General features: G+C 48.4%; 46 protein-coding genes (2 of these 46 cut by a window edge). 25 read left to right on the top strand and 21 right to left on the bottom strand.

The genetic code is table 11. The annotated features are described in order from the left end of the window. Window positions 1-165: the 3' portion of a fatty acid metabolism transcriptional regulator FadR gene (fadR, locus tag A5320_RS13775; protein WP_068065776.1), read on the top strand. It extends 552 nt beyond the left edge of the window; only the last 165 of its 717 coding nucleotides appear in the window; its start codon lies beyond the left edge, outside the window; the stop codon is at window positions 163-165. Between the two features lie 220 nt (window positions 166-385). Then, a complete protein-coding gene (locus A5320_RS13770) occupies window positions 386-2,647 on the top strand; it encodes an aminotransferase class V-fold PLP-dependent enzyme (protein ID WP_231916735.1) in 2,262 nt (753 codons plus the stop codon). Window positions 2,648-2,737: 90 nt separating this feature from the next. On the opposite strand, the gene A5320_RS13765 is transcribed toward A5320_RS13770, so the two are convergent. Both A5320_RS13765 and A5320_RS13760 read right to left on the bottom strand, forming a co-directional pair. Continuing rightward, window positions 2,738-3,439 (bottom strand): ChrR family anti-sigma-E factor, encoded by a 702-nt coding sequence (locus A5320_RS13765; RefSeq protein ID WP_068065775.1) that lies wholly within the window; start codon window positions 3,437-3,439, stop codon window positions 2,738-2,740. Beyond that, window positions 3,423-4,082, bottom strand: a complete 660-nt coding sequence (locus tag A5320_RS13760; RefSeq protein WP_082971770.1) for a sigma-70 family RNA polymerase sigma factor — start codon at window positions 4,080-4,082, stop codon at window positions 3,423-3,425. The genes A5320_RS13765 and A5320_RS13760 overlap by 17 nt, the downstream gene beginning before the upstream one ends. 195 nt (window positions 4,083-4,277) lie before the next feature. Here A5320_RS13760 and A5320_RS13755 point away from each other — a divergent pair, with 195 nt between their 5' ends. Beyond that, a complete protein-coding gene (locus tag A5320_RS13755) occupies window positions 4,278-4,883 on the top strand; it encodes an FMN-dependent NADH-azoreductase (protein ID WP_068065772.1) in 606 nt (201 codons plus the stop codon). Window positions 4,884-5,172: 289 nt separating this feature from the next. Then, window positions 5,173-7,641, top strand: coding sequence for a S9 family peptidase (locus A5320_RS13750; protein ID WP_068065769.1), 2,469 nt, complete (start codon window positions 5,173-5,175; stop codon window positions 7,639-7,641). A gap of 83 nt (window positions 7,642-7,724) precedes the next feature. Here A5320_RS13750 and A5320_RS13745 read toward each other — a convergent pair whose 3' ends face one another. Continuing rightward, window positions 7,725-8,471, bottom strand: a complete 747-nt coding sequence (locus A5320_RS13745) for a pseudouridine synthase (RefSeq protein WP_068065766.1) — start codon at window positions 8,469-8,471, stop codon at window positions 7,725-7,727. Window positions 8,472-8,635: 164 nt separating this feature from the next. On the opposite strand from A5320_RS13745, the gene A5320_RS13740 reads away from it, so the two are divergent. After that, window positions 8,636-9,310, top strand: a complete 675-nt coding sequence (locus A5320_RS13740; protein WP_068065765.1) for an RluA family pseudouridine synthase — start codon at window positions 8,636-8,638, stop codon at window positions 9,308-9,310. Between the two features lie 31 nt (window positions 9,311-9,341). Here the strand turns inward: A5320_RS13740 and rrtA are convergent, their stop codons facing one another. Next, window positions 9,342-9,947: a rhombosortase gene (gene rrtA, locus A5320_RS13735; protein WP_068065764.1), complete on the bottom strand. Its 606-nt coding sequence runs from the start codon at window positions 9,945-9,947 to the stop codon at window positions 9,342-9,344. 154 nt (window positions 9,948-10,101) lie between these two features. On the opposite strand from rrtA, the gene ggt reads away from it, so the two are divergent. Next, a complete protein-coding gene (gene ggt, locus A5320_RS13730) occupies window positions 10,102-11,853 on the top strand; it encodes a gamma-glutamyltransferase (RefSeq protein WP_082971769.1) in 1,752 nt (583 codons plus the stop codon). A gap of 30 nt (window positions 11,854-11,883) precedes the next feature. Further along, entirely contained in the window at window positions 11,884-12,630 is a 747-nt protein-coding gene (locus A5320_RS13725) for an enoyl-CoA hydratase-related protein (RefSeq protein ID WP_068065759.1), read from the top strand. 74 nt (window positions 12,631-12,704) lie between these two features. Here A5320_RS13725 and A5320_RS13720 read toward each other — a convergent pair whose 3' ends face one another. Both A5320_RS13720 and cysK read right to left on the bottom strand, forming a co-directional pair. Further along, window positions 12,705-13,148, bottom strand: a complete 444-nt coding sequence (locus A5320_RS13720) for a hypothetical protein (protein WP_068065757.1) — start codon at window positions 13,146-13,148, stop codon at window positions 12,705-12,707. Window positions 13,149-13,255: 107 nt separating this feature from the next. After that, on the bottom strand, window positions 13,256-14,224 hold the full coding sequence (gene cysK, locus A5320_RS13715; RefSeq protein WP_068065755.1) for a cysteine synthase A: 969 nt from the start codon (window positions 14,222-14,224) through the stop codon (window positions 13,256-13,258). A 139-nt stretch (window positions 14,225-14,363) separates the two neighbouring features. On the opposite strand from cysK, the gene A5320_RS13710 reads away from it, so the two are divergent. From A5320_RS13710 to A5320_RS13695, 4 genes are all read left to right on the top strand, one after another. Continuing rightward, window positions 14,364-15,209, top strand: a complete 846-nt coding sequence (locus A5320_RS13710; protein ID WP_068065752.1) for an AAA family ATPase — start codon at window positions 14,364-14,366, stop codon at window positions 15,207-15,209. 4 nt (window positions 15,210-15,213) lie between these two features. Continuing rightward, window positions 15,214-16,389 (top strand): vWA domain-containing protein, encoded by a 1,176-nt coding sequence (locus A5320_RS13705; RefSeq protein ID WP_068065749.1) that lies wholly within the window; start codon window positions 15,214-15,216, stop codon window positions 16,387-16,389. Between the two features lie 125 nt (window positions 16,390-16,514). Beyond that, the gene (locus A5320_RS13700) at window positions 16,515-17,537 is read left to right on the top strand and encodes an RDD family protein (RefSeq protein WP_068065748.1); all 1,023 of its coding nucleotides are present in this window, start codon (window positions 16,515-16,517) and stop codon (window positions 17,535-17,537) included. A 90-nt stretch (window positions 17,538-17,627) separates the two neighbouring features. After that, window positions 17,628-18,749, top strand: coding sequence for a beta-ketoacyl-ACP synthase III (locus A5320_RS13695; RefSeq protein ID WP_068065743.1), 1,122 nt, complete (start codon window positions 17,628-17,630; stop codon window positions 18,747-18,749). Between the two features lie 35 nt (window positions 18,750-18,784). Here the strand turns inward: A5320_RS13695 and A5320_RS13690 are convergent, their stop codons facing one another. The 4 genes from A5320_RS13690 to pabB all read right to left on the bottom strand — a co-directional run bounded on the left by A5320_RS13690 (window position 18,785) and on the right by pabB (window position 22,888). Continuing rightward, the gene (locus A5320_RS13690) at window positions 18,785-19,087 is read right to left on the bottom strand and encodes an isoamylase early set domain-containing protein (RefSeq protein WP_068065740.1); all 303 of its coding nucleotides are present in this window, start codon (window positions 19,085-19,087) and stop codon (window positions 18,785-18,787) included. Between the two features lie 278 nt (window positions 19,088-19,365). After that, window positions 19,366-20,748 carry an L-serine ammonia-lyase gene (locus tag A5320_RS13685; protein WP_082971768.1) on the bottom strand — a complete coding sequence of 461 codons (1,383 nt, stop codon included), beginning with the start codon at window positions 20,746-20,748 and terminating at the stop codon, window positions 19,366-19,368. A 159-nt stretch (window positions 20,749-20,907) separates the two neighbouring features. Continuing rightward, complete coding sequence (locus tag A5320_RS13680) at window positions 20,908-21,465, bottom strand: CoA pyrophosphatase (RefSeq protein ID WP_068065737.1); 558 nt, start codon at window positions 21,463-21,465, stop codon at window positions 20,908-20,910. Continuing rightward, window positions 21,455-22,888: an aminodeoxychorismate synthase component I gene (gene pabB / locus A5320_RS13675; protein WP_068065734.1), complete on the bottom strand. Its 1,434-nt coding sequence runs from the start codon at window positions 22,886-22,888 to the stop codon at window positions 21,455-21,457. Before pabB ends, A5320_RS13680 begins: the two co-directional genes overlap by 11 nt. Window positions 22,889-23,097: 209 nt before the next feature. Here pabB and A5320_RS13670 point away from each other — a divergent pair, with 209 nt between their 5' ends. The 3 genes from A5320_RS13670 to A5320_RS13660 all read left to right on the top strand — a co-directional run bounded on the left by A5320_RS13670 (window position 23,098) and on the right by A5320_RS13660 (window position 28,966). Then, entirely contained in the window at window positions 23,098-24,621 is a 1,524-nt protein-coding gene (locus A5320_RS13670) for a fumarate hydratase (RefSeq protein WP_068065730.1), read from the top strand. Between the two features lie 81 nt (window positions 24,622-24,702). Then, window positions 24,703-26,745 (top strand): alpha/beta hydrolase family protein, encoded by a 2,043-nt coding sequence (locus A5320_RS13665; RefSeq protein ID WP_068065727.1) that lies wholly within the window; start codon window positions 24,703-24,705, stop codon window positions 26,743-26,745. A 268-nt stretch (window positions 26,746-27,013) separates the two neighbouring features. Next, window positions 27,014-28,966: a methyl-accepting chemotaxis protein gene (locus tag A5320_RS13660; protein WP_068065723.1), complete on the top strand. Its 1,953-nt coding sequence runs from the start codon at window positions 27,014-27,016 to the stop codon at window positions 28,964-28,966. A gap of 123 nt (window positions 28,967-29,089) precedes the next feature. On the opposite strand, the gene fghA is transcribed toward A5320_RS13660, so the two are convergent. From fghA to asnB, 6 genes are all read right to left on the bottom strand, one after another. Next, window positions 29,090-29,941 (bottom strand): S-formylglutathione hydrolase, encoded by an 852-nt coding sequence (fghA, locus tag A5320_RS13655; protein WP_068065721.1) that lies wholly within the window; start codon window positions 29,939-29,941, stop codon window positions 29,090-29,092. 88 nt (window positions 29,942-30,029) lie between these two features. Beyond that, entirely contained in the window at window positions 30,030-31,139 is a 1,110-nt protein-coding gene (locus tag A5320_RS13650) for an S-(hydroxymethyl)glutathione dehydrogenase/class III alcohol dehydrogenase (RefSeq protein ID WP_442966057.1), read from the bottom strand. A 156-nt stretch (window positions 31,140-31,295) separates the two neighbouring features. Next, the gene (locus tag A5320_RS13645; protein WP_068065718.1) at window positions 31,296-31,550 is read right to left on the bottom strand and encodes a VF530 family DNA-binding protein; all 255 of its coding nucleotides are present in this window, start codon (window positions 31,548-31,550) and stop codon (window positions 31,296-31,298) included. Next, a complete protein-coding gene (locus tag A5320_RS13640) occupies window positions 31,543-31,941 on the bottom strand; it encodes a hypothetical protein (protein ID WP_068065717.1) in 399 nt (132 codons plus the stop codon). The genes A5320_RS13645 and A5320_RS13640 overlap by 8 nt, the downstream gene beginning before the upstream one ends. Before the next feature lie 32 nt (window positions 31,942-31,973). Next, a complete protein-coding gene (locus tag A5320_RS13635) occupies window positions 31,974-33,575 on the bottom strand; it encodes a hypothetical protein (RefSeq protein WP_068065714.1) in 1,602 nt (533 codons plus the stop codon). A gap of 267 nt (window positions 33,576-33,842) precedes the next feature. After that, window positions 33,843-35,507, bottom strand: coding sequence for an asparagine synthase B (asnB, locus tag A5320_RS13630; protein WP_068065711.1), 1,665 nt, complete (start codon window positions 35,505-35,507; stop codon window positions 33,843-33,845). A gap of 164 nt (window positions 35,508-35,671) precedes the next feature. Between asnB and A5320_RS13625 the strand changes: the two genes are divergently transcribed. The 5 genes from A5320_RS13625 to A5320_RS13605 all read left to right on the top strand — a co-directional run bounded on the left by A5320_RS13625 (window position 35,672) and on the right by A5320_RS13605 (window position 39,800). Beyond that, complete coding sequence (locus A5320_RS13625) at window positions 35,672-36,568, top strand: DUF3025 domain-containing protein (protein WP_082971767.1); 897 nt, start codon at window positions 35,672-35,674, stop codon at window positions 36,566-36,568. A 48-nt stretch (window positions 36,569-36,616) separates the two neighbouring features. After that, window positions 36,617-37,402 (top strand): ATP-binding cassette domain-containing protein, encoded by a 786-nt coding sequence (locus A5320_RS13620; RefSeq protein ID WP_068065709.1) that lies wholly within the window; start codon window positions 36,617-36,619, stop codon window positions 37,400-37,402. Continuing rightward, window positions 37,403-38,605, top strand: a complete 1,203-nt coding sequence (locus A5320_RS13615; protein ID WP_068065706.1) for an ABC transporter permease — start codon at window positions 37,403-37,405, stop codon at window positions 38,603-38,605. It abuts the gene before it with no gap. 83 nt (window positions 38,606-38,688) lie between these two features. Then, window positions 38,689-39,480: an NUDIX hydrolase gene (locus A5320_RS13610; RefSeq protein WP_068065703.1), complete on the top strand. Its 792-nt coding sequence runs from the start codon at window positions 38,689-38,691 to the stop codon at window positions 39,478-39,480. A 128-nt stretch (window positions 39,481-39,608) separates the two neighbouring features. Next, window positions 39,609-39,800: a hypothetical protein gene (locus A5320_RS13605; protein ID WP_068065702.1), complete on the top strand. Its 192-nt coding sequence runs from the start codon at window positions 39,609-39,611 to the stop codon at window positions 39,798-39,800. A gap of 83 nt (window positions 39,801-39,883) precedes the next feature. On the opposite strand, the gene rimO is transcribed toward A5320_RS13605, so the two are convergent. Then, entirely contained in the window at window positions 39,884-41,200 is a 1,317-nt protein-coding gene (gene rimO, locus A5320_RS13600; RefSeq protein WP_068065701.1) for a 30S ribosomal protein S12 methylthiotransferase RimO, read from the bottom strand. A 664-nt stretch (window positions 41,201-41,864) separates the two neighbouring features. On the opposite strand from rimO, the gene A5320_RS13595 reads away from it, so the two are divergent. Continuing rightward, window positions 41,865-42,533 (top strand): NF038120 family PEP-CTERM protein, encoded by a 669-nt coding sequence (locus A5320_RS13595; RefSeq protein ID WP_068065700.1) that lies wholly within the window; start codon window positions 41,865-41,867, stop codon window positions 42,531-42,533. A gap of 20 nt (window positions 42,534-42,553) precedes the next feature. Beyond that, complete coding sequence (locus A5320_RS13590; RefSeq protein WP_068065697.1) at window positions 42,554-45,697, top strand: S8 family serine peptidase; 3,144 nt, start codon at window positions 42,554-42,556, stop codon at window positions 45,695-45,697. A 148-nt stretch (window positions 45,698-45,845) separates the two neighbouring features. Here A5320_RS13590 and A5320_RS13585 read toward each other — a convergent pair whose 3' ends face one another. Continuing rightward, window positions 45,846-48,479, bottom strand: coding sequence for a TonB-dependent receptor (locus tag A5320_RS13585; protein WP_231916734.1), 2,634 nt, complete (start codon window positions 48,477-48,479; stop codon window positions 45,846-45,848). A 657-nt stretch (window positions 48,480-49,136) separates the two neighbouring features. Between A5320_RS13585 and A5320_RS13575 the strand changes: the two genes are divergently transcribed. The 4 genes from A5320_RS13575 (at window position 49,137) to A5320_RS13560 (ending at window position 53,998) form a co-directional block, all read left to right on the top strand. After that, on the top strand, window positions 49,137-49,781 hold the full coding sequence (locus A5320_RS13575) for a TetR/AcrR family transcriptional regulator (RefSeq protein ID WP_068065693.1): 645 nt from the start codon (window positions 49,137-49,139) through the stop codon (window positions 49,779-49,781). 95 nt (window positions 49,782-49,876) lie between these two features. Further along, on the top strand, window positions 49,877-52,180 hold the full coding sequence (locus tag A5320_RS13570) for an acyl-CoA dehydrogenase (RefSeq protein ID WP_068065686.1): 2,304 nt from the start codon (window positions 49,877-49,879) through the stop codon (window positions 52,178-52,180). A gap of 203 nt (window positions 52,181-52,383) precedes the next feature. Further along, the gene (gene nagZ / locus A5320_RS13565) at window positions 52,384-53,451 is read left to right on the top strand and encodes a beta-N-acetylhexosaminidase (protein WP_231916733.1); all 1,068 of its coding nucleotides are present in this window, start codon (window positions 52,384-52,386) and stop codon (window positions 53,449-53,451) included. Window positions 53,452-53,491: 40 nt separating this feature from the next. Beyond that, complete coding sequence (locus tag A5320_RS13560; protein WP_068065682.1) at window positions 53,492-53,998, top strand: GNAT family N-acetyltransferase; 507 nt, start codon at window positions 53,492-53,494, stop codon at window positions 53,996-53,998. A gap of 84 nt (window positions 53,999-54,082) precedes the next feature. Here the strand turns inward: A5320_RS13560 and A5320_RS13555 are convergent, their stop codons facing one another. From A5320_RS13555 to A5320_RS13545, 3 genes are all read right to left on the bottom strand, one after another. Further along, window positions 54,083-55,108: an extracellular catalytic domain type 2 short-chain-length polyhydroxyalkanoate depolymerase gene (locus A5320_RS13555; protein ID WP_068065679.1), complete on the bottom strand. Its 1,026-nt coding sequence runs from the start codon at window positions 55,106-55,108 to the stop codon at window positions 54,083-54,085. Window positions 55,109-55,427: 319 nt separating this feature from the next. Then, window positions 55,428-56,579, bottom strand: coding sequence for an OmpA family protein (locus A5320_RS13550; protein WP_068065677.1), 1,152 nt, complete (start codon window positions 56,577-56,579; stop codon window positions 55,428-55,430). A 28-nt stretch (window positions 56,580-56,607) separates the two neighbouring features. Further along, window positions 56,608-57,671, bottom strand: the end of a protein-coding gene (locus tag A5320_RS13545) for an ice-binding family protein (RefSeq protein WP_068065675.1). The gene runs 1,714 nt beyond the window's last position; only the last 1,064 of its 2,778 coding nucleotides appear in the window; the start codon falls outside the window, past its right edge — the gene reads right to left on this strand; its stop codon occupies window positions 56,608-56,610.

Here is a 57,671-nt window from a genome sequence, read left to right as displayed (position 1 = left end):
CCGGAATCACGTGAATTGGCTCGTCGCTACTATCATCAGCTGAAATTATACGCCGAAGCCGGTAAACACGATGAAGTGGTGCTCGCCGTACGTAAATACGGTAAAGAAAGTGGCAAAGTCTGGTCGGCTTTGCGCCCTGACATCCCGAAAGATTTAGTGGAATAACCATCTTTAAAACACTCCGCAACGCGGAGTGTTTTTTTTAAAGCCTGAAAAATTGGGCGCTTTAGTGAAATCCGCTTCGTTGACACAGTCGTGTTGACACCTTTCACGCTACAATCATTCCCGAAGTTTAAATTCAGGCGTAAATTCACTTGTGACGCAAAGCAGCTCTGCTTATGATGTGCAGATATAAGTTATAGCATTCGGTTATAAGGGGCATCCAGTGTCTGAATCTACCACAATCACCGCAGGGCTGCGCCAGCAAGAAGTTTATCTTGACAATAATGCTACCACGCCGGTTTTACCTTGTGCTGCCGCAGCTGTGTTGCATCATATGCAAACCGTATTTGGCAACCCAAGCAGCAGCCACAGTACTGGCATTAAAGCCAAAGTGGAGCTTGAAACGACCCGGGCTTTGGCCAGGCAGGTGATTGGTGCAAGTAGTGGTCAGATTGTATTTACCTCTGGGGCAACCGAAGGCATCCAGAGTTCAATTGTATCGGCATTACTGGATGCCCGTAGTCGCGGGCTCACCGGCCCTGACGTGTTGTTATTGTATGGCGCAACCGAGCACAAAGCGGTGCCGGAAAGCCTGAAACACTGGAACCATGTATTACAGCTCGGTGCAACCGTGAAAGCCATCCCGGTCGATCACCGCGGTTTATTGGATGTTGCATTTATCCGTAACCATGTCGCTGATGCGGCGATGATTTGCACCATGGCCGCTAATAACGAAACCGGTGTTAAACAAGATTTGGAGTTACTGCAGCAGGTGATCCGAAGTGCCAATCCAACAGTGAGCTGGATGGTGGATTGTGTCCAGGCATTGGGCAAAATGTCGTTAGATATTGCCAACACCAGTATCGATTACGCGCCTTTTAGCGGCCACAAGCTATATGCACCCAAAGGCATTGGTTTTTTGTATGTGCGCCATGGGGCGCCTTATCAGCCGCTGATTGCCGGTGGTGGTCAGGAAAGCGGTTTACGCTCCGGCACTGAAAACTTACCGGGCATTGCCGCATTGCACGCTATTTTTACCGAACTGCGTAAAACGACTGGCTCGGTGTTTCAGCCAGAATCCGTGTTGTGGCAGCATCGCGAGGCATTGCTCTGCGCATTACGTCAGGTCTTCCCGGCGATGGTGTTAAATAGTAATGAACCTGACATTGTTCCGACCACCATCAATTTTTCGGTACCGGGCTTTTACAGCAAAGATATTATGGATTTATTTGATGCAGCCAGTATTCGGATCAGTTCCGGCTCTGCCTGTAGTTCAAAAATTCCGACCAGTTTTGTGCTGGATGCGATGGGGCTGCCGGCATGGCGCAGTCAGGGAGCAATCCGGCTATCGTTTGGTCCGGCGATGACACCGCAAGAATGCCAGCAAGCCTGCACAGCAATTGGCCGGTTAACGGCGATAGTGCAGCAATGTTGTCTGGTACTGTCGGATGCACAGCCGTTGGCGGATTTGGCCATGAGTGGCCTGACGCAGTTAAAACACGAAAATTTATGCAGTTATCTGCTGGTTTGTGCCGACAGTCATCAAGCGGTGATCATCGATCCGGTGGCTCCGCTTGCCAATCGTCTGGCCAACATGGTGCAAGGGCAGGGCTTGCAGTTGGTTGCGGTACTGGACACCCATTTACATCAAGACCGCAGCTCAGCCCGCGATGATTTAGCAGCGTTGTTACCACTGTCAGAACCCCAACAAGTTGATGAGCTTGGCTGGCCAATCGGTCGGGCGCAGATTAATTGTGGCCAGTATCAACTGACATCGATGGCTACGCCGGGCCACAGCCATGACAGCCGCAGTTATCTGTTGCAGCAACATCAACAGACAGTCGCGGCTTTTGTTGGTGATTTATTACTGCCTGGTGGGATTGGCCGGTTAGATTTGGCAGGCTCGGAACCTTTGGCGTTCGCCAGCAGTGTTCGGACGCTGTTGACGAAAGTTGGCGCTGATACCCTGTTATTGTCGAGTCATGATTATGCCCAGCGTTTTTTCACGACCTGGCGGTTAGCACAAGCAGAACAACCGCTGTTAACCGAAGTGGTACAGGCACAACAATGGTCGGCAGCCTGGACTGCCACCCTGCAGGCGCAAAGTGAGCAGCTTTGTGCGGCCAACAGTTACCAGTGTGGTGTGGTTGAAGTCAGTTGGTCCGATGCCAAAGCTGTGGTTGATGCTCCGCAGGTGCAACAATTTTTGGCGGAATATCCACTGACAGTGGTGGTTGATGTGCGCGAGCCTTACGAACAAAGCGCTGGTCAGCTGGATCAATATCTGCCAACAGGCGTTAATATTCAACACTGGCCGTTATCAAGGCTGTGTGATGCCTTGATTAGTTCAGCGTTAACGCCGGATCAACGCTTATTATTGGTCTGTCGCTCTGGCAATCGCAGCCTGGTCGCCGCAAAAGTACTGAACCGGGCCGGTTTTTCCGAAGTGTACAATCTTAAAGGTGGCGTGGCGATGCTAAGTTAAGCGGCCTTAAGGTTCGCTGATATCTTATAAAAAAAACCGCGCCTTAGCGCGGTTTTTGCTTTTTAGCTTTACCAGTTCAGCTTTACATATTTAGTAAAAGAATCGCTGAAGCGGGTTTAACAAACGCGTCAGACCTTGTTTAAATTCTAGCGGCGCTGTCAGCACCGACAAACACAAACAGGGTTCATGACTGATATTTTTTGGGGTATGGGTATGATCAGGCGTGTTAATAATCAAATCGCCGGCGGCATATTTACCCATTTCGTCAACCATTTCACCAGCCAGCACCAAGGTAATTTCCAAGCCTTTATGTGTATGTAACGGCACTTCGGTATTCGATTCAATCAACAGCAAAGACAGATGGTTATCATCACCTGATGGCAATTTTGCGGTCGCGATGCCGCCCAGTTGTAACCATTTTTTCCGCTTTGCCGCCAGTCGTTGCAAGCTGCGCGGGATTTCAATCCGATGTTGCCCTTGCTCGATATGCGTCGCGACTGTCTCGGACTCTGTGCTCGACGCTGTTTCAACTGAGCCCTGGGTTGTTGTGGCAGCGTCCGGACTCAGGATCTGCTGCAGCATCTGTTGCCACTCTTCACCGTCAGCACTCGCGGCGCTCTGCTGGGCTAACTGACAACCGATATCGGCTTCGATATCATGGCGCAATTGCTGGCAATGCGGGCAAAAATCAAGATGTGCTGCGACCACCAGCGACAATTCAGCAGCAAGCGTGCCTTCGGTATATTGTTCCAGCAAACTCAGGCTGGGATGGAATTTAACTGCGTGGGCCATCGATTGCCTCTCTTAATCTGTCTAACGCCAACCGGATCCGTGATTTAACGGTGCCAAGCGGGATACTTAATTGTTCTGAAACTTCCTGATGGGATAGCTCATCAAGATAAACTTTTTCCATCACCAGCCGTTGCGCCGGTGGTAACGCATGAAAATGCGGTGCAATTTTTTCGGCGATCAGGTACAGGTCCCATTGTTGGCTATGGCTGCCTTCTTGCTCCGGATAATCGCCATCACTCCATAAATCGTCGGCGCTGATATCATCTTTGCGGCTTTGTTTTTTCCGCAGCATGTCAAAACGCACGTTGCGCGCTATGGTAAAAATCCAGGTGGAAGCACAACCGCGGCTGGCATCAAACAATGCAGCTTTTTGCCAGACATTGAGCATGGTGTCCTGCACCATTTCCATTGCCTGTTGTTCGTTGCCGAACATCTTGATGCCAAAAGCTCGGAGTCTTGGTGCAAAATATTTGAACAGTTCCGCATACATCTTTTTATCGCGATGTACCGCAATCACGTTAAGTGCTTCTTCCCATTGTCCCAGCTCTATGCTTGGGGAGGGATCTTGCTGAGCTATCATCGAGCTACCTTGGCGGGAAAATTCCACAGCATGATGACTGGTTAAGCCACATCTATCCAACATTTTATCTTTCCCTTAGCCGTTACTTACTGCGGCAAGCCGGTGCGAATTGCAATGTAGACTTATACGCGGCGACTTCAGGCTTGGATCTGAATTTCGTTAGATGAAAAAAATAGAATGATATCGGCAATTTAATGCGATATATATTCGTTTTAATAGGATTTATAGTGGTCGGACTTAACCAAAGGAACAACCACCATGAAAAACATCTTAATCGTAAATAGCTCAATCAGCGGCGAACAAGGCCAGTCAAATCAATTAATTGAAAACTTTTTACAAGCCTTAACGAGCGAAGCGACTGTGACCCGTCTGGATTTAAACCAGCAACAGTTGCCACATCTGGCGATGAGTGAAATCGCTGCCTGGATGACACCAGCCAACGACCGTACACCTGAACAAGCTGAAATTGCCGCTTTGTCTGATTTGAGCATCGCTCAGGTGCAAGCTGCCGATGTGATTCTGGTTGGCGTGCCAATGTACAATTTTGGTGTACCAAGTCAGCTGAAAGCGTGGTTTGACCGCATCGCCCGCGCTGGTATTACCTTTAAATACACCGAAACCGGTCCGGTTGGTTTGTTGGCGGATAAACCGGTTGTGTTTTTTGCAACCCGTGGCGGCATTTACAAAGATCTGCCACACGATAGCCAAACGCCATTTTTAAAAGCATTTTTTAACTTTATCGGCCTGAAAAACCTGCATTTTGTTTATGCCGAAGGTTTAAATATGGGAGCTGAATCAGCACAAGCTGCTTTAAGCGCCGCTAAAGCCCAAATTGGCGATTTAACCTCGCAACTGGCGGCTTAATCCACCATCTCACCCTTGTCAGCTACCTGGCTGACACTGAGTTCCTGCAAACCGCAACCTTGGCCTGGCAGATTTCAATGCTGTACGGCCGTTGGTTGCGGTTTTTTTATATTGTTTAGCGCAAAAATCATGGTGTCATGTTGATCAGGTCCTATGTAGTTGCCTGACAAGCAATAACCGCAGCCCTTTATCCTGCGAACTCAGCTAACAGCCGCAGATGGTTGAATTTCCGGACGGACCTTTGTATAAGAGAGGCACCCTAGTCCAGATCACATAGAAAAAAATCCAGATGACACAATTCTCCAAACCTTTGCTGGCTGTCACGCTCAGCGCAATTTTGCTGGCTGGTGCCAGTTTTTCCACTCAGGCGAAAGAGCCGCAAAGTTATCAACTGAACCCGGTACAAATTCAGGCCGCCACGAACGGCAACAAGCCGATGACGATGGAACAAGCCATGGCGCACCCGGATTGGTTGGGTCGTCAGCCGGAGGCCGCTTATTGGTCAGCCGACAGCCAGAGCATTTACTACCAGCGTAAACAACAAGGCGCTGAACTGCGTGATTGGTTTGCCCGGCCTTTAGTCGCCACAGACAATGGTCAACAGGTTGCATTAAATGAGCTGGATAATATTGGTGCTGCAGATCAACGTTTTTCCAATGACGGAAAATTTGTCGCCTGGACCTTTGAAGGTCAGGTGTTCGTCAAAGAAGTTGTTTCCGGCAAAATCAGTCAGTTAACCCGCAACCGCCAGCAACAAATGGATGTGATGTTTTTAACCGATGGCCGTTTGAGCTGGCGGCAGGACTGGGATTTTTATGGTCTGAATTTACAAAGCGGTGAATTATCTTTGCTGGCCAGTCTGAAAGCGGAAGCAGAACCTAAAGCACCGGCCATCCCGGACAGTTATCTGGCAAAAGAACAGCACAAATTAATTCAGTTCATTGCGCTGGAACACAAAAACGCGACCGATGCGTTTAACCAGCAACAACTAATTCAGCAGCAAAGTGATGTATTAGCGCCAGCCCCGGTTTATCTGGGTAAAGACGTCTCCATTGACAGTGCCAGTTTGTCACCCAAAGGCGATAAAATTTTGGTGGCATTAGCTGGCAAAAATGAGCGTAACAGCAAAGACATCATGCCAAATTATATTACCGCGACCGGTGATATTGCCGCACAGCCTGTACGTGCCCGGGTCCATGATCAAAAACCACAGCCGCATAAACTGGTGCTGGTTGATGTGCTGCACAACAAGCAATTTCCGCTCAGTTATGAATCCTTACCAGGCTTTGACGAAGATGTACTGGCGTCAGTAAAAGCTGAAAATGCCAAACGTCAGGGCAAATCGTACAGTTCGAAAAAAGCAGCACGTGACATTTCATTACTGAATGACTGGAGCTGGGATCAGTCGGCCATGCGCTGGGATCAAAGTGGTTCACAAGTGGCGGTGATGCTAAAAGCCTGGGACAACAAAGACCGGTGGCTGGCGACTGTTGATTTTGAAAGCAACAAACTGGTCAATCAACACCGCTTACACGACGATGCCTGGATCAACTACGATTTCAATAATTTTGGTTGGTATAACCAAGGCGCTAACCTGTACTTTTTATCCGAAGAAAGTGGTTATTCGCACCTGTATGTCAAAGCATTAAACGGCAAAGCGAAAAAGTTGACCAGCGGCACTTTTGAAGTCAGTCAGCCAAAGCTAAATCGTGCAGGCACAGCTATTTATTATCGCGCCAACCCAACACATCCGGGCATTTACAACGTTTATAAACTGGACTTAGCGGCTGAAAAAATCCAGCAACTAACAGCTTTGACCGGCAATCTGAGTTTTGATTTGTCTCCGGATGAAAGTCAGTTGCTGGTGCGTTATTCAACCTCAGTAATGCCAGAAGAGCTGTATGTGATGGCAAACCAAAGCGGCAGTGTGTTAAAACGCTTAACTTACACTGTTTCAGAACAGCTGACAGCGATGGCATTACAGGCACCGAAAGTAATTGCAGTGCCGTCGAGCCATGGTGAGCAGCCGGTGTTTGCGAAACTTTACCTGCCAAAAGATTATCTACAGGGTGAAAAGCGCCGGGCGGTGATTTTTAACCACGGTGCTGGTTATTTACAAAACAGTGATTTAGGTTGGTCGAATTATTTCCGTGAATTCTTTTTCCATCAAATTCTGACCCAACAAGGTTATGTGGTGCTGGATATGGATTACCGGGCATCAAAAGGGTATGGCCGTGACTGGCGCACCGCCATTTACCGCCAGATGGGTACCCCTGAAACTCAGGATTTGATGGACGGGGTGAAATGGCTGGTCGACAACACCAACGTTGATGTCGCACGTGTTGGTACTTATGGCGGCTCTTATGGTGGTTTTATGACTTTTATGGCGATGTTTACCCAGCCAGATCTGTTTAAAGCCGGTTCTGCGTTACGTCCGGTCGGCGACTGGGCTTATTACAATCAGCCGTATACGTCCAATATTCTGAATACACCAGATGTGGATCCTATTGCTTACGAGCGCAGTTCACCGATTTATTTCACCGAAGGTCTGAAAAACCAGCTGTTGATTAACGCGCCGATGGTGGATGACAATGTGTTTTTCCAGGATACAGTGCGGGTGGTCCAACGCTTGATTGAGCAGGAAAAAAATACCTTTGAAACCGCGATTTTCCCGGTTGAACCTCATGGTTTCCGCCAACCAAGCAGCTGGTTGGATGAATATCGCCGGATTTATAAATTGTTTGAACGTGAGCTGTAAGTTGTCGTGTTAAAAAACTAAAGTGACGCTAATGCCAGTGACGAAAGTGACTGGCATTTTTTTTTGCTAAGTACCAGTATTTATTACCCTTTCTTTTGAGTATTGTTTGGCTCTACCGGCTGTTGCAGTTGCAACAATGCTGCGGCCAGCTGCGCGGTGATGCCAAATGCACCCGGCTCAGGCGGTGCTACAAAACGCAAACGCTCGCCGGAATAAGGCTGATTTAACTCCAGCACCATCGCGTGCAATAATAACCTTGGCGCTGCCGCCAGAGCTTCGCTATGCGCATACAAAGCATCACCCAGGATCGGATGGCCAATACTTTGTAAATGCACCCGCAACTGATGGGCTCGGCCTGTCACTGGGAACAGCGCCACCAGCGCATGTTCATCAGCATCCGTCAAACATTGATAGCGGGTCAGGGCGGCTTTACCTTGAGCAAAACAGACTTTATTGCGTGGAGGGGCTGTTAAGTCTGCAATCAGTGGTAGATTGATTTCCGCTGCAACAGGGTCCGGTTGCCGCCAGACTCTGGCAAGATAAGTTTTATGCACCAACCGTTCGGCAAACTGCTGTTTTAGTGCAGCTTCGGCTTTACGCCGCAGTGCAAACACCACCAAACCTGAGGTCGATAAATCCAGTCGGTGCACTAATAATGCCGTCGGAAACTGTGCTTGCACCCGCGTCAGCAAACAATCTGCCAGATGTTCACCTTTGCCCGGATTGGTCAGCAGCCCACTGGGTTTGTTTACTACCAGCAGATCTTTGTCCTGAAAAACAATTTCAAGATTGGTGACTGGGGGTTGATAGTTAAAATTGTCGTTGGTCATAAAGTACTTGTGTTGAATTGAGAAAAACCTGTTGGGCGCTTATAAGTTGCCTCACTAGTTAAAGCCTGGCAAGAGCAGGTGAGGATAGGCGCAGCCCTGGCGCTCTGGCATAATACGCTTTTCTTCAGCTGTCTACCGCAGCATCTCTCTGACTGGCGATATTTGTGACTGATTTGATTGAAGCGTTAAAAATACTGACCCCAACCTTGGAACCCTGGCAACTGATCTATCAGGATGATCAGCTGTTGGTCGTGAATAAACCAGCGATGTTACTTACCGTACCAGGTCGCCACCCGGCCAATTTTGACTGTCTGGTCAGTCGGGTGCAACAACAATTCCCAACGGCACAAGTGGTGCACCGGCTTGACTATGATACGTCAGGGCTGGTGATTTTGCCGCTGACCAAAGCTGCATTATCGAATATCAGCAAACAATTTCAGGCCCGCACTGTTCACAAACAATACCAGGCGTTGGTACAGGGCGAAGTTGACCCCGCCAGTGGCAGTATTGATTTGCCGATAGCAGCAGATCCAGCGCGTCGGCCGCTGTATAAAATTTGCCAGCAGCAGGGTAAACCATCGTTAACCCATTATGAGCTGATAAGCTACGACAGTAGCCACGATCTCAGCCGCCTGCTCTTAAGCCCGGTGACCGGGCGCTCGCATCAGTTGCGGGTGCACCTGTTAAGTCTGGGTCACCCGATCATTGGTGATACATTATATGGTGATGCAAAAAATCAGGCGCAAAGCCCAAGGCTTTGTTTGCATGCGGCAAGTATTGAGTTTTGCCATCCGGTGAGCGGTAAGTTGCTGCAGTTTACCGCTGCAGCTCCTTTTTAGCGGTTTTTGCAGTGCGATTGACGGCTAAAGCTTAGCCCGCTGGTGCTTGTTCACCAGCTTCGGCAAATCGCCGGACAAACAACGAAGTGGCATACAGCAACAGACCAATCACCGCACCATAGATATGCGCATCGGTAGCCACTTCAGCATCAATCAACGTCACCACATCCTGACTGGCGCCTTGCCATTGTTCCCAAATCACTTTACCAAACACTGCGGCTAAAATTAACCAGCCGCTGCTCCATTGGCGCTGAATATCAATACAACAACCACAGACCAATAACGCATGTAACCATCCAGATAAGCCAACATAGATACTAATTTGTGGGCTCCAGAACAACAAAGCTAACCCAATCAACACACAACCCAGCAGTAAATTTACCACCAGTTGTAACGGCCGGTAATACATGCCGTGTAACAACATGATGAGTAACAGCCCACCCAGATTCATCACTAAGTGCCAGGTGTTGGTATGCATAAAATGACCAGTCACAATCCGCCACCATTGCCCTTGATATATGGCACTACGGTCAAACTCCAGCCACGGCGTTAGTTCCTGTCGCAACAGATGCAGGACAATTAAAAAAACTGCTAACGATAAGCCGGCAACGGGTAATTTGGAGAGGCGATCATGCATCAAGATTTGGATCTCTTTCGGTAATCGATTGCAAAAGGAATAACAAAAAAATGTTTCTGTATCAGTCTTATCTTAACTTATTTTTAGCTGGCATTGATCTGTTTGCGACAGATAAGTTATGGTTGTCCCTTCTTGCGAAAAGATTGGAACACCCATGAAGTTTTTAGTACCGTTGATGAACCTGAGTTGTTGTTTTGCCTTAGTTTTTTCTTCATCAGTTTTATCAGCACCGTCCAGTAATAAAGCGACAGATCCGGAAGCCGCGACCGGAATATCACAAAAAGTCCGGGTTGACAGTACCAGCGCGATGGTTGTCAGCGCTAATCCACTGGCAACGAAGGCCGGACAACAAATCCTTGCTGCAGGCGGCAGTGCCACCGATGCTGCCATCGCCGTACAGTTAATGTTGGGTTTAGTCGAACCACAAAGCTCCGGCATCGGTGGTGGTTTGTTTATGCTGCACTTTGATCAGTCGCAGAAAAAACTGCAGACCATCGACGGCCGCGAAACCGCTCCAGCGGCAGCGCATCCGGACTGGTTTAAAGTCGACGGCAAAACACTGGACTGGAGATCGGCTTATGTGGGTGGCAAATCAGTCGGCAGTCCTGGGGTCATTCGGGCACTTTTTGATGCGCATCAGCGTTGGGGCAAATTACCCTGGGCGCAATTGTTTGCACCGGCCATTCAAACGGCGGAGCAAGGCTTTGTCGTTTCACCACGTCTGGCAAAATTGCTTTTCCTGTATCAGGACGGCGGTTTATCACGCTTCGCCGCGTCCAAAGATTATTTTTACCCAAAGGGTAAGCCACTGCCAGCTGGTCATCTGCTCAAAAACCCTGCTTATGCGGCACTGCTGAAAAAAATCGCCAGCCAGGGACCCACGGCATTTTATCTGGGTGACAATGCGAAAGCTTTAATCGCGACCGTGAATCTGGCAGCGGTGAATCCGGGCCACCTGAGTGCTGCCGATTTGTCCGGCTACAAGTCAATTGAACGGACACCGATTTGTCAGAGTTACCGCAAGCTTAATGTGTGCGGAATGGCACCACCAAGTTCCGGCAGCCTTGCTGTGCTACAAATTCTTGGGATGTTGGAGCAATATGATATTGCTGCAATGCCAGTGAATTCGGCAAAAGCGTTGCATTTATTTGCGCAGGCCAGCCGGCTGGCCTTTGCTGATCGCGAGCGGTTTATCGGAGATCCGGCCTTTACCAAGGTACCGGTAGAAGGATTGCTGTCCGGTGATTATTTGCGAAAACGTGCCGCGCTTATTGGAGCACAGGATGCCCAACATGTGTTATCAGGTGAGCCGGAAGGTGCTACTGCGCTCAGTAGTTCACAAGCGGTTGAGTTTGAAAACACCAGTCATTTTTCCATTGTTGACGCCAAAGGCAACGCGGTCAGTGTGACGACCAGCATTGAAAATGCTTTTGGATCCGGTTTGTGGGTCAATGGTTATTTGCTGAATAATCAACTGACGGATTTTTCGCTGGAGGCCAGTGTAAATAATTTGTTAGTTGCAAATCGGGTCGAAGCGAACAAACGTCCACGATCTTCTATGGCGCCGATGATGGTGTTTAATCAACAAGGCGAGTTGGTGATGCTGGCCGGATCGCCAGGTGGCAGCCGGATCATTAACTACGTGGCCCAAGCGCTGGTGGCCATGATTGACTGGCAACTAGACCCGCAGCAAGCGGCAGATTTACCGAAAGTGACCCACCGCAACGATTTTTTGGCGCTGGAGCAGGGGACTGATCTTGAAGCATTATTACCAAAAATGCAGGAATTAGGATATCAGGCCAAAATGGTTGAACTGAATAGTGGATTACACCTGATCAAAAAGTCGGCCACTGGCTGGCAGGGAGGCGCCGATCCTCGCCGTGAAGGTCAGGCACTTGGGCTTTAATCGCGAATTCGTAGGAAAGGAAGTATCACAATGAGCATTCTGATTGAGCAACAAGCGCAAGTGTTAACGTTAACACTTGCCAGACCGGACAAGAAAAATGCGCTGTCGAGCGCGATGTATTTGCAACTCACCCAGGCACTGCGTGAGGCTGAAACTGATCATAATATCCATGTGATTGTGCTGCGCGGGCAGCCAGATTGTTTTTGTGCCGGTAACGATTTAGCCGATTTTGTGGCCGCTGGTGCTTTGAATGCCGAACACCCAACAGTGATGTTTTTGCATCAGCTGAGTCAGTGTACCAAACCGGTGATTGCTGCCGTGGCAGGTTTGGCAATTGGGATTGGCACGACGGCTTTGTTGCATTGTGATCTGGTGTACGCGGCGCCGGATTGTCGGTTTCAAATGCCGTTTACCGCACTTGGTCTGTGTCCGGAAGCTGCATCCAGCTTGTTATTACCAAAATTAATGGGTTATCAGAAGGCGGCGCAATATCTGTTATTGGGTGAGGCCTTTGGAAGCGCAGAGGCAGAACGATTTGGCCTGGTGAATCAGGTGGTCAACAACGACCAGTTATTTGCCTTAGCGGCAGAAAAAGCGTTAAAGCTGGCTGCTTTGCCGTCAGAAGCCGTGATGCAGTCGAAGAAATTATTACGTCAGCCGCAACAGCAATTAGTACAACAAGTGTTGCATCAGGAACTGGCAGTGTTTGAACATCTGCTGCAAACTGATGACTGCCAGCAGGCTTTACAACGGTTTTTTCAACGTAGCAAAAATTAACTGTTCGGCAGCGAATCACAGGCGCAAGTGTTACAACCCGGTGAATCAACTGCTGTGCACCATCAGCAGTTGAATTAAACCCCAGCGCGGGCAAAAGGATCGGGTTTAATTTCAGAAATCAGCCATTTGCCTTTTAATGCGACCATCTTCACCATCCGCATATCCACTCTTTTTCCACCGTCATAAGTGCCGGTAAAAATCAGCATCACATCAGCTTTATCGGTATAAAACTCACGCACGCTTTTGTTGGTGTCTTCGATAGTAATGGTCACTTCATCAAATTTCATATTCAGCAAAGTGCGGCTGGCCGCTTTGGCTGAAGTAAAACTTTGTAGTACCCGGCCTAAAGTAGGCACAGTGTATTTTTGCGCAGTTTTTAAATCATTGTTCACCAACAAAGCTTCAAAGAATTTAACCGCGATTTGTTCCGGTACTTCTGCGCTGTCGGTGGTACTTGAGGGGGCTGAGTCGCAGGCACTTAGCAGCAATAAACTAAAAAAAAGGATCAAAGCGCGCATTGTAAAGCCTCAGAGCAATCAGGAATTTTGCTGAAGTTTGCTGCTTTTTTAGCTATCTGTAAAGTAAAAGGCCACCGAAGTGGCCTTAGATTCCATCCAAGATATTGTTACGCGGTGAGTTCCTGTTCGGTAAACACATCGGCAAATAAGGCACTGGATAAATACCGCTCAGCTGCAGAAGGCAGTATGACCACGATATTTTTACCGGCAAATTCCGGCAATTCCGCCAGTCGTGCTGCAGCCACTACAGCAGCACCGGATGAAATACCACCCAGAATGCCTTCTTCTTTCATCAGGCGATGCGCCATTGCAATCGCTTCATCATTGGTGACGGTTTCAACCCGATCAATCAGTTCTAAATCCAGATTGCCCGGAATAAAACCAGCGCCAATACCCTGAATTTTATGCGGACCTGGTTTTAATTCAGCGCCTGCCAGTTTCTGACTGATCACCGGTGAATCGGCAGGTTCGACTGCAACGCTAATCAAAGGATGTTTTTTCTCGAGTTTGATATAGCGGCTAACGCCGGTAATGGTACCGCCGGTACCTACACCTGCCACGAAAATATCAACCTTACCATCAGTATCGTTCCAGATTTCAGGACCTGTGGTATCAAAATGGATTTGTGGGTTGGCTGGGTTTTCAAATTGCTGTAACAACAGGTATTTATCTGGATCTGAAGCCTGAATTTCTTTGGCTTTTTCAATGGCGCCTTTCATGCCTTTGGCGCCTTCGGTCAGGACCAGATTCGCCCCTAGAGCTTTAAGTAATTTGCGACGTTCCAGACTCATGGTGGCTGGCATGGTTAAAGTCAGCGGGTAACCGCGGCTGGCGGCAACAAAGGCCAGCGCAATACCAGTGTTACCTGAAGTAGGTTCGATCAATTCTTTACCAGGACCAAGCAGACCTTTTTTCTCGGCATCCCAAATCAAGGCTGCGCCTAACCGGCATTTCACACTAAAACTCGGGTTACGCGCTTCAATTTTGGCGTAAACGTTGCCTGTGGTGACGCGTTTCAGTTTGACCAGCGGGGTGTTACCGATTGACAATGAGTTGTCTTCATAAATTTTAGCCATGCTAAGCTCCAGCATATTAAGGTGTAGCTTCAGCATAACCGCTGTATCTGAAAATTAAAGAAGTGTTTTGGTATAAGTTATGCCGTCTTTTATTTCTAAATGATTGGTTATAAAGAAGTGGTTTTAAAAAGGATATCCAATGAGTTTTCAAAGTAATGAGCAATATATTGTTAGCGCCGAACTGGCGCTGGCCGTCAATGCAGCAATTGCGCTGGAAAAACCGCTGTTGATTAAAGGCGAACCTGGCACCGGTAAAACCCAGCTGGCACTGCAGCTGGCCAGAAGCCTGCAATGTGATTTGATCCAATGGCACATCAAGTCGACCACCAAAGCGCAACAAGGGTTGTATGAGTATGATGCGGTGTCACGTCTTCGCGACAGCCAGCTTGGTGATAGTAAAGTGCATGATATTGCCAATTACATCAAACCCGGCAAGTTGTGGCAGGCCTTTACTGCAGGGAACAGACCCATTTTATTGATCGACGAAATTGACAAAGCCGATATCGAATTCCCTAATGATTTACTGCATGAACTAGATCAAATGGCGTTTGATGTTTACGAGACCGGTCAGACTATCAGCGCAAAACAACGGCCGATCGTGATCATCACCTCAAATAACGAAAAAGAATTACCTGATGCCTTTTTGCGGCGCTGCTTTTTTCATTACATCCGCTTTCCGGATAAAGAGGCTTTGGCGCAAATTGTTGATGTGCATTTGCCGGATCTGCGCCGTGACTTGCTGAGCGAAGCACTGGAGCTGTTTTTTGGCTTACGCGAGATGTCGCAGCTCAAGAAAAAACCTTCGACCTCCGAGTTAATCGACTGGCTAAAATTGTTGGTGGCAGAACAAATTCCGGCAGAAACTCTGACGCAGAGTAAGCAACAAGGTGGTTTGATGCCGCTTTACGGTGCATTGCTGAAAAACGAGCAAGATGTCGCTTTGGTGGAAAAGCTGTTGTTTATGGCAAAACGCGCAGGACGATAAGCCAATGTTGATTGATTTTTTCTTGACGGTACGTCGTTATGGCGTGCCGGTCAGCATCACCGAATGGCTGGATTTACTCAAAGCACTGCAACAGCGGTTGGTGTTTGCAGATGCTGATGAGTTTTATCAGCTGGCACGCCTCTGTCTGGTGAAAGATGAAGTGCATTACGATAAGTTCGACCGTGCCTGTGCTGAATATTTTCACGGTGTTGCAGCGATTGATTTGGCCAGTGCGATTCCGGAAGAATGGCTATTGCCTGGGTTATTAAAGCAATTGTCCGATGAAGATAAAGCAGCGTTGCAAAGCCTCGGCGGCTTAGAAAAATTGCTGGAAGCTTTTAAGCAACGGTTAAAAGAACAGCAAGAACGCCACGCCGGTGGCAATAAATGGATTGGCACCGGCGGCAGTTCACCTTTTGGCGCTTATGGTTTTCATCCGGAAGGGATCAGAGTCGGCCAACAGGGCAGTGGCCAGCGCCGGGCTGTGAAAGTCTGGGATCAACGACAATTCAAGGACTTGGACAGTAAAGCTGAACTGAATAATCGCAGTATCAAGCTGGCGCTTCGACAGTTGCGGCGTTTCGCCCGTACCGGCGCGCAGCAGGAACTAGATTTAGCCGGTACCATTGCCGCCACCTCAAAACAAGCCGGTTGGCTGGATTTAAAGTTTCAAAATGAACGCCACAATGCAGTTAAAGTACTGATGTTGTTTGATATTGGCGGTTCGATGGATGACCACGTCGAACAGGTACAACAGTTGTTCAGTGCCGCCCATGGCGAATTTAAGCAGCTGGAATTTTTCTATTTTCATAATTGCGTTTACGAGCATGTCTGGAAAAGCGCCAAACGTCGGCCGCAGGATATGCTCGCAGTCGACACGCTCATTCACACCTATGGCGCTGATTACAAACTTATATTTGTTGGCGATGCGACCATGGGGCCATATGAAATCAGCTATCCGGGTGGCAGTGTTGAACATTTTAATGCGCTGGCCGGTGAAGTTTGGTTACAACGACTCCTCGGGCATTTTGCTAAAGCCGTCTGGTTAAATCCGCAACCTGTGGCTTGGTGGGCGCATTATCAGTCGATTGAATTGATCCAGCAGTTGATGAAGCAACGCATGTATGATTTGTCGCTGGACGGCCTGTCACAAGCTATTCGAACACTGCAACATAAGTAATTGGTTATAAAACAAAAAATGCCGTTTATCTCATGACTGAACTGTTTACAACCAATGGTAATCGTCAGTAAGATAACTTAAGAAAAGTGCAGCAGTTTTCAGAGCCGTCGGCAAGGACCAACATCATGCATCCAATCAACATTCCAGAGCCTGGCCAGGTGAATACCGACGTTGCACTGACTGCTAAAGAAACCCGTGCCATTGTTACCCCTTATGCTTTTCATGTCGATCCAGAGTTATTAGGCGTACCGCTGGCTAGTCCGGCGCGCCGGGGGGTAGCCATGGCGATTGATGGCTTCATTGTGCTGGGGTTGGCCAAAGCCAGTTTGCTGGTAATGTTGCCGTTGTTGGTCTATCTGGTGTGGTTGCGGCTGAAACTGCAAAAGTACGGGCAGGTGTTGTTATTGCTGCTGGCTGGTTTTATCGCCGTTGGATCTGCCGAATATGCACCGGAAATCTTGTTTGAAGCGCCGGAAAATACCACAAAGTCCAAAGAGCTGGATGTTGAAACTTCAGTGCAAATTGGCTTGGCTGCCGTGACGCTGGCAAAAGAAAGCTGCCACGACGGTTGTGTTGCCAAAGAACTCAAATCAGTGCGCCGGATGATGCAAAAAAATGAGATGAGTAAAGAAATGGCCACCGATGTACTGTCGGGTCTGCTCGAAAACAGTCAACTCACAAAAGAGCGCCGTGCGCAGATGCTCAAAGAATTGCTAAAAAATTATCCGATGTCGGAAGCTCAGGTAGCAGCAGTCGACGGTGTCAAACAGCAATTACCGGCGACCGATGCTTGGTATGTGCCTGATCCCGAAACCAAAAGTATTATGGAATGGGTCAAAGGTGTATTGCAGGATTTAGGCATTGGTTTTGGTTGGGCGGTGTTTTATTTCACCGCGCTGGTTGGCTGGACTAACGGTCAGACTATCGGCAAAAAGATCTGTCAGATCCAAATCGTCCGGCTGGACGGGATGCCCTTGGATTTGTGGCAGGCTTTTAGTCGGCAAGGCGGTTATGGCGCCGGTTTTGCCACGGGTTTGCTTGGTTTTTTGCAGATTTTCTGGGATCCAAACCGTCAGGCCATTCAGGATAAAGGCTCAGGTACCGTGGTGATCCGTTTAAATAAACCAAAACAGCCTTTGCATCATTGAGCCGCAGTTCGGTTATACTGGTACGACATCCCAAACAAGCGACCTGTCAAAGAGTCGTGTCCCAGACGAAGATAGCGCGGTGGAGTAATTATGAAAGATGTTGTGATCAGTGGCTCCGGGGTATTCACCCCAGCTTCAATTGTCACTAATGAAGAATTGGTGGCCAGTTATAATCAGTATGTTGATTTATTTAATGCCGAAAACGCAGCGGCCATCGCCGATGGCGAAGTGGCGGCGATGGAATATTCCAGCTGTGAATTTATTGAAAAAGCCTCCGGCATTAAATCGCGTCATGTACTGTACAAAGAAGGCATTTTGGATCCAAACGTGATGCAGCCGGTATTTGCCAAACGCGGCGAAGATGAAATTCCGGAAATGGTTGAAATGGCCATCGTTGCCGCCAAAGAAGCCATGGCGCAAGCGGGCAAAACCGCAGCGGATATAGATTTAATCATTTGTGCCGCCTCCAATATCCAACGCGCTTATCCAGCATTATCCATCGAATTACAACAACAATTAGGTGCGTCTGGTTACGCCTTTGATATGAACGTGGCATGTTCATCAGCTACTTTTGCTATCAGTAACGCCGTGAACGCTATTCGTGGTGGCATGGCGAAAGTGGTGCTGGTGGTGAATCCGGAATTTGCCTCACCACAAGTTAATTACACCAGCCGCGACAGCCATTTTATTTTTGGCGATGTGTGTACTGCGACCATTATTGAAGCTACCGATACCTGCACTGCGGACAATAGCTGGAAAATTCTCGGCATGAGTTTAAAAACTGAATTTTCCAACAATATCCGCTGTGATGTCAGTTACACCGATCATTGTCATCCGGAAGTTGACCCGCTGACGCCGTTTTTTAAACAACAAGGACGGAAAGTTTTTAAAGAGTTATTGCCGATCGTCGCCGATGTCATTTTGACTGAGATGGCCCGGTTAGATGTAGCGCCTGATGATCTAAAACGTTTGTGGCTGCATCAGGCCAATATCAATATGAATGTGTTTGCCGCACGTAAAATTCTTGGTCGCGAACCTGAGGCAGGCGAAGCGCCATTGGTTCTTGATACCTACGCCAATACCGCTTCGGCCGGTTCTATTATTGCATTCCACCAGAATAAACAAGGCTTAACCACTGGGGATAAAGCCGTGTTGTGTTCTTTTGGTGCGGGTTATTCGGTGGGTTGTTTAGTATTGGAACGTTTCCGCTAACTGCCATAAACCACACCGCTGAAAAAAGTCCTGCGTTAGACACGCAGGACTGAGTTTTGATCATAAGATACTGGCGATGGCACAAAACCATCGGCCTCTGCATCATTTTGCCACTGTGCACCATCAATTAAATAACGGAACTCAAATTGTTGATCGGTGGGTAAAGTGAGGGTGGTGCTGAAATCGCCATTTTTTTGCTTTTTCATCACAGCCGCCTCCCAGTTGTTAAATTCGCCAAGTACTGCAACGGATCCTGCTGCCTGAGCTTGCTCTGCGGGCACGACGAAGGTCACTTTGCATGCTGGTTTGGTTTTCAGATATTGTTTACTGATCGACATTTCCTGCTCCTTTTGGTGAAACTTCTATAGCCCTGAGTTCCAATCCTGCTGATGGAACCTTTTCAAGCTAGCACAAAACTACGCTCAAAAAAAAGACAATTATGCGACACAAAGGTTGCAATCGTATGCTGAAAGTAGTGATGAAAGTCGACAGTATGTGAGACAAGGCGGGCTGTAGCAGTAGATCAATGCCAGCAAACGATAGTTAAATGTGGGGGCCAGTGTCATTTGTTAACAAAGTTTACAAATGACACTGACCCCCAATATTCAACAGCGGCTTAACACTCAATAATATTCACGGCAAGGCCGCCGCGTGAGGTCTCTTTGTATTTACTTTGCATATCGCGACCGGTATCCCACATGGTTTTGATCACTTTATCCAACGACACTTTATGCTCGCCGCTGCCGCGGACAGCTAAACGTGAGGCGTTGATAGCTTTAACTGCACCCATGGCATTGCGCTCGATGCATGGTACCTGTACCAGGCCGCCCACCGGGTCGCAAGTCAGGCCAAGGTTGTGTTCCATGCCAATTTCGGCAGCGTTTTCAACGTTTTCTACCGAACCGCCAATAATTTCAGTCAAAGCACCAGCCGCCATCGAACAAGCCACACCGACTTCGCCCTGACAACCTACTTCTGCGCCAGAAATTGAGGCATTTTTCTTGTACAAAATACCAATGGCTGCTGCAGTTAACAGGTAACGGCAGTAGATATCTGGCGTGACTGGTTGCACGAATTTATCGTAATACATTAAAACGGCGGGAATAATGCCGGCGGCACCGTTCGTGGGTGCTGTGACAACACGACCTCCAGCGGCGTTTTCTTCGTTCACCGCAAGGGCAAATAAGTTCACCCAATCCATTGCCTGCAATGGATCTGAAGTTTTTTCCGCACAAAGTCGACGGTGCAGGGCTGGCGCACGGCGTTTGACCTTTAAGCCGCCTGGTAAAATACCTTCGGTGCGAATACCCCGTTGTACACAGTCGAACATGGTTTGCCAGATAGCACCAAGTTCTGCTTGAATTTGACTCTCAGAGCGCAGGACTTTTTCATTTTCCATCATCAAACCGGCGATGGACAGACCGTGTTCTTTACAAAGTGCCAACAGCTCAGCGCCACTTTCAAATGGATATGGCGGTGGATTGTTGGCAGCAAATTGACTAGCCGCCTCTTTTTCCTGCGAAAAATCTTCAGCGCGAACAATAAAACCACCACCAATCGAGAAATAAATTTCGCTATGGATGATTTCTTTGTTGCTGTTCAGTGCAATCAGCTCCATGCCGTTGCTGTGCTCTTTGAGCGTTTTACGGCGATGAAAGATAATCGCGCCTTCCCGCGGGAAATTAACCAGCTGTTTGCCATCGAGATTAATTTGTTGGCTTTCATCAACTTGTTTAAGAATGCCAGGTATTTGATCCGGATCGCAATGCTCGGGTAAGTTGCCCGCCAGACCTAAAATAACTGCTTTGCCGGTGCCATGGCCAACACCGGTTTGGCCTAAAGAGCCAAATAACTCGACTTTGACGCTGTGCACCTGAGACATCAATCCGACTTCTGCCAGATTTTCGGTGAATTTTTTTGCGGCGCGCATCGGGCCTACGGTGTGAGAACTGGACGGGCCTATGCCGATGCTAAACATATCAAATGCGCTGATAATCATGAATTTAACTACTTTGGCTAAAAATGTGGCCCCATTGTAGCGGAACCGGCTCAGTTCTGTAAGTCAGTATGTAACTGGTCAGTGTAGATTCTATATCCATTATTGTCCGTCAAGTGTCCGCCATGCGCTGCAGTTGGCACTCCTGGAAGAATACCACCCTCAAGGCGCCTGAATTTGCTCTGCCAGTTGGTGTAATATTGCAGCGGTGGCGCCCCAAATAAGTTGGTCCTGAAACGGTAAAAAATGCAGTTGCTGCTGGCGATAGGGCTGACTGAACCAGCGTTGCTTGCGATATTCGTTACTAAGGGCATAACTAAGCGGCAGGCTAAATGCGGCGGCAACTTCGGCTGTTTGTAGCCGAAGTTTTGGTGGCTCTGTTAATAGTCCGAGCCAAGGCGACACGACAAAGCCGGTGGATGTTGACATGGCCGGTAGAGATCCTAACACCTTAATCTTGGCCGGTGGAATACCGACTTCTTCTTCGGTCTCCCGCAGTGCGGCGTCAACTGCCGATTCACCTGTTTCAATTCGGCCACCCGGAAAACTGATTTGCCCGGGATGATGGCGCAAATGCAAAGCACGCCGGGTCAGCAGTAACTGCAACTGCTGTTGCTGTGGCCACAGTAATAACATAACGGCGGCATTGGCTTGTGACAGTATTTCTGCCTTCGGTTGCTGTTGCAGTAAAAATCGTGGCAGCCACTGCTCAAGCGTCATCAGATATTCCAATTTTTGCCAAGACCGGCAAAATCCTGGCGACTTTATCAAAGGTTTCCTGATACTCACTGGCGGCATTGGAATCAGCGACAATTCCTCCACCGGCCCAGCAATAAATCTGTTGGTCGGCGCAAACCAGGGTACGGATGGCGATATTGGTGTCCATATGGCCATGCTGGCTGATATATCCAATAGCACCGCAATACACCGAACGTCGACAAGGTTCTAACTCTTCAATTATCTGCATAGCGCGGATTTTGGGCGCACCGGTTATAGAGCCGCCCGGAAAGGCTGCCTTTAATAAATCTGCCGCCTGATAGTCGTCGGCAAGTTCACCAACGATGGTCGAGACCAAATGATGGACTGCCGGAAAGGATTCAATACTAAACAGTGCCGGCACTTTGACACTGCCGGTTTTGCAGACTTTGCCTAAATCGTTACGCAGTAAATCAACAATCATCACATTTTCAGCGCGATCTTTTGGCGATAGCCGCAAAGCTTCTGCACTTTGTTGATCAAGCAACGGATCTGCAAAACGCGGTTTGGTGCCTTTAATCGGTTTGGTTTCGACTAGCCGTTGTTTTAGTTCTAAAAAGCGCTCAGGTGAAATCGACAACACCACACCTTGCTTTAAGCGCAAAAACGCCGAAAAGGGGGCGGCGTTAGTTTCACGCAGTGCCAGATAGGCCTGCCATTCATCACCTTGATACGTCGCGGAAAAGCGCTGCGCCAGATTGATTTGATAACAATCACCACTTTGCAGGTACTGTTGAATTTGGTCGAATCTAGCAAAGTATTCGTTTTGTGTGAGATTAGCCTGCCACTCTGAACGCAGTGCAAAGTGCAGTGGCAGTCGTTCGCTTTGTTGTATTTGAGCAGCATCAGCGAGCGAAAATTTCAAATTACGGCGTTGTAAAAACCATTGTTGTTGCACCAGCCAGCTGTTTTTGGCATCGCCACGGCAATCCACATACCAAAGCTGCTTAAGATGTTTATCCAACACTAAAGCCCAGGCATAAATACCAAATGCCAAATCAGGTAAATTAATGTCGTTGCTGGCTACATCCGGCATTGGCTCGATGGTGCGTCCGGCGTCATAACCAATATACCCCAACGCGCCGCCACAAAATGGCAAAGCACAGGCATCAGCAGCTACTTCAGGTAACAGCGTTGCCTGTAAGGTTTTTAGTTGTAAAAAAGGATCTTGTTCGGCTTGGTGCGTGCTGCCATCCATGTGCCAGATACATTGCCGGCCAAAGGCTTCCAGCGTGGCCAGTGGCTGACACACCAGCAGGTCGTATCTGCTGTTGACGTGATCCGGCGCCGCTGAATCGAGAAACATGGCGTAGGGTAAATCAGCCACCACCGCGAAATAGTCCAGCAGGTTTTCAGGTGATTCGGGTAATAAATAAGCGAAAGACATACAACAAAATCCCGGGTACAGGGCAGCCAGCCACAAAACTTGCCGGAGGCGACTAGCCGCTGGAATTGATGCGGGTTATGATACCAGCCCTGCTTAAAAAGAACAGCGTGGCACTGGTTTGGCAAGAAACCTGTGCCCGAAATACTAATGGTGGCACGTGGCCCGAACCTGGCGCGATGTGCCCCAAACAGCACGCATAAGGGCAAAACATGACCGTGATCCGCCAGCAAGACTTTATCGACAGCATCGAAGATGCGCTGCAATACATCTCTTTTTATCATCCATTGGATTTTATCCAGGCGCTGGAAAAGGCTTATCACAAAGAGCAAAACCAGGCCGCCAAAGACGCTATCGCGCAAATTCTGATTAACTCACGCATGTCGGCTGAAGGCCACCGGCCAATCTGCCAGGACACCGGTATTGTCACTTGTTTCGTTAATATTGGCATGGACGTCAAGTGGGATAAAACCGACATGACAGTGCAGCAGATGGTTGATGAAGGCACCCGTCGTGCATATATGAACCCAATCAACCCGCTGCGTGCGTCGATAGTTGCTGATCCGGCCGGTTCTCGTAAAAACACCAAAGACAACACCCCAGCGGTGGTGCACATTAATTTAGTCGCCGGTCATCATGTTGAAGTGGCGATTGCCGCTAAAGGCGGCGGTAGCGAAAACAAAACCAAAATGGTGATGTTAAACCCCTCAGATTCTGTGGTGGAGTGGGTACTGGAAACCTTACCAAAAATGGGTGCTGGCTGGTGTCCACCGGGTATGCTCGGCATTGGTATCGGCGGTACGGCTGAAAAAGCCGCGGTATTGGCCAAAGAAGCCTTGATGGAACCGGTTGATATTCAGGATCTGATTGATAAAGGTGCCGAGACTGGCGAAGAGAAACTGCGGTTAGAGCTGTATGAAAAAGTCAACAAACTGGGTATTGGTGCGCAAGGCTTAGGCGGATTAACCACAGTGGTGGATGTAAAAATCAAATCGGCACCAACGCATGCCGCTTCTAAACCTGTGGTGATGATCCCCAACTGCGCCGCCACCCGCCATGTGCATTTTCATTTAGATGGTTCAGGTCCGGCGCATTTACCGGTGCCTAAACTGGAAGACTGGCCGGAAGTGACCTGGGAGCTGGGTGCCAATGTGCGCCGGGTGAACTTAAACACCGTCACGCCAGCCGACGTGCTGGACTGGCAAGCCGGTGAAACAGTGTTGTTGTCCGGCAAGATGCTGACCGGCCGTGATGCCGCGCATAAGCGCATTGCCGACATGCTGGCTGCTGGTCAAGGTTTACCTGAAGGCGTTGATTTTAAAAATAAATTTATCTATTACGTTGGTCCGGTTGATGCGATCGGTGACGAAGTGGTGGGGCCTGCTGGTCCTACAACAGCAACCCGGATGGACAAGTTCACTGAAATGATGCTGGGCCAGACTGGTTTGCTCGGCATGATTGGTAAATCTGAGCGCGGTGACGCGACGGTCGAAAGTATTCGCCAGCATAAAGCTGTATATCTGATGGCCGTTGGTGGCGCCGCTTATCTGGTATCCAAAGCGATTAAGCAAGCGCGCGTGGTGGCTTTCGCCGATTTGGGGATGGAAGCGATTTACGAATTTGATGTGGTCGACATGCCGGTGACGGTCGCCGTTGACAGTCAGGGGAATAACGTGCATAAACAAGGGCCTGCGATCTGGAAAGTAAAGATCGGCGAACTTGAAGCGCAACAATAACCGCATTTAATAAGCATATAAAAACAATAAATATGTGCCGGTCGCTAATGCGCCGGCGCGATATCCCGGGAGACCATTCGTATGAAAGCATGGGCACAATTAGCGCCGGTTGTTATGGTGGGGCTGGCAGTTTGCGCAACTGCAGCACAGGCCAAAACCGCTTTAACCATCGAACACTTAAATAAACTGAATAAAATTTATGATGTGGTGTTGTCCAGCGACGGTCGTTATCTGGTGTATGGCCAGAAAAATGGCGGTTTAAACCCAGCTGACAGCAGCGCCGATTTATATCTGATGGATTTGCAGGACGGCAATAAAGTCAAACGTCTGACTGACAGCGACAGCAAAGAACATTCGGTGAAATTCAGCAGCGACGACAGCAGCCTGTTCTTTATCGCTGATCGCAGCGGCTCATCGCAAGTCTGGCAACTGCCGTTAACCGGTGGTGAAGCGCGGCAAGTCACAGCATTGCCGCTGGACGTGCAGGGTTATCTGGTCTCCGGTGACGGTAAAAAGCTGGTGCTGGCCTTAGATGTGGTGCCAGGTTGTGCTGACATTACCTGTACTGTCGATGCCAATAAAAAAAATGCTGACAAAAAAGACACTGCCATGGTCTACGACCAGTTAATGGCGCGGCACTGGGACACCTGGGAAGACGGTTTAAAATCGCACTTTTTTGTGGCTGATGTTACAGATTCAAAAATCACCACCGCCAGGGATTTAATGCCAGAGTGGAATACCGATGTAGCAGGTGTTGCTGAAGCTTCATTTACCCCAGATGGTCAAAATCTGGTATTCAGCGCCAAAATTCCGGCCAAAGATCAGGCCTGGCATACCAACTTTGATATTTTTCAGGTATCGCTCAAAGGCGGTGAAAAAATCAACCTGACCAAAGATAATCCGGCTTGGGATGCCAAACCATCCTTCTCGAAAGACGGCCGCTATATGGCTTATCTGGCGATGAAAAAGCCACAATTTGAAGCCGACCGCTTTGCATTAGTGCTGCTCGATTTAGCCACTGGCGAGCGTAAAGAGCTGGCACCGGAGTGGGATCGCTCAGTCAATGAATACGTGTTTGGTCCGGATAACCGCACCTTATATGCCACTGCACAAGACCTGGGGCAAGTCAGTGTCTTTTCTATCAACAGCGCCTTTGGTGAAGTGTCAAAGCTTTACTCAGATGGCAGCGCCGGCAGCCTGAATGTAGCTGGCGGTAAAGTTGTGTTTACCAATCATCGTCTGAATCAGCCGACTGAGATTTACCAGCTTAAAGGTGAATCTGGCATGGCCGACCAACTGACCCTGGTCAACGCTAACAATTTGAAAGACATTCAATTTGCTGAATTTGAACAGTTCAGTTTCCCGGGCGCGAACGAAGAAACTGTGTACGGTTACTGGATGAAACCTTGGAATTTTCAGGAAGGCAAAAAGTACCCGATGGCCTTTATCGTTCATGGTGGCCCGCAAGGCAGTTTTGGCAATATGTTTAACGCACGCTGGAATGCGCAACTGTGGGCAGCTCAAGGTTATGGCGTGGTGATGATCGATTTCCATGGCTCTACTGGTTATGGCCAGGCCTTTACTGATTCAATCAGCCGCGATTGGGGTGGCAAACCACTGGAAGATCTGAAAAAAGGCTTCGCTTATATCACCGACAACCAGAAATGGCTGGATGGTAGCAACGCCTGTGCGCTGGGCGCATCATATGGCGGCTACATGATGAACTGGATTGCCGGTAACTGGCCAACTGGCTTTAAATGTTTAGTTAATCATGCGGGTTTGTTTGATATGCCATCGTTTTACGGTAGCACTGAAGAGCTGTGGTTCCCGGAATACGATATGGGTGGTCCGGTCTGGAATAAAGAAGCCGATTACCATAAGTTCAATCCGTCAGCTTTAGTTGACAACTGGCAAACGCCAATGCTGGTGATCCACGGCTTAAAAGACTATCGCGTGCCATACGCACAGGGCCTGGCCGCGTTTACCACTTTGCAGCGCAAAGGCATTGAATCAAAGCTGGTGGTATTTCCTGATGAAAATCATTGGATTCTAAATCCTGCCAATGCCGAACGCTGGTACAACGAAGTGTTTAGCTGGATGAAACAACAAACCAGCGCCAAGTAATTCATCATTATGAACAATGCCGCAGCTAGTCTGCGGTATTTTTTTGCGACAATTTTGCCGTAAGGTAACATCGCAGAAACCGGTTTCTCTTAGGTTCCCGTTTGTTCCTTTTGTTGCAAAAGTGTCAGTCTGGATTATCTTTAGAGCTCAAATACCTAAAACCACTAAATACCTAAAATAATTAAATCCACTACGCCAGCATTATGCCTGCTCTGGATGCTCGACTGTGCTTTACCCTAACGTTACCCCGACACAAGGATCAGATGTCATGCGTTTTACCCAGAAAATCAAATTGATCAGCTTACTTACAGCGTTAATCCCGCTGGTGATTGCAACTTTGTGTGTGACCTTGCTGGCGCGTGCTGAGTTATTTGCTCAGGCTGAAGCCAAGCTGGAGGCAGTGAAGGAAATTAAGCAGCGCCAAATCAATGCCTTATTTGACGATTTTGCCGCAGGGCTTGGCGCTGTGCATGCGGTAGTACAAACACAGTTTGACCCGGCGCAACCTCAGGCATTACACGAAGCGTTGCTGCCGATTTCTCAGCAGCTTGGTTTTTACGACATTTTTATTATTAATCCGACGGGCACCGTGTTGTATTCGGTGGCGAAAGAGGCAGATTTTCAGAGTAATTTAATTAATGGCCCTTATGCTAATTCCGGGCTCGCCAAGTTGTTTCAAAGGGTAAAAGGCAAAGGCCAACAGGTGCTGATTGAAGATTTTGCACCTTATGCACCATCCAATGGTCAGGCCGCGGCTTTTATCGGACGTGAACTGATCAGTGAAGGAGAAAGCTGGGTGGTGGCGGTGCAGTTGTCGATTGACCGGATTAATTCAGTGATGCAAGTGCGTGAAGGCATGGGCAAAAGTGGTGAAACCTATTTGGTTGGGCCGGATCAGCGGATGCGCTCGGATTCATTTCTCGATCCAGCGAAGCGTACGGTGTTGGCGTCATTTGCCGGAACAGTGCAGCAAAATGGCGTGGTGACAGCAGCCAGCGAAGCGGCGTTAAAAGGCGAGGCGGGCTTGGCCTATATTGATGATTACAATGGTAATCCGGTAGTTTCTGCCTACTCGCCACTGGATATATTCGGCCTGCACTGGGCATTACTGGCGGAGATTGACGTGGCAGAAGTGGCTGCGCCAGCAACCCGGATGTTGTGGATTGGCTTGGGTATTATTGTCGCAGCTATCGCATTGGCACTGTTGGCCGCTCGGGTGGTTAGCTTTTATGTGTTGTCGCCGTTGGGTGGTGAACCTGCTGATATGGTCGATATGACCAGTCGGATTGCCGATGGTGATTTAACCATGTCGTTGACTGGCGCTTCACAAACCAGCTTGATGGGCTGGCTTGGCAAGATGCAACAGCAATTACGGCGGTTGATTGGCCAGTTGGTTGGCGTTGGTCAGGCGCTGGAAATGGCTGCTGCGCAAAATTCCTCGGCGTTAACCCAGGCCGATGGCAGTTTGCAAATTCAGGCGCGAGAAACAGAGATGCTCGCCACCGCGATTGAAGAAATGAGTTATGCCGCTGCCGAAATTGGCACCAATACCGTGCTGGCGTCCGATGAAGTGAACGCCAGCCAGGCAGCTGCGACAAAGCTTACGCAGACCATTGGCCATGTCAGTGCCAGCCTTGAACAAACGCTGGCGGCATTTAGCCAGATGCGTCAGCAAGTTAGCCGTTTGGATCAGGATAGTCAGCAAATTGCCTCGGTAGTGGCTGTGATTACTTCAATTGCCGATCAAACCAATTTGTTGGCGCTCAACGCCGCTATTGAAGCTGCGCGGGCAGGTGAACAAGGTCGTGGTTTTGCTGTGGTCGCCGATGAAGTGCGGCAGCTGGCGGGCAAAGTGCAGTTGGCAACCCGAGATATTGCGTCGGTTATTCAGGGCATATTGCAGTTATCACACAATTTGAACAACAGTAGTGCTGGCTGTGAATCGATAGCAAATGACACTAAAACTGAAGCCTTGTCGATGCAACAGCAAGTGGACGACATCGACGGCAGGCTGCAGCAGTTAAAACAACTGATGGCGCAAACTGCCACAGCGGCAGAAGAACAAACCAGCGTCAGCGCGACTTTAGCCAAAGGAATTTCTAGCCTGAGTGCGGCGGCGGAAGAAAACAGTACCGCGATCAGCGAAGTCGCATCCAGTACCCGTGGCTTGTTGGGATTGGCTACGGAGTTGGGCACTGCAGTAGGGCAGTTTAAGGTCTAGGTGTGCGGTTTGTGGCGAAAAGGGTACGATGTTTATCGTACCCAACTGAGCCTGCGATGATGCTGTTTGTCACTGCTAATTACAATATTCACAGCTGACAACAAGATTACAGCGGGCAAAAGTTTACTGCTGATTATTCAATAAATAACCGGCATGAAACCGCAAGTGTTGCTCGATAAAACTAGCGATAAAATAGTAGCTGTGATCATATCCAACTTGATATTCCAGTTGCAATGGCGTGCTACTGGTTTCGGCAGCCTGACGCAGCTGTTCCGGAAACAACTGGGTTGCCATAAACTGATCAGCGTCACCTTGTGATACCAGGATTGGCAACTGGCTGCCCAGTTTTGTCAACAACAGGCTGGCATCATAGTCTTCCCAGCTGTGCTGATCGTCACCCAGATAAGCACCAAAGGCCTTTTTGCCCCAGTCACATTGCACCGGGTTGGCAATCGGCGCAAATGCTGACACTGCACAAAAAAGTTCGGGTTGGCGCAGTGCAATAACCAAAGCACCATGACCGCCCATGGAATGTCCGCTGATCGATTTTTGTGTTGTTATCGGCAGGTTCGCTTCACATAACTTTGGCAATTCCTGCGTGATGTAATCGTACATCTGATAATGTTTTTGCCACGGCGCTTGCGTCGCATTGACATAAAAACCAGCACCAAGACCGAGGTCGTAAGCGCCATCCGGAGCGTCTGGTACACCATCGCCACGCGGGCTGGTGTCCGGGATAATAAGCGCGATGCCAAGTTCAGCGGCAATGCGTTGTGCACCGGATTTAGCCGAAAAATTTTCATCGGTACAGGTCAGGCCTGACAGCCAATACAAAGCAGGTACCGGATGAAATTCGGCCTGCGGCGGTATATATACCGAAAACTGCATGTCGCATTGCAGCGTGGTGGATTGGTGGGAAAAACGTTTTTGCCACCCCTCAAAACAACGCTGGGTCGCCAGTTGTTGCAGTGCCATAAATTACCTCTGCGATACATCTCGGAATTGGTGACACCGGCTTTTAAAGAGCCGGTGCAAGTGTAAAAACAGCGACTGATCCCGTTGCTTAAAAGTGGATCACGGTGCGGATGGATTTACCTTCGTGCATTAAATCAAAAGCTTCGTTAATGCGTTCGAGCGGCATGGTGTGGGTGATAAAAGTATCCAGCTCAAATTCGCCTTTTAAATATCGCTCAACGTAGTCTGGCAATTCACTGCGACCTTTGACGCCACCAAAAGCGGTACCACGCCAGACGCGGCCGGTCACCAGCTGAAATGGTCTGGTGGAAATTTCAGCGCCACTGGGTGCAACACCAATAATCACCGACTCGCCCCAGCCTTTATGACAACATTCCAGCGCCGAGCGCATCACATTGACGTTACCGATACATTCAAAACTAAAATCAACCCCACCGTCGGTCATTTCGACAATCACGTCTTGAATTGGCTTGTCGAAATTTTTTGGATTAATCACATCGGTTGCGCCGAGCTTCAGTGCAATATCAAACTTAGCTTCGTTAATATCAATAGCAATAATGCGGCTGGCTTTGGCCATCACAGCGCCGATAATGGCTGACAGACCAATACCACCCAAACCGAAAACAGCGACAGTATCACCTGCTTTGACTTTGGCGGTATTCATTACTGCGCCCATACCGGTGGTCACGCCACAACCCAATAAACAGACTTTTTCCAAAGGTGCGGCTTTATTGATTTTTGCCAATGAAATTTCCGGTAGTACCGTATATTCGCTAAAGGTGGAAGTGCCCATATAGTGGTAAATCGGTTGGCCATCTTTGGAGAATCGGGTGGTACCGTCAGGCATTAAGCCCTGGCCTTGTGTCGCACGAATAGCCTGACACAAATTGGTTTTGCCGCTTAAGCAGAACTTACATTTGCCACATTCTGGAGTGTATAGCGGGATCACATGATCGCCAACAGCAACGCTGGTGACGCCTGCGCCAACTGCTTCGACAATACCAGCGCCTTCGTGGCCCAGAATGCACGGAAATTTACCTTCTGAATCAGCGCCAGATAGCGTGTAGGCATCGGTATGACAGACACCGGTCGCTATTAAACGCACTAATACTTCGCCTTGTTGTGGCGGCATTAAATCAACTTCTTCAATGGTCAGTGGCTGGCCTGGTCCCCAGGCAACAGCGGCACGGGTTTTAATCATTTGCATATGAAGATCCTTATTGATATCAAAGACGCATTGTAAAACCAACGTTTCGAGAGGGAATTCATCAGAAAAAACAATGGCTTGCAATGCAATAGAATATTTTGCTCACCAGCTAAGCCTGGCGAATGTTACCGGTACGTTATTGCTGCCTTATCGATAGAGCCGCAACCGGATAAACAGCGTCTCCACTTCAGTCCGCGCCCAGGGTGTTTTACGTAAAAATTTCAAACTGGATTTCACACTGGGGTTTTCAATAAAACATTTAATTTTGATTTGCGCCGCTAGTGCCGGATAACCACCGTAGTGGCTCAGCAAAGAATTCAGAATTTGCTCTAGCGTAAAACCATGTAACGGGTTTTTGGGCTGTTCCGCAGTGAGTGGTTGTGGTTGATCAGCATTATTCATGAACGGCCTCCGTGACGTTGTCAGTTACTGGCACCGGCACTGCAGGCGATTGCCCGGCAGGTGGAAACAGCGCGCGCCATTGGCCATGAAACCACTCGTCTTCGGTGCCAATTGCCAGACTTGAATTTGGAAATAAATTGTTTGGCGCTGCCAGCGCTTCGACTTTCATACCATCAATTTGCCAGAAAATCTTTCCGCCTGAGATTAAGTTCACCGGCGTTGGTGCTTGTGGATCCAACAATGCGACCTGATAAATAAAGGAGCTAAAAGGCCCGCCATTGCCAGCTTCACGCACGGCACTTGCCCATAACACATTAGATTCGAGATATAAATCTGCAATATCACGCTGCGCTGGTTGTGCAAGATCCGGCTGCGGTGGTTGTACCTGCAAGCGCTCTGCCGACCACTGAATATCACCAGCAGCTAAATCAAAGTCGCCCCGGTTAAGCTGCCACGTTGGCCATTGCCACCGCGTTCGCCTAACACCAACAAAAAACGATTCGGTGCTTTATTCAGGCAAGCCAGACCTTCAAAATTGTCACCAGCTTGCTGTTCGGTGTTGTCACGTTGCACCGGTAAAGCAAAACTCGCTAAGACCGTGGCATAACCCTGATATAGCTTCAGATGGAATAAACGGCCAAATTCGCCGTGCCAGCTGCCACTTTCTGCCAGCAGAAACTCATTCTGGCGACCGGGCAGGGCGCACATCGATTCCAAATCGTTGGATGGTTGATTCTGTGGCCAACCGGTAACAAAAATTGATTTGTAAGAAGGCTTTCCTTCAGGGCTGAACTGCAGTAAACCAAGCCGGTCACCGCCTTGGTCAATTTTTTTGTCCTGTACCAGCAAGTAACTGTCATTCGTCACCATCGCCATGGCACTAATCCCGGGTAAGGTGGTTTTTACTGTGGGTCGAGCCAGGGTAAACCAGCGTGGGTCAACCGACATTTCGAATAATAGCGGTGCCATTTTATTAAAATGTTCAGCGTTGACATCACATTGAATATTATCAGGATAATGCTGTTTCCAAGGATCATTCACCAGATACACTTTGCCTTGATGCACTGCAACACCTTCCAGCGCCGTTTGCACCATTTTTTCATAGACCGGGCACAAGCCAGAATTGTCGGTGGCCACAAAAAAACTGAGTGGCTGCACAAAAGGCTGCACCCGGTTAGTTAAATCAAAAATCCACAGTTGGTCATCATTGCGGGCGACCGCAACCAGATACCCCGGATGCCCCGGAATTGGGCTTGGTAAAAAGTCGATGCCGTTGATCGGATGACCTTTGTTGTCCAATGGCGGCATCGCCAGATTGGCATCAATCACCTTCACGAAATTATCTTTGGCCCAAAAATCGGCGGTTAAACGGGTTTTGAAGATGGCCGGCAACGTGGCACTGTTTTTCTCCAACGCCAGATACAGGTTTTGGTGATCGTCAACTGCCAGACCTTCGATACCATCGTTGGGTAAGTTGCCAACTTTCGATTCCAGCGGAAACTGCACCGGACGCACCGCAGTGATTTCCGCACTGCTAAAATCGGCATTTAAGCTGATTTTTAATAATAAAGTTGGATAACTGGTCGAATTGGTTTGCGCATATTTTTTGGCACAGGACGGACTTAATTGCGCACGACTGGCGTCTTCGGTCACGGTGATCAGGGTTAAATCATCCAGCCGATCCCAGGTTAAGGCTTCTAAGTCCGGAGAATTGGCAATGTAATCGCCGAAGCAACTCTTTCTGACGTCGGCAGAAATGGTGATATCGATGGGCCGCTGGTTAAAAACTGCGGTTTGCGGGTTGATCCGAAATAGCTTCATCCGTAAACCGGGATCGGCACTTTGATCGCCCAGACTCAGCAATTCGCCGTGGCGCCAGGTTAAACCTGAGGTTTGTGGATCTTTCAGACTCTGTTGATTCAGGTCCCGGACCCACTGACCGGTCAGGGCAATTTCGGCTTGCAGGTGCAATGGCATAAAGGGCAATGCCAGTAAAAATAACCAGAAACGACTTGTCGCTTTCATGAATGTCTCATCAGGGTCTGCATCAAGTGATGCAGGGTCAACGGCAACGCTGCCGACAGAAGTCGCTAATCTACCAGAAAAACAAAATCCGGCATACCAAGGCCGTTGAATTCGCAAAAAGATACGACAAAATTTGTTTTACTGACCCGATAACTTTTATCTGTTTGGTGATACGGGAACCGCTAAAAATTTAGCAAAAAAAAGCCCGCAGGCGCGGGCTTTGCTGATTGCTGGCCAGCGTCGACCAGCTTAGGTTTTTATTGCTGATCAATAGGCTTGTTCGTGCACGTCGCGCACGGCACGACCGGATGGGTCGGTCATTTGCGCCATTTTCGCATCCCAGGCCAGTGCTTCAGGTGTCGAACATGCAACAGATTTTCCGCCAGGTACACAAGCTATAGCGCCACTGTGTGGGAAATGTTCTTCAAAAATCACCCGGTACAGATAAGCTTCTTTGCTATCCGGCGTGTTGACCGGGAAGCGGAAGGCTGCAGTCGTCAACTGTTGGTCGCTCACTTCTTTTTCGGCAAAGGCTTTTAAACTGTCAATCCAGCTGTAGCCAACGCCGTCAGAGAATTGCTCTTTTTGCCGCCATAGAATTTCATTTGGCAGCAAACCATCAAAGGCCTGACGCAAAATGTGTTTTTCCATTTTGCCGTTGCCACACATTTTTGCCTGCGGGTTTAACCGCATCGCGACGTCCATAAAATGTTTATCGAGGAACGGCACCCGGGCTTCAATACCCCAGGCAGACATCGCTTTGTTGGCGCGGTTACAGTCGAACATATGTAACCGGTCCAGTTTCCGCAGTGTTTCTTCGTGGAATTCTTTGGCATTTGGCGCCTTATGGAAATACAAATAACCGCCAAACAACTCGTCGGAGCCTTCGCCTGATAACACCATTTTGATGCCCATGGCTTTGATTTTCCGCGCCATTAAGTACATAGGTGTTGACGCACGAATGGTGGTGACATCGTAGGTTTCGAGGAAATAAACCACATCACGCAGCGCATCGATACCTTCTTGCACCGTAAACAATACTTCGTGGTGCACGGTGCCGATGGTATCCGCCACTTTACGCGCAGCAATTAAATCCGGTGAACCGGCAAGACCAACGGCGAAAGAGTGTAAACGTGGCCACCATGCTTCCGATTTACCGTCATCTTCAATGCGGTTACGTGCAAACTGCTGGGTAATTGCCGAAATTAACGATGAATCCAGGCCGCCTGATAACAACACGCCATAAGGTACGTCGGACATTAAATGGCTTTTTACCGACTGCTCTAACGCTTCACGCAGTTCACCTAAATCAGCTGGATTGTCTTTAACCGCATCATAACTTTGCCAGTCGCGGGCATAGTATTTTTCAAGCTTGCCGATTTTGCTGTCGAAATAATGCCCTGGCGGGAATTCCTGCATTTGTTTACAAACCGGGATCAGCGCTTTGAGCTCAGAAGCGACATACAGCTGACCATGTTCGTCATAACCGTAATACAGCGGAATAATGCCGATATGGTCGCGGGCAATTAAATAGCGTTGTTGTTCAGCGTCATACAGAATAAAGGCAAACATGCCCTGCAGTTGATCGATAAAACTGGCGCCATGCTCCAGATACAACGGCAGAATGACTTCGCAATCTGATTTGGTCTGGAACTGATAGTCGACGGTTAAATTTTTCTCTAAATTCTTGTGATTATAAATCTCACCATTCACTGCCAGAATGTGATTTCGATTTGGATTAATCAGTGGTTGCGCGCCATTTTCAGTATCTACAATGGCCAGACGCTCGTGCACGAGGATGGCATTATTGTCATTCCAGATCCCAGACCAATCCGGACCACGATGACGTAACAACTTAGATAACTGTAGCGCCTGTTGGCGCAAGGCTTTAACATCAGTCTTGATGTCAAGCACCCCGAATATCGAACACATGATAAAAACTCCGTTAGGTTTAATCCGAAAAAAATCAATTCATTTGGCAGTATGTACGTTCAGACGTACCCCGTTGAATGTGCCATTTACCGCCAAAATTGCAAGCTGTTTTTTAGGTTTTGCACAAGTATGTCGGGGTGAATGCTTTCAGCCGGAGTATCAACATGTCTAACCAAAACCCGCCGCCAAAAGCTGTAGTGACCGCTCAGCCACCGACAAAAACAGCCAGATTTGTCGCGCCTGAACATTGGGATAGGCACATTTGGCAGCATAATCCGATATTTGCTGAGCTGAGTACCTTGTTTCCATTGATAGCATTGACCGATTTTCCGACAGTCAGCGAACTGGAACATTGGCGTCAACAATTCAGACCGCAGCTGCCGGTACGTTTTGTCGATAACGAGCTATTAGCGGCTGATGGTCGTTATTACGAAGCCTTTATTTATCATACCCAGCAGGTGCCGACCCGCTATCCGAACTGGCATGATTTGTTTGGCGCTTTGATTTGGTGTTTATTTCCGAACACAAAAAAACTGTTAAATCGGCTACATATCCAGGAGATTGATCTTCATGGCGCCAGTATTCGCACTGAACTTCGCAATAAACTGACGTTATTAGATGAATGCGGTGTGTTGATTTTGCATCGTCAGGATCAAACCAATATGGTGGAGTTGCTGCGCCAGCATCAGTGGCAACAAGCTTTTGTCAGTCACCGCCATCATTGGCAAGGCCAAAGCTCTGAACCGACGATTGCGGCGATGATGTTTGGCCATGCCAATTATGAAATGGCCACCCGGCCCTTTATCGGACTCACCGGCAAAATGCTGGCGATGGCAGTTCCTGATGATTTTTTCAGCCAGTCATTGCGTCAACGTATTGATTTCATAGATACTGCGTTAAGTAAACAAATTGCTAATCAAGGTATATTCAGTGACCCACTGCAGCTGACACCGCTGCCACTGTTGGGTGTGCCAGGTTGGTTTTTTGCGAATGAACAGCCGGATTTCTACCAGAATAGCGCTTATTTCCGGCCAAAGCGTATCAGCAAAGTTCAGGAATGACCCTAAAAAAATACGCTGGGCACCACCATTCTCTTTGACGGAGCAACCATGATTCAAATTCAGCAACTGGCAAAATCTTTTGCCATTAGCAAACAAAGTAAATTGTCAGACAGCGAAAAAAACGACGTGCGTTTTGGCGGCGATCGGTTTCATTCAGTGCGTAATGTCAGTTTTGACTGCGCGGCGGGAGAAGTACTTGGACTTTTAGGTCCGAACGGTGCTGGTAAAACCACCACTTTGCGCATGTTATCAACAGCACTGCAGCCTGATAGCGGTGCAGTGATGATTGACGGACAGGACGTGATTAAAAACCCGCTACAAGCGCGCAAACGTATCGGTTTTTTGTCCAGTAGCACTGGTTTATACGGCCGTTTAACCGCCCGGGAAAATATCGCCTATTTTGGCCGATTGCACGGGATGCAAGAAACAGAACTAAATCATCGGATTGAAGAGTTATTGACCTTGTTATCGATGCACGAATTCGCCAATCGTCGTGCCGACAATATGTCCACCGGTATGAAGCAAAAAACAGCCATTGCCCGCGCCGTAGTGCATTCTCCAAAAGTTGTGATCCTGGATGAACCAACCACCGGCTTAGATATTATGACAGTGCAGACAGTGCTGGATTTTATCCAGTCGTTAAAACAACAAGGCACGCCGGTTATTTTTTCGACCCATCACCTCGACGAAGTTGCGACTTTGTGTGACAGAGTCGTCGTGATTAATCATGGTATTAGTGCCTTTAACGGTAGTTTAAACGAATTCAAACAGTTAACTGACAGTGGTGACTTGCGTCAGTCTTTTTTACAAGTGATCCAGCGGGAGGCAGTATAAATGTGGCAGGTATATCTTAAGGAACTGACCGAGCTGTTGCGCGACAAAAAAACACTGATGTTTGTGATTTTGTTACCGATCCTGATTTTCCCGGTGCTGTTCGGCATTATGGGGCTGGTGATGGCCAATGTCAGTCGCCAGGCTGAAGCAGAAGAACATCGTTATGTGGTGATTCATGCTGACCGTGCTGCTGAGTTTGCCGATTCGCTGTTTTATCATAAAAACTTTAAACAGGTGACCACAACGCTTACCACTGTTGATGAATTAAAACAGGCAATCCGTGACGACAAGTTTGATGTTGCTATCGTGATCCCTGCTGATTTTAATGCTGCTGAATCAAATCTCGATCAAAGCAAATGGCAACTTATCCATAACAGTTCGTCGCAATTGGATATGATTTCAAAACATTTTAATGAACTGCTGAAAACCTATAGTCAAAAATTACAGCAGGCAAAATTGTTAGCGCTTGGTGTGACGATGGAGCAAATGCCGGCCGTGCTGGAACCAGTGAAAGTTGAACGGGTTAATACAGCCGAAAGCAGAGAAAATATTGGCGAGTTGATTGGCGGTTGGATCGCTTACTTGCTGGTACCGCTGTGCCTGGTGGGGGCATCTTATCCAGCGATGGATATTGGCGCAGGTGAAAAAGAGCGGGGCACGCTTGAAACCTTGCTTATTTGCCCGATTTCCCGCACTGCCATCGTACTTGGAAAATTTATGACGGTACTAACGACGGGGCTTGTCGCAGCACTGATCACCGTGGTCAGTTTTGGCGGCTGGGGTTATATCATAGGCTCAATGATGGGAGTTGATATTGTTGCCAAAGCAATGTCGACCTTAGGTTTGGTTGATTTAACCTTGATTTTAGCGCTGCTGATCCCGTTAACTGCCATTTTCGCGGCCCTGTTATTGAGTCTGTCGATTTATGCCCGCAGCTACAAAGAAGCACAAAATTACATTGGCCCGGTCACCATGGTGGTGTTTATGCCACTTATTGTGTCAATTCTGCCAGGTATTGAACTGAACTGGAAACTGGCGATGATACCGGTGTTGAATGTGGCTCTGGGGATTAAAGAACTGGTCAAAGGCACCATTGATTATTCGCTGCTCGGTGTGGTGTTGCTATCAACGTTGGTGCTGGCAGGGGCGATGATTGCATTTTGCGTGTCCTGGTTTCAGAAAGAGAAAGTACTGTTTCGCTAAGCTTTGTGCAGAGGGGCCGGAACTAACCGGCCTGATCGCGGCGTTGTCGTCCGATGATGCCGCAATTCCAATGAGAGCTAAAAATGTCCGTTGATCCTGTTCAACACGCTGTTTTTAATGCGGTTGTGAACCCTTATCAAGGCTGCTACCTCGGTCCGGCACAGTTGCCGGCCAGGCTGTCGCCTGAAAATGTTGCTGGTTTTATCGGCATGCTGGCCGCCAGTATTGAGGCCTGGCAAGACAATTATCGGCTGATCTGGCTGGAATTGCCTGCCTCTCATGCCGCCTTAATTGAACCGGTACTGAGCCTGGGTTTTAGCTTTCACCACTGCCACAGTGCGCAATTGATGATGGTGAAAAAATTGCAGGCCGACAGTTACATACCGCTGGCTGCTACGCACAGTGTCGGGGTGGGGGGGCTGGTCTGGTCACCGACAGGCGAAGTATTGATGGTGAAAGAGTTAACATTGCCCGGGCAAAAACCGGGTTATTTTAAGTTGCCCGGTGGTATGGTCGAGCCACAAGAACATCTGGCGACGGCAGTGGTGCGGGAAGTGCTGGAAGAAACTGGCGTACAGGCAACTTTTCAGGCGATGTTGGGCATGCGCCATCACCACCGTGGTCAATTTGGCGCTTCGAATCTGTATATTGTTTGTCAGTTACAGGCTCAAACCACGGCCATCTACGCTGCTGAGAATGAAATTGCAGAAGTACGCTGGTTCAGGCCGGAGACCTATCTCCTTGATGAAAAAGCAAGTGAATACAATAAGTTGCTATTGAAGTCTGCATTGAAATATTCAGGTCTGGTGCAACATCAGGTGGCTGGTTATTCACAGTCTGTCGCTGATTACGAAATATTTTTACCGGAACTTTAGTTAGAAAAATAGATCTTTTGTAAAAACATCAGCTTGTGATATTTGCGACCAATGGTGCTTGAAAAACATTCAAATTTACCGGACGCTGCTGTCTGAATTTTCGCCAGCCAACAGAGCGGGGACCTTTTATGACTTCGGATTTTGTTAAACAAGTTCATCTGGAAACAGCACGTCGTTATCAACAGCAAGGTCACGACATTGACTACCTGGTATCGCACTTTCAAAAAGTAGCGCTTGATCAGGATGATATCGCCGAGCTGCTCACTGAAATTGCGCCAACCAGCGCGGCGACGGAACGTAACGGCAGACAAACAGCATAAAAAAACACCGCGATTAGCGGTGTTTTTTTAGTTCTTATGTAATTAGCTGGTGCCGCAAGGCCATGTTTTTACATGGCTGTTGCTTAGATTTGGCGAGTCGCCCACAAATCATATTCGTCAGCGGCGTCAACAACTGCAGTGATCACATCACCGGCTTTAACGTCAGTCAGACCATTTAAGTACACAGCACCATCAATTTCCGGTGCATCCGCAAAACTACGGCCGATTGCGCCTTCGTCATCCACTTCGTCAATCAGTACCTGAATGGTCCGGCCAATTTTAGCTTGTAAGCGGGCGGCGCTGATCCGTTGCTGAGTTTCCATAAACCGATGGTAACGCAGCTCTTTAATTTCTTCCGGTACCGGATCCGGTAATTCGTTGGCTTTGGCACCTTCGACCGGGCTGTATTTAAAACAACCAACCCGATCAAGCTGTGCTTCTTCCAGGAAATTCAGCAGTTCCTGGAACTCTTCTTCCGTTTCACCGGGGAAACCGACAATAAAGGTGGAGCGAATGGTCAAATCAGGGCAAATAGAACGCCATTTTTTGATCCGCTCTAAGGTCCGTTCGGCCTGTCCTGGGCGTTTCATTAATTTCAGAATCCGCGGGCTGGCATGTTGGAATGGAATATCTAAATATGGCAATAACTTACCGGCGGCCATCAGCGGGATTACGTCGTCGACATGTGGATATGGATACACATAATGCAGACGTACCCAAATGCCAAGTTCAGCCAGTGCTTCACACATGGCCAGCATTGAAGTTTTTACCGGTTGTCCGTTCCAGAAGCCGGTGCGATGTTTGACATCAACACCATAAGCACTGGTGTCCTGCGAAATGACCAACAATTCTTTGACACCGGCTTTTTGTAAACGGCCAGCTTCGTCAAGCACTTCACCAATAGGACGACTGACTAAATCGCCACGCATCGACGGAATAATGCAGAACGTACAGCGATGGTTACAACCTTCAGAGATTTTTAAATAGGCATAATGTTTTGGCGTTAGTTTGACACCGGTATCCGGCACTAATTGCAGAAACGGGTCATAAGCAGGTTTTGGCACAAATTGATGGACCTGATCCAGCACGTTTTCATAAGCGTGAGGGCCAGTGATGCCAAGAACATTTGGATGCACCTGACGGATCTCGTCTTCACGGGCGCCCAGACAACCGGTCACGATCACTTTGCCGTTCTCGGCCAACGCTTCACCGATAGTGTCCAGCGACTCTTGTACGGCACTGTCAATAAAACCACAGGTATTGACGATCACCAGCTCCGCGTCTTCATAAGAAGGGACGATGTTATAACCTTCAACTTTCAGTTGCGTCAGAATGCGCTCAGAATCGACCAGGTTTTTCGGACAGCCGAGGCTTACAAAACCAACTTTAGGTTGTGACATAACAATTTGAGACCTTGAAGAAAACGGGCGCGTATTTTAAACGAAAGCTGCTGTACTCACCAGAGGTTGGTGGAAAAAGACTAATCGATTATGAGTGAAGGTTTCAATTTGCTTCGATCGCAAAGTTTGGTTACTGTCCCACGGTATGGAATCTGTTAACAAACGGACCCATTTTAGATTCGCCTGTTGTCGGCTGTCGATATTATTTACAGAAAATCGATGTAAATAGTTGGTTGTTTATTCAGCAGTCTGGCGTTGAGTCTCTATCTGAAGTAGTTAGTGTGGCACGCATACTTCACTGATATGTAAATAAATATTGCAGTTGTGGGCAGGTTGTAATCCTTCGTGATTATATTTTAAGTTGTTCGAAAATGTAATTAACAGTGTCAGTATAATTTACATGTTGATTTTGAAACCAGAATTTTACATCTGTCGTAACCAGTGTTGGTGCGGTAACCGAATGTAACAATTTGTTGGCAGGCATATTGCAACTGAACTTTTGAATGCCATCAAGGCAAATCACAAAAGCATTTAATGCTACTAATAATTCACAAAATCCGGGTAACTTATGACCATTAAAACAACGCAGAATAGCCGGCCAAGCCGCCGCAAATTACCATTCGTAAAAACCCTAGCAACATTGGCAACAGCTGCAGTTCTCTCAATGAGTCAGGCTCACGCCACAATCGTCGACATCGATTTTGAAGACTCAGCCTTTTCCGATGTCAGCCTGTTCGTCAACGGTGACACCGTAGAATACAAAAACGTATTATTTAAAACAGAAAGTCTGGACGACGGTTTATCAGGTGCGCTGATTGACGGTAGTGATCCATTTACTTTTTTCAACCTGGGTTTCCCAGGCAATAACATCTCTGCTTATTACGCCGCAGTAAACAATGGCTGGTTTTCTATTCAGCATAAAATCGCTGGTGCCGGCATTCGTCTGACTGGTCTGGATTTCAGCTTTATTGCGCCATTGCCAGGTTTCCTGAATTTCACCGTGGGTCAGTTGGTCGTTGCTGGTCAGAAAGCCGATGGCAGCTTTAACTTCGCAGCACGTGACTTCGCAGGCCAGGATGCTCAGGGTAACTGGCAGTTTGATACCTGGAATAGCATCAGCTCAGATCTGGGCGGTGGTAAATTCACTAATATTTCGGTCCTTGCTTGTTTATACACTGACACAGGTGCTTGTGTATTTGTCGACAATAATCAGGCGCAATTTGCAGTTGATAATCTGGCAGTTGATGTAGCGGCGCCAGCTACTGTAGGTCTGTTTGCACTCTCATTGGCAGGTCTGTTTGCTGCCAATCGTCGCCGTCAACAAGCCAAATAATAATTAAAAAAGGAACTGTGATGAAATTATCTCAAATGTCGCTCGCTGTAGCGGCGGTACTCGCTGCGTCTTTCGCAGCTCAAGCATCAGAAGTACGTCGTCCTTATGTGGTGCAACTGGCCGCAGCGCCTGCTGCTTCTTACACTGGTGGTGTAGCTGGTTTTGCGGCCACTAAACCTGCAGCTGGTCAGAAACTCGATGTGGATGCTTCTGCAGTGCAAAATTACCTGGGTTACCTAGATCAGGTTCATTCAAATGTATTAGCAGCCGTGCCTGAAGTGGAAGCTATTCACCAGTTTAATCTGGTGTTTAACGGTTTCACTGCAATGCTGACTGACGCTGAAGTTCGCGCGCTGAAGAAAAACAGCAGTGTGGCGCAAATTCAGGTTGATGAACCGCATGAATTGACGACCAACTATACGCCAGCCTTCCTGAGCCTGGACGCCGCAGACGGTATTTGGGCAAAAGCCGGTGGTCAGGGTGCAGCTGGTGAAGATATCATCATCGGTATTATTGATAGTGGTGTCTCTCCTGAGAACCCAGCTTTTGCTGATCGTGTTGATGCCAATGGCGTCCCGACTTTTGATTTAGGCGCGACTCAGGTGTTTGGTCCTGCACCGGCAAAATGGAAAGGTGAATGTTCGCCTGGCGAAGGTTTCAGCTTAAATCACTGTAATAACAAACTTATTGGTGCACAGTTCTTTGATGCAACCTATCGCTCAGTGGTAGCACAAGGTTTGTATACCCCGCACTGGTCAGATTTTCAATCACCACGTGATAATGGTGGCCACGGTACTCACACTGCGACCACTGCCGGTGGTAATGCCAATGTCATGTCAAATGTGAATGGCGTGGCTATGGGCAAAGCTTCAGGTATCGCGCCACGTGCCCGTATTGCAGCTTATAAAGTCTGTTGGAGCTACCAGGATCCAGCTAACGTATTACTGCCGAGAAACTCCTGTTTTACCGGTGATAACGTTGCAGCCATTGAAAAAGCCGTAAAAGACGGTGTCGATGTACTGAACTATTCAATCAGCGGTAGCCAGACTTCCGTCAATGATGCTGTGGAACTTGCTTTCCTCGGCGCGACGAATGCAGGTGTATTTGTGTCAGCATCTGCTGGTAACAGTGGTCCTGGCAACGCGGTTGCTCACTTAGGCCCATGGTTAACAACGGTAGGCGCTTCAACGCACGACCGTTTTAACGCCGGTAATGTGATCCTCGGCAACGGTGCTTCTTATGAAGGTGGCTCATTAAATGGTGCAGCTTTAGCTGCTTCTACTTTTATTCTGGCGCGTGATGCGGCGAAAGACGGTGCAAACCTGACCAATGCAGCTTTATGTTTCGGTAGTGCCGATGGTGTCAGCTTGTTAGACCCATTAAAAGTTGCTGGCAAAGTGGTTGTTTGTGATCGCGGCAGCAATGTGTTAGTGAATAAATCTCAGGCAGTGAAAGAAACCGGTGGTATTGGTATCGTGATTGGTAACGTTCAGTTAACCAATAACACCATCACGTCGATTGACCATGGCATTCCTGCAGTGCACATCGACAAAGTCAGTACTGATGCAGTTAAAGCCTATTTAGCGGCTGAACCTGCCGCCACACTGGCAATGAGCAAATTTGCTGCCAAAAAGGGTACTGTTGCAGCGCCAGTTATGGCCGCGTTTTCATCACGGGGTCCAAACCGTGGTTATCCAAATATCCTGAAACCAGATTTAACAGCACCTGGTGTGGAAATCCTGGCGGGTTATACACCGACGCTGAACGAAGCGCAGCGTAATGAAGTAGCAAACGGTGCAGCCGCACCTGCTGCCTGGAATTTCCTGCAGGGCACTTCGATGTCAAGCCCGCATATTGCTGGTTTGGGTGCATTGTTAAAACAACAATACCCGAACTGGACACCGGCGATGATTAAATCTGCGCTGATGACCACGGGTAGTATGACTTTTGCTGATGCGCAGCCAGGTCAGGCAGCAGGTCAGTTGCCTTGGGCTCAGGGTGCTGGTCATGTAGTACCGAACAAAGCAGCGGCACCTGGTCTGGTTTATGACATTCAGCCAGTTGATTATACACGCTATTTGTGCAGCATCAGCTTGCCAAGCATCCCACAGTCAACCTGTAATGCAGTGGGTAAGATCTCTGATGTGAACCTGAACCTGCCTTCTATTACGTTGGCTAACGTTTTAGGTAAAACAACCGTAACGCGTACCGTGACCCATGTTGGTACTGGTACCGCGACTTACACTGCATCATCCAGCATTCCAGGCTTTAGCATTGATGTGGTTCCATCAACTCTGACATTGGCTCCGGGTCAATCAGCAAGCTTCACTGCAACGGTAACCCGTACCAGTGCAGCTTTAAATACCTGGGCTTTTGGTTCCTTAAAATGGACTGACGGTGCCACAGTTGTGAGTGTTCCGGTGTCTGCTAAAGGTACTGGTTTAGCTGCCGCAAGTGCGTTGTATAGCGAAAACGTGAAAGGCAACATTCTGTACACCATTGGCACTGGTTTTGCTGGCGCCATGACTTCGCAAGTGGGCGGCTTAAAAGCTGCGACTGTGAAGAGTCTGACCATCGGTCAGGCGACACCAGGTACAATTGAGACCTCTGCACAGTTAGCTACAGCTTGTTTAAGCGGTGCTAAAGGTACAGTGTTGCAAACGGTTGTTGCTCCAGCAAATACGCTGGTATTAAAAGCAGCAACTTATAATGCAGAAACCAGCGGTCACAACATGCCTGGTGGGGACGACATTGACATGGTATTAATGAATTCTGCTAATACGGTTGTCGCAACCAGCTTACGTGCCGGTTCTGATGAAGAAGTTCAGCTGATGACGCCTGCAGCAGGTACCTATAAGGTCTGTTTAGGTGGTTATGGTCTGGCAAGTGGCACCCAATCTGACTTTAATTTGTCAACCTGGGCTGTCACTACTGCTGATAAAGGCGGCAATTTCAAACTGGTGCTGCCAGGTTCTGCGACGATCGGTGGTTCAGCGACCACAGCGGTGAGCTGGTCAGGTCTGGCAACCGGTAAACGTTATATGGCGGCTATCCGTTATATCGTTGCGGGTTCAGTGCAGGGTACTACCTTGGTACGTGTCGAAACCAACGATCCGTTACCAGAAGTTACCCGCGTAAAACCTGTTGTCGTTGCTGCAAACTAAGCATCGGTCATCATGAAAAAAACAGCAGCTTCGGCTGCTGTTTTGCTTTGGATCCTATCATCATGATGAATTTTGCTGTGGTGGTTGCCAGTACTTCCAAAAAATAGGGCGCAATAGCGCCCCAAAAGTTCCAGGTTTGGCAGAACGTTTAAAACTTGTAGGTGTAGCGTAAAGTCCAGACGCGACCCAGCCAATCATGCACTGAACTGGCGTAGCCATTGGTTGGCGAGGAGGCGTATGGCGGCTCTTTATCGGTCAGATTGCGCACGGTAAATTGCACTTTGTTGTTGTCGTTGAAGTGATACCCCAAGCTGGCGCTTAAAGTCAGCCAACTGTCGACGGTGTCGTTATCAAATTTGAAATCACCATCGCCCAACGAACTGGTGTAGTGCGCGGACAAACTGGCATTCCAGTCGTTAAGTGACCAGTCCAGACCTGAATCGGCGACAAATTCCGGACGGGCGATTTCGCTGGCACCACTGAGTTTACCAAGCAAATCTTCGGCCGGATCGTCTTTGGTTAATTGACGCTCGTAACTTAAGGTGCGGGTTGCAGCGAAGTAAGGTTTAAAGTCGCCAAAGCCTGTATTGAACTTATAGTCGATTTTGATATCAACACCATCCGTTTCCTGTGCGCCGACGTTAAAGAAGCCGGTGCGTAAGAACACTAAGTCGTTACCTGCATCCATGACACAACCAAAAGCGCCACCTAAAGCAGCTTCTGAAGTGACTTTTGGCGCTGAACCATCAATACAGGCTTTGAGTGTGGTGTTGGCATCAACATCGACAATATCGGTGTGTTCGTAACGCCAGTAATCGACGGTCATATTTAAATCGTTGGTCAAGTTCCAGGATAAACCGATGTTCATCGCTTCAGAATTTTCAGCGTCCAGACCTTTGTTACCTAAAGTTTCCTGATCATATTCCAACTCACCGGTTGGGTTGCCAAACTCACCACACAAAGCGCCAAACGGCGTTCCGGCACCACAATCGATATAATTCGAACCTAAAGACGTGCCAGCACCAAGTTCTGATAATGATGGAGCACGAAAACCGGTACTCCAGCTGGCGCGTAAAATCAAATCATCTGTTGCGCGGTAGCGCAGTGACACTTTCGGATTGGCATCACCACCAAAATCGCTGTAGTGGTCATAGCGGATGGCGGTAATAGCGTCGAGTTTTTCAGACAATGGAATATTAAATTCACCATAAAATGCGTATTGGGTACGATCTGCAGCAGCATCACTGGCGCCTAAGGTGGTCACACCGCCACTTTGGGCGATCAGAGCAGGGCGGTCGAATATATCTTCACTGCGATATTCACCACCAAATACTGCTTTAATGGATCCGTTGTCTAAATCGTAAAGATCCCCGGCAATATTAAAATCCCAGGAGAACACGTCTGATTCGCCAACCCGTGGTGCGGCTTCACGTAACCCAGCAACGACCGACGCACTGGTATCCCTTCCTAAGTTAAACGGATTAAAGGTGCCGTTGAGCGCTGCCGCGCGCATCCGATCGACGCTGAAATAGCCAGAGGTGTGAATCACTTCGTTTTCGGATTTACCGACAGTTGCCGCAGTTTCCCACGCCCAGTCATTTAGTTCACCGCGAAGTCCCGCTAAGAGGCGAAAACTGGTCGCATCGTATTCCTGTGTGCGGATTTCCGGATAACGTGAACGAACGCGGATATTATTGATGGTGCCGTTTTTGGCATCTTCTGCTTTAGCCCATGCCGGAATGGTCGCAAAGTTGCCGTTTAAGGTGTAGTCAAATGACCCGGCAGAATCATAAGCGCCGCCGGTATTGGCCTGGTACATCGCTTCGGCAAAAAACTCTTTGTTATTGCCCATGCGGTAGATGTGGTTCAGGGTGGCGCCAACGTTTTTGGTATCGGGCTGTATAGCGCGTTCAATGACATAGTCGTACTGACAGCGGGTGCCGCCGTTGCTCTTGTTGCTGCCGCACCATGGCTCTGCGAAATCTTTGCCATCAATGGTCACCCGGGTCGATGATTTAAAAGTGACGTCAATTGGGCGGTCGCTGTTCATCAGTTTTTCACGATCATAGTAATCGACCACCAGCGTTGTATTGCTGTTTTCTGTGGCAAAACCACCGGCATAGGTAAGGTTGGTGCGACCAAAATCGCTGTCAGCGGTATCATCACCGTACATGGCTGACAATTCATGACCTTCGAAATCTTTACGCAAAATAAAGTTAATTACACCGGCGATCGCATCAGAGCCATACACCGACGATGCGCCGTCAGTTAATACTTCCACCCGTTCAATCGCTGACATTGGGATGGCATTGACGTTGACGAACGAGTCAAAGCCATTGGAAAACGAATCAACGGCGACCCGACGACCATTCACCAGTACCAGCGTTGAGCTTGAACCGAGGCCGCGCAAACTAACACCAGCTGCACCAGGGGGCGTGCCGTCGGAACCTGCGACGTTACCATTGTCGGTAAAAGTACCGGCACTGGAGGCTTGCGGTAAATCTTTCAAAAAAGACGACACACTGTCGTAGCCTTTTTTGATCAGGTCGTCTTTGGTGAACACCTGCAGCGGGTTGGCTCCTTCCATGTCCACGCCTTTTAAGCGTGAGCCGGTGACTTCAATTTTTTCGATACTTTTGGCTTTTAGCTCTTCTTCGGTTGGTGCAGTTTGTTGGGCATGAACCGGTTGTATACCAGCCATAGCTAACAATGTTGCTGCAAATAACGTGTTGTATTGCTTATTGTGTAGATCAGGCTTGTGCTTCATTTTTGCAAATTTCATAACATTCCTCAGGACTTATTCGTTGCCTTTTCGGCAATCTTGGGTGATTTAGCAAACAATCGAATAAGACGCAGAGGGAGCAATATCCAGCGTTTTTTTGGATCCTAAGTTGACACGCTCAGGGTGATCGCAAAAAAACAGCACACACGCCATTTACGCAAAGAAATCAGCTGCGCAAACAAATCAGGCGTTGAGCAAGGATGTTGATGGAAGTTAAATTTCCAGAACCCTCTGCATCAGGCAAAGGGGGGTGGCTAATTATTAAACCACTCGGACAGGTAATAAGGAGAGTAATAATAAGAGCTAAGGTTGGCAGCAAGCTTTTGCATCTTCTTCTCCTTATGACAGTTTTTTCAGTTAAATCGCAGGTTGGGGATTGTTGTCCGCCAGCAGAATATTTGGCTGTAAGACACTACGCAAAATTGTCTGTTTTACTTTAGGTTGTCAAGTGAATTTTTCTAAGGTGTTTTAGCTGTCTGATTTTAATCAGATTTATGTTTATGTTTTCGTGGTCCGTTATTGTTAAATACGGCGCGCACAGCGATTACTTTCCAAAAAACAACAGGTGGAATTTCCGCGGCAATTTTACTGAGCTATATTGACTTCAGTTAGATTCAAACGTACATTTCAAACACTTGTTTAAATGTGCCGACTGATATGACCAGTAAACAAAATACCCAACAAAAAATTCTGGATGCCGCTGAGCGTTTATTCGCCGAAACTGGTTTTTCTGCTACCTCGTTACGGCAAATTACCAGTATGGCGGAAGTGAATCTGGCGTCGGTCAATTATCATTTCGGTTCTAAAAAAGAACTGATCCAGGCGGTGCTGCAGCGGTATTTGTCGCTGTTGATGCCAAGGCTGGATCAGGAATTCACCCGGTTATTGGCGTCACAGCAACACAACGAACTCAGTAACGTGTTGTCGGTGTTTGTGATCCCTTTGCTCGAACTTAACAAAATACAAAACCGCGGTACTACGTTGTTTTTACAGCTGTTAGGCCGTGGTTATACCGATGTGCAAGGGCACTTGCGCTGGTTTTTTAATCATCATTATGGCCGGACGCTGGATAAATTTGTGCTGTTGGTACAGCAAAGTTGTCCGGCGCTGCCAGCCAGTGAAATCTTCTGGCGGTTGCATTTTTCACTTGGCACCATCGTCTTTACCATGGCGTCAAACGAAGCACTGAAAGATATCGCCGCCGCTGATTTTAATGAAATTGTGGAGATTGATGGGGTGATCAAAAGATTGATCCCTTATCTCGCGGCCGGGATTGCTGCACCTATAACAACAACGAATTAATCCGTTGTTGTTCACATATACCCCAAATCTTCAGGGATGACGGGTATATAAATTATTGCTTGTCTGACTGTAATCTCTGAAAAAGGACCAACCTTATGTTTATTTTATTTTTACTGGTCATCGCTGTGGTGGTCATCCTGGCGGTGCCGGATATCCGGCGCAACCTGGTGACCAAACCAATTTTTGGCATCTTTAAGAAAATTCTGCCACCGCTGTCAGACACTGAGCGTGAAGCGATGGAAGCAGGCGATGTGTGGTGGGATGGCGATTTATTCAAAGGCAACCCGGACTGGGCGAAATTGCATGCCATTCCAAAACCACAATTGTCAGCCGAAGAGCAGGCGTTTTTAGACAACGAAGTCGAAACGCTGTTAAAAATGCTCGACGACTATAAAATAGTCAATGAAACCCGCGACTTACCGCAACCAGTTTGGGATTACATCAAAGGCAATGGCTTTTTCGCGATGATTATTCCAAAGTCGTTTGGCGGTCGTGAATTTTCTGCCATTGCCAACTCAACCATCGTTTCCCGTATCGCGACCCGTAGCTTAACTGCCGCTGTTACCGTGATGGTACCTAACTCGTTAGGCCCTGGCGAATTGTTGATGCATTACGGTACTCAGGAGCAAAAAGATCGTTGGTTACCAGGCTTGGCGGCTGGTACTGAAGTGCCATGTTTTGCTTTAACTGGCCCGGAAGCAGGTTCTGACGCTGGTGGTATTCCGGATACCGGCGTGGTTTGCAAAGGTTTGTTTGAAGGTAACGAAGTATTAGGCATCCGGCTGAACTGGGACAAACGTTATATCACTTTGGCACCAGTTGCCACTGTACTGGGTCTGGCGTTTAAACTGTCGGATCCGGATAAACTGATGGGTGACAAAGAAGAGCTGGGGATCACTTGTGCTTTGATCCCAACTTCACACCCAGGCGTGCAGATTGGTGACCGTCATTTCCCAATGAATATGGCGTTTATGAACGGTACTACCTACGGTGAAGATGTGTTTATTCCGCTGGATTGGATCATCGGTGGACCGTCGTTTGCTGGTCGTGGTTGGCGGATGCTGGTGGAATGTTTATCGGCAGGCCGTGGTATTTCGCTGCCAGCGCTTGGCACTGCTACCGGCCATTTAGCCACGCGGATGACTGGCGCTTATGCTTATGTGCGTCAGCAGTTCGGCATGTCGATTGGTAAATTTGAAGGGGTTCAGGAATCGTTGGGCCGCATCGGTGGTTTAACCTATAGCCTGGAAGCGATGCGGGTGATGACCGCTGGCGCGATTGACTTAAATCTCAGCCCATCAGTCGTGACTGCCATTGCCAAATATCACATGACGGAAATGTCGCGTACCTTACTGAATGACTCGTTTGATATTCATGCCGGCCGTGCCATTCAATGTGGTCCGAAAAACTATCTGGCGCATGGCTATATGGGCGTTCCGATTTCTATTACGGTGGAAGGCGCCAACATTCTAACCCGGAACCTGATGATTTTTGGTCAGGGTGCCACCCGTTGCCATCCATACGTATTAAAAGAATTAGAAGCCGCTGCCAATCCGGATGTACAGGCTGGTTTGCTGCAGTTTGACGAGTTGCTATTAAAACACGTAGGTTTTGCGCTCGGTAATACCTTTGGCGCGTTGTTTCAGGGCTTAACTGTCGGCGCCTTTAACGGCTCACCGGTGGGCGGCGAAACAGCCAAATACTACAAACAATTAAGCCGGATGAGTAAAGCCTTAGCATTAAGCGCGGACTTTTCCATGCTGATGTTGGGTGGTGATTTAAAACGCAAAGAAATGTTGTCGGCAAGGTTAGGTGACGTGTTAAGTCATCTTTATATCGCTTCTGCCGTGCTGAAGTTTTATGAAGATAATGGCCGTCAGGTGGCAGATTTACCATTCGTGCATTACAGCGTGCAACGCAATTTGTATGAAATTGGCCGTGCTTTTGCCGGTTTCTTCAGCAACTTCCCGAACCGCTTTGTTGCGGGTCTGCTAAAAACGCTGGTGTTCCCGTTTGGTATTGGTTACCAGATGCCGGACGATGATGTGTCGATGCAAATTTCAGATGCCTTGTTAAAGCCAAGCGTGATCCGCGACCGTTTAACGCATTTGTGTTATATCGGTGAAGGCAAAGACGATCCTACAGGTTTAATGGAACAAGCCTTTGTCGCCGTGCACAATGCACAGCCACTGATGAAGAAAATTTTCGCTGCGCAAAAAGAAGGCAAAATTGCCCGCAAGTTACCACTGCAGCAAACAATCGCCAAAGCACTGGAACTGCAAGTATTAACCGACAGCGAAGCTAAGCAGTTGGACGAAATGAACGCACTGCGCTTTGACGCGATTAGCGTCGATAGTTTTAAGCCAGGTGAACTGGAAGGAATGGCACTGAAGAGTTAAGTCTATTTTCTAACGTCGCTTTTCCAACAACAAAACCGACTTTCGTCGGTTTTGTTGTTTTCAGCGCTTTTACCAGATTACGGTTTTTTTGTGGCTGCGCATGGGGTAAAGTAAAGGTCTTATTAGCATTCACTGATCTGCAGCTATTCCACCTTTTCCTGAAGTTGCAGTCGTTTAATTTAACCACAAGAGAATCCCATTCCATGATCGGCTCCGTTATGCTGGACCTGGCAGGTCCACAAATTACTGCAGAAGAAAAAGAATTATTAGCGCATCCGGCCGTCGGCGGGGTGATTTACTTCACCCGCAATTATCACGATAAAGCGCAGTTAAAAGAGCTGGTGCGGCAAACCCGTGCCGCCAGCAAACAGCCGTTATTGCTGGCTGTTGATCACGAAGGCGGGCGGGTACAACGCTTCCGGCCTGAATTTACGTTGATCCCGGCGATGGGGCAGATTTGGCCTGGCGCGCAACAACATTTACCCACAGCAGAAAGTTTTGCCACTGAAATGGCATGGCTGATGGCGGTAGAAGTGTTGGCGCAGGATATCGATATTTCGTTTGCGCCAGTTGCCGATATCTGGGGCGCTTGTGATGTGATCAGAAACCGTGCTTTTCACAGTGATCCAGCCAAAGTAGTGGCGCTGGTGAATGCTTTTGCCAAGGGCATGCATGAAGCTGGCATGAAAACTACCGGTAAACATTTTCCAGGCCATGGCAGTGTAAAAGAAGATTCGCATCTGGTGCTGCCAGTCGATCGGCGCAGTAAAACCGACATCGAGCAATTAGATTTAACGGTATTTCGCCAGTTGCAGCAGCTGAAAGCGCTGGATGCCGTGATGCCGGCGCATGTGGTGTATCCGGCGTTTTGCGATAAAGCCGCTGGTTTTTCAAGTTATTGGTTACAAACGGTGTTGCGCGGTGAAATGCAGTTTGATGGCGTGATTTTCTCTGACGATTTAGGCATGAAAGGCGCGCATCAGGCTGGTTCTTACCAGCAGCGCGCTGAAGCTGCGTTTAGCGCCGGTTGCGATATGGTACTGGTTTGTAACGACCGGGCTGGCGCCATTGAAGTGCTGGATACTTTACCGCAAGCCAACTGGCAACATAGTAGTGAGCGGTTGATCCGGTTAAAACACAAAACACACATTACGGACACGATGTTAGCGCAAAGCCCACGGTATAAAGCGGCGGTGGAACTGGCTGCCAGATTAAAAGCCGTTGAAGTGACCGGTGGTGTCAGCGCTGCCGGTATTGTTGAACGCTCATAAACGCCATTGTAAATTCAGATAAAACACAGAAGCGAATATCATGATTGAAACTACGATTGAAGGCCTGAGTTTACGTTTGGCCACTGCCAACGATGTACCACAAATTCTGCAGTTTATTCAGGCGTTGGCTGAGTATGAAAAGCTGTCCGATCAAGTGGTTGCAACTGAAGAAAAGCTGCGGGCGACTTTGTTTGGTGCGCAGCCATTTGCCGAAGTAGTAATGGCAGATTACCAGGGCAAAGCCGCAGGTTTTGCGCTGTTTTTTCACAACTATTCCACCTTTTTGGCTAAACCAGGCATGTATCTGGAAGACTTGTTTGTCGACCCGAACCTGCGTGGCAAAGGCATTGGCAAAGCACTGATCACCTTTTTAGCCAAACTGGCGGTTGAACGCGATTGTGGTCGGCTGGAGTGGTCGGTACTGGATTGGAATCAACCGGCGATTGATTTTTATCAGTCACTTGGCGCCGTGATGTTGCACGATTGGCGAATTAACCGCGTGACAGGGGACACTTTAACCAACATGGCCGAGATGTTCCCTGGCTGAAATGTAAATTCTGGTGTCAGAGTCAATTGTTAACAGCTTTCCGTTAACAATTGACTCTGACACCGAAGTTAACTTTATTGGATATTATCGGGACAAGGCGTCGATCAGCTGTTTTACGGCAGCCATTTGTGGGCCTTGTTTAGTGGCATAATTTTCTCCGCTATAACCCCACCAATCCCAGCAACCATTTGGATTAAACGGCGCCATCGCGCTTTTATCGGTTTGCGGATAAAACACTACAAGCTGATTTGTGTCAGCATATTCGTTTAAACCCGTGCCACGGGCATAAGCATCGCCGACAGCGCCGGCATATTGTTTACAGCCATGAAAACTGACATGCAGCCGACATTGCTGGCCTTCACTACAGCTTTTAGGCACATATAAATATCCGCTTTCTGCCAGTTGGCCTTTGGCAACTGCTGCCAAATGATGTTGATTGATTTGTAGTAAATCGCCGCTGGCAGTTGCTGCTTTTGGCTGTAAAGACGGTAGTAGATGACCTAGCAGCAAACCGGCCGCATCATACTGACAATTACCCAAAAAAGGTGCTTCCGATACCAGACAATCGGTGCCTTTACTGCCATCGGTTGGAAAATGATGTGCGACATTCTGATCGTTGATATACCGGATATTGGCAGCATCTACCAATGTTTGATATTGCGCTTTTAACGCATCACTGACCGTGCTGGCCACGGTTTCATCTTTGGTGCCGTGAAACAGCCAGACTTTGTCGTCTTTTAGATTATTTAAATCATCAATCCCAGCAGCTTGTTGTTGAGCTTGCAGGTAGCGGGTTGCCGCGGCGAGATCAGGTTTGCTGTCAGCTTTGTTCAGGCAATGCGCAAATGCTACCGTCAGGCTGTTGGCCGCGCAATACACCGGGCCGGCAGCAATAATGGCCGCGCCTTGCACTTGCTTTGAATAAGCCAGATGAAATTGCGCAGCCATATAACCACCGGATGATAAGCCAGAAACAGTAATATCCGGTGCCAGTTTTAGTTTTGGTAAAGCGGGTGGCGTTGCCGCAACTGCGACTGCTGTAAATAATGTGCTCGCAACTCCTAACAAGTTGATTGAAAAAACAGTAGCGACTAAGTTCGACTTTTTCATGCAGACTCCGGTAAATTTCCAGCTAAACGCGCATAGTTTTAAAGCCAAAATCATTGAAGATTCGGGTAGGCGGCAACTTTGCGCGACTGGAGCGCAAGCCCGGCCCGGAACATAGCTGTCTATGTGACTGGGTCGGACTGACGCTTCAGCGAGTGAAGGCGGCCAACAACCCCGAATCTTCAAGGATGACGGGTATATATGCTAATCCTACACTGCACTGCGGCATTGCTACAGGCAATAATGCTTTAGTACTGTGCGTGATCAGCACCAATAAAAAACCGCCCATCGCAGGCGGTTTTGGCATTTTTAATTGCTGGTATTATTCGACGGTGATTTCGAATAATACCCGCATATTGGCTTTTGCAGCATCCGAACGCAACTGCGTTGGATTGGCTTCAAACTCAGCGTTTTGATGCTCACCAAAACCGATAGTCGTTAACCGGTCCGGGCTGGCAATGCCTTCTTCAACGAGGAAGGTTTTAATCGCTTCAGCACGTTGTTCACTTAGGCGTTGATTATAACTTTCAGAGCCGCTTTTTGAAGTGTAGCCAGCAATACGTACTTTGGCCGTAGGGTTGGCTTTCAGTTTTTGCAAATGCTCGCGCAAGATGGCCTGCGTGGCAGGAGTTAACCTGGACTCATCAAACTCGAAATGCACGTCTTCGAGTTCAATTACACCTGAAGTCATCGGCAACTGCTCTTCAACCGGCGCGACCGGTGCTGGGCTAGGCGTGCTTTCCGGATAGGATTGAGCAGCCGGTTCAGGAGCCGGTGTAGGTTCATAGTAGGGGTCCGCTAAACCATAACGATAAGTCAAGCCAAGTGTAACTACATCGATATCACCCTTATTACCAACCAAATCGTCGATCCGATAACGTTCAGCTTCAAGGCGCAATGCCAGTGCTGTCGTCAACTGATACGCCAGACCCACGCCAAATTGATGGCTGGTGTAATGCGTGCTGCTGTTAAAACTGTTGACGCCCACCAGGCCATTGCTGCTAAAACGGGTGTCTGAGTCGTTGTAAGTCAGCCCTAATTTAGCCAGCGCCGATAGCTGGTCGGTCAGTGGTAAAGTGCCAACCAGCGCCAGGTTAATGCCTTTGATGCTGGTTTCTCCAGCGTACAGACTCATCGGCACGGTATCGGCTCGAAAGCTAAATTCGCCTAAATCAAAATAGCCGCCTTCCAGTGCCAGATACGGCATCAGTTGATAACCGCCATAGAGTTTATAGCTATCGTCTCGACGATCGCGGCTGACATTATTCACCGTAAATCCGGCACTTTGTAAATCCAGCGCGATTTGTTGCTGGTCGATACTAGCGCGTGATTTACCAACGCCAGCACCAAGATACCAGCTGCCGGTTTCAAAGTCGGTATCGGCCGCTTGAACGCCCGGTAACCATGCTAGTAGTATCAACAGACCACAAGGACGCAGCAACTGCGCTTTGGTAGTGATGTGTAAATTATTCATGTTCAGCTCCGTAATTTAAAACCAGTTTTTATAAAGGTTTAGTGACACTGTTGGCATCGAGTAGAATGTTGCCGTTCACCGAAAATAACCGGCCATTTACAGAAGCGCCTGTTGCCAGCTGAATCGTCAGCCAGCTAAAAACATTACCTACGAACTGACTATTGGTGCCGATAGTGGTATTGCCGCTAATGCGCCAATAAACGTTGCTCGCCTTTGCGCCATTCAACAGCACGATGTTGCTGAGCGCAGCAACGTTGAAGCTGCCACTGATGTAGAAAATAAAAACTGAATTTGCATCACCCTGACCATCAATACTCAAATCGCTCTGGCTGATCATCCCATTACCTGAGATATGATAAACACCTCTGTTCAGCGTTACGCCGCCTAGCTCATTGTTATTAAGTAAGGTTACGTTGGCTGCAGGATTTGTTTCCTCAGCGAGGTAGTTAGCGACATCCATCACATCTGATTTCAACTGTGCGATATACGCTGCACTTGTCGCATATGGTGCTGGCACCAGATATGGCGGATTTGTATCATCCGGCGCATAAGAGATTCCATCGGTTAGCTCGGTAAATTCTCCGGCATTTGCACCAGTGGTAAATCCGGTTATCCCAGCTCTGTTGACGTCAAGGATCGCCATATCACCAGAACTTAGCGTACTGCCTGGGGTCGTAGCGATCCCTTGTCTTGCTGCAACAACAAAACCTGCCACTGTATTTAGCTGTGGCGCTTCAGGGTTCACAGCTAGTGTTCCTGTGACTGTCAGTAGGGTGCTGCTTGAGACTCTTTCTAAATTGTCCAATGTGACTTCGGCATGAATCATAGAACTACCAGCCACCAAAGCGCTGATCAAACCACTATCAGGTTGTAGATTCGGGTTCACTGTCGCGACACTGGTATTATTGCTTGACCAGGCGGCGACAGTTGTCAGATCTGCAACGGAATTGTCGGTGTAGGTACCGATTAACTGCATTTGTAATGTTTGACCGCTGCTCATGGTCGGCGTCGCTGGAGTTAGGGCAACACTAACCAAAGTAGCCGACGTGACAGTCAAGTTAGTACTTGATTGCACGCCGTTTAGTGAGGCAG

It is taken from the genome of Rheinheimera sp. SA_1 (assembly GCF_001669775.1).
GTDB lineage: Bacteria > Pseudomonadota > Gammaproteobacteria > Enterobacterales > Alteromonadaceae > Pararheinheimera.
Note: the sequence above shows the minus strand (reverse complement) of the source record. Positions and strands in the feature narration are given on the sequence as shown.

Excerpts from the sequence above, each read along its gene's own strand:
- A5320_RS13765 (WP_068065775.1), bottom strand. The coding sequence starts at position 3,439 with ATGGCCCACGCAGTTAAATTCCATCCCAGCCTGAGTTTGCTGGAACAA.
- A5320_RS13760 (WP_082971770.1), bottom strand. The coding sequence starts at position 4,082 with ATGTTGGATAGATGTGGCTTAACCAGTCATCATGCTGTGGAATTTTCC.
- A5320_RS13755 (WP_068065772.1), top strand. The coding sequence starts at position 4,278 with ATGAAAAACATCTTAATCGTAAATAGCTCAATCAGCGGCGAACAAGGC.
- A5320_RS13750 (WP_068065769.1), top strand. The coding sequence starts at position 5,173 with ATGACACAATTCTCCAAACCTTTGCTGGCTGTCACGCTCAGCGCAATT.
- A5320_RS13745 (WP_068065766.1), bottom strand. The coding sequence starts at position 8,471 with ATGACCAACGACAATTTTAACTATCAACCCCCAGTCACCAATCTTGAA.
- rrtA (WP_068065764.1), bottom strand. The coding sequence starts at position 9,947 with ATGCATGATCGCCTCTCCAAATTACCCGTTGCCGGCTTATCGTTAGCA.
- ggt (WP_082971769.1), top strand. The coding sequence starts at position 10,102 with ATGAAGTTTTTAGTACCGTTGATGAACCTGAGTTGTTGTTTTGCCTTA.
- A5320_RS13725 (WP_068065759.1), top strand. The coding sequence starts at position 11,884 with ATGAGCATTCTGATTGAGCAACAAGCGCAAGTGTTAACGTTAACACTT.
- A5320_RS13720 (WP_068065757.1), bottom strand. The coding sequence starts at position 13,148 with ATGCGCGCTTTGATCCTTTTTTTTAGTTTATTGCTGCTAAGTGCCTGC.
- cysK (WP_068065755.1), bottom strand. The coding sequence starts at position 14,224 with ATGGCTAAAATTTATGAAGACAACTCATTGTCAATCGGTAACACCCCG.
- A5320_RS13710 (WP_068065752.1), top strand. The coding sequence starts at position 14,364 with ATGAGTTTTCAAAGTAATGAGCAATATATTGTTAGCGCCGAACTGGCG.
- A5320_RS13705 (WP_068065749.1), top strand. The coding sequence starts at position 15,214 with ATGTTGATTGATTTTTTCTTGACGGTACGTCGTTATGGCGTGCCGGTC.
- A5320_RS13700 (WP_068065748.1), top strand. The coding sequence starts at position 16,515 with ATGCATCCAATCAACATTCCAGAGCCTGGCCAGGTGAATACCGACGTT.
- A5320_RS13695 (WP_068065743.1), top strand. The coding sequence starts at position 17,628 with ATGAAAGATGTTGTGATCAGTGGCTCCGGGGTATTCACCCCAGCTTCA.
- A5320_RS13690 (WP_068065740.1), bottom strand. The coding sequence starts at position 19,087 with ATGTCGATCAGTAAACAATATCTGAAAACCAAACCAGCATGCAAAGTG.
- A5320_RS13685 (WP_082971768.1), bottom strand. The coding sequence starts at position 20,748 with ATGATTATCAGCGCATTTGATATGTTTAGCATCGGCATAGGCCCGTCC.
- A5320_RS13680 (WP_068065737.1), bottom strand. The coding sequence starts at position 21,465 with ATGACGCTTGAGCAGTGGCTGCCACGATTTTTACTGCAACAGCAACCG.
- pabB (WP_068065734.1), bottom strand. The coding sequence starts at position 22,888 with ATGTCTTTCGCTTATTTATTACCCGAATCACCTGAAAACCTGCTGGAC.
- A5320_RS13670 (WP_068065730.1), top strand. The coding sequence starts at position 23,098 with ATGACCGTGATCCGCCAGCAAGACTTTATCGACAGCATCGAAGATGCG.
- A5320_RS13665 (WP_068065727.1), top strand. The coding sequence starts at position 24,703 with ATGAAAGCATGGGCACAATTAGCGCCGGTTGTTATGGTGGGGCTGGCA.
- A5320_RS13660 (WP_068065723.1), top strand. The coding sequence starts at position 27,014 with ATGCGTTTTACCCAGAAAATCAAATTGATCAGCTTACTTACAGCGTTA.
- fghA (WP_068065721.1), bottom strand. The coding sequence starts at position 29,941 with ATGGCACTGCAACAACTGGCGACCCAGCGTTGTTTTGAGGGGTGGCAA.
- A5320_RS13645 (WP_068065718.1), bottom strand. The coding sequence starts at position 31,550 with ATGAATAATGCTGATCAACCACAACCACTCACTGCGGAACAGCCCAAA.
- A5320_RS13635 (WP_068065714.1), bottom strand. The coding sequence starts at position 33,575 with ATGAAAGCGACAAGTCGTTTCTGGTTATTTTTACTGGCATTGCCCTTT.
- asnB (WP_068065711.1), bottom strand. The coding sequence starts at position 35,507 with ATGTGTTCGATATTCGGGGTGCTTGACATCAAGACTGATGTTAAAGCC.
- A5320_RS13625 (WP_082971767.1), top strand. The coding sequence starts at position 35,672 with ATGTCTAACCAAAACCCGCCGCCAAAAGCTGTAGTGACCGCTCAGCCA.
- A5320_RS13620 (WP_068065709.1), top strand. The coding sequence starts at position 36,617 with ATGATTCAAATTCAGCAACTGGCAAAATCTTTTGCCATTAGCAAACAA.
- A5320_RS13615 (WP_068065706.1), top strand. The coding sequence starts at position 37,403 with ATGTGGCAGGTATATCTTAAGGAACTGACCGAGCTGTTGCGCGACAAA.
- A5320_RS13610 (WP_068065703.1), top strand. The coding sequence starts at position 38,689 with ATGTCCGTTGATCCTGTTCAACACGCTGTTTTTAATGCGGTTGTGAAC.
- A5320_RS13605 (WP_068065702.1), top strand. The coding sequence starts at position 39,609 with ATGACTTCGGATTTTGTTAAACAAGTTCATCTGGAAACAGCACGTCGT.
- rimO (WP_068065701.1), bottom strand. The coding sequence starts at position 41,200 with ATGTCACAACCTAAAGTTGGTTTTGTAAGCCTCGGCTGTCCGAAAAAC.
- A5320_RS13595 (WP_068065700.1), top strand. The coding sequence starts at position 41,865 with ATGAGTCAGGCTCACGCCACAATCGTCGACATCGATTTTGAAGACTCA.
- A5320_RS13590 (WP_068065697.1), top strand. The coding sequence starts at position 42,554 with ATGAAATTATCTCAAATGTCGCTCGCTGTAGCGGCGGTACTCGCTGCG.
- A5320_RS13585 (WP_231916734.1), bottom strand. The coding sequence starts at position 48,479 with ATGAAATTTGCAAAAATGAAGCACAAGCCTGATCTACACAATAAGCAA.
- A5320_RS13575 (WP_068065693.1), top strand. The coding sequence starts at position 49,137 with ATGACCAGTAAACAAAATACCCAACAAAAAATTCTGGATGCCGCTGAG.
- A5320_RS13570 (WP_068065686.1), top strand. The coding sequence starts at position 49,877 with ATGTTTATTTTATTTTTACTGGTCATCGCTGTGGTGGTCATCCTGGCG.
- nagZ (WP_231916733.1), top strand. The coding sequence starts at position 52,384 with ATGATCGGCTCCGTTATGCTGGACCTGGCAGGTCCACAAATTACTGCA.
- A5320_RS13560 (WP_068065682.1), top strand. The coding sequence starts at position 53,492 with ATGATTGAAACTACGATTGAAGGCCTGAGTTTACGTTTGGCCACTGCC.
- A5320_RS13555 (WP_068065679.1), bottom strand. The coding sequence starts at position 55,108 with ATGAAAAAGTCGAACTTAGTCGCTACTGTTTTTTCAATCAACTTGTTA.
- A5320_RS13550 (WP_068065677.1), bottom strand. The coding sequence starts at position 56,579 with ATGAATAATTTACACATCACTACCAAAGCGCAGTTGCTGCGTCCTTGT.